Below are 57671 nucleotides of genomic sequence, written 5' to 3'. Positions count from 1 at the left end.
ACTTCGACGCCCTCGACCGCGGCACCCCCGGCTACGACGTCCTGGTCGACTGCGGTCGGCTGCACGTGACCGGGCCTCCGTGGCCGGTGCTGCGGGCCGCCTCGGTGGTGCTGTTGGTGACCCGGGCGAACCTGCCGGACCTCTCCGGCACCCGCGCGGTGGTCACCACGATCGAACGGGACTTCGCCGAGCACCGGGTGCCCCCGGGCACCCTGCGGCTGTTGCTGGTCGGCGACGGGCACGGGCGGTCCGAGATCAGCCGGGCCCTGAAACTGCCGGTCATCGCGCGGCTGCCGCACGATCCGCGTACCGCCGGGGTACTTGCCCTGGGCGGGACAGTGCGGGCCGGTCGGCCGCTGATGCGCGCGGCGGCCGCGCTGGAGGTGCCGGTCGGGGCGCTGCTGGAGCGGCGGCGGGCCCGGTTGGCGTGGCCCGTGCAGCAGGGGGTGCCGGATGCGGTTTGAGCCGGTCTCCACCGACCCGCGCCAGCAGCCACCGGGCGTGACCTCCACCGCGCCGCCCCTGGCCGTGCCGAACGGTCGGCACCACCAGTCCGGGCCGCAGCCGCAGTCGACGCCCGCGGCCAGCCCGCCACCGGAGGCGCCGCCCCGGGCCCGGATGGACTTCCAGGTGGTCCGGGAGTTGCGCCGGGAACTCACCGAACGACTCACCCTCTGGCAGCGCGGCCGGGAGTTCACAGTCGACGAGGAGGACACCGAGCGGGCCCGACTCGCCGTCACTGTGGTCTCCGCGTACGCGGACTCGGTGCGCCGGGCCGGCACGCCGATGGCCGCCGGCGATGAACGCCTGCTGCTCGACCAGGTGACCGCCGAGCTGGTCGGGCTCGGCCGGCTACAGACGCTGCTGGTCGACGACACCATCGAGGAGGTGCACATCCTCGGCTGCGACCAGGTACGCATCACCCGGCACGGCGGTGGGGTGGACTGGGCCGAGCCGATCGCCGACAGCGACGCCGAGCTGGTGGAGATCCTCCAGGCGGCGGCCCGCCGGGCGGGCGCGACCGAGCGGTCCCTCTCCACAGTGAAGCCCACCCTCGACCTGCAACTGCCCGACGGCAGCCGGCTGGCCGCTGTGTTCCTGGTCAGCCACCGCCCGTACGCGGTGATCCGCAAGCACAACACCCTGGACGTGAGCCTCGACGACCTCGCGGGTGCCCGAGGTGACCTGGACGAGATGATCGACCCGCTGCTGCGCGACTTCCTCCGCGCGGCGATGCGCGCCGGTCTGAACATCATGGTCGCCGGGTTGGCCGGTGCTGGAAAGACCACTGTCATCCGGGCACTGATGAACGAGATCCCGCAGGATGAGCCGTACGTGCTGCTGGAGGAGAGTCGGGAGCTGCTCCCGGCCCGCCGCCGGGAGCGGCACCGGGCGGTGATGAGCTTCGAGGCCCGGGAGGGCCACGGCGAGCGCGGGTTCGACGGGCGTCCAGCCGGTGAGGTGACCATCGCCGACCTTATCCCGCTGTCGCTGCGGATGGGCGTCCTGCGGATCATCGTGGGCGAGGTGCGGTCCCGGGAGATCGTGCCGATGCTCCAGGCGATGACCACCAGCCGCGGGTCGATGTGCACCATCCACGCCCGTACCGCCGCCGGTGTGGGTGAACGGATCGTCGAGCTTGCCCTGGCGCACGGCCGCGAGATGACCGTCGACCAGGCCCGCCGGATGGCAGGCAACGCGCTCGACCTGATCGTCTACGTCACCATCGAGGACGAGACCGCGATCGGCGGGCGGAAGCACCGGTTCGTCTCGCAGGTGGAGGAGGTGATCGGGGCCGGCGAAGCCGGTCGGATCACCACCACCACTGTCTTCGGGCCCGGCCCGGACGGTCGTGCGGTCCCCCGGCACCTGCCGGAGCGGGTCCGCGACCAGTTGCTGCGGGTGGGTTACGACGCACGGTTGCTGACCCGGTGGGTCGAGGCCGGTGCCGGTGCCTGGCGGCGGCCTCGGCAGACTCGACTGGCCCGGCGGTGACCTGATGCTCGACAGCCTGGAGTTGATCGCCGTGGTCTCCGGCGCCGCCTGTGTGGCCGGGCTGCTGCTGGCCGTGGTCGCGCTGGTCGGCACCCGTCGGCCCCCCGGGCCGCGGCCGGGCAGCGGGCCGGGGCTGAGCCGACTGTGGCGCGGGCCGGGCAGTACTCCGGCCGAGCAGCGGAGCTACCAGGCCCTGCTGGTCGTCGCGCTGGTCGGCGGTGCGCTGGCGTTCCTGCTGACCGGGTTGCCGGTGGTGGGCCTGCTGGTGGCGGTGGCGGTGCCCGGCACCCCGTGGCTGTTCGGAGTGGGCAAGGCCGAGCAGCGGGCGATCGCCCGGATCGAGGCGGTCGGCGAGTGGACCCGCCGACTCAAGGACGTCTCCGGCACCGGGCAGGGCCTCCAGCAGTCGATCATCGGCACGATCGGCAGCGTGCCGCCCGGCGTCGAGGACGAGGTACGGCTGCTCGCCGCCCGTCTCCAGGCCGGCTGGATGGCCCGCTCCGCGCTGCTGGCGTTCGCCGACGAGATCGCCGACCCGGTCTGCGACCAGGTGGTCGCGGCGCTGATCCTGCACCTGTCGGACCGGGGTGAGCGGCTTGGTGACGTGCTCGGTTCGATCGCCGGCGCGGCGTCCGCGGAGGTGGCGACCCGTCGGGAGATCGAGGCCAAGCGCACCCAGCCCCGGTTCGCGGTCCGCTTCCTCACCGGGATGACGCTGGCAACCCTGGCTTACGGGCTGATCAACACCGAGTACATCAGGCCGTACGGCACACCGGTGGGTCAGCTGGTGATGGCCGCCCTCGGCGCCGCCTTCATCGGCCTGCTGGCCTGGGTGCGGTCGATGAGCCAGCCGCAGCGGCCGGCCCGGTTCCTGCCGGCGCCCAACCCGGCCGAGGTGATCGCGTGAGCGCGAGGAGTGCAGCGCAGCGGAGCCCCGCAGTCGCGAACGAAAGGCGGCTCCCGTGATCGTGAACTGGCAGTTCGCCCTCGCGGTCTGCGGTGGCGCCGGGGTCGGTCTGGGCGTGTTCCTGGTGGTCCGGGAGCTGGTGCCGGCGACACCGGCGCTCGGGCCCGCGCTGCGCCGACTGCATCAGCCGCCGGGCACCGGCCGGGTGGCCACGCCCGCGTCCCGGCGGCTCGACTGGTTGACCGGGATGTCCCGCTGGTTGCGGCCGCCGCAGATGCAGCTCGCCCTGATCGGTCAGACCTCCGAGCAGTACGCGTTGTCGGTGCTGCTCTCCGCGCTGATCGGGTTGGCCACACCAACACTGCTCGGGGTGGTGCTGTGGGTGCTTGGCATCCCGTTCCCGCTGGTCGTGCCGGTGCTGGGCAGTCTCGGTCTGGCGCTGCTGGCCGGCCTGCTGGCGCACCGCGCCGTGCTGACCAAGGCCAACGCCGCCCGCGACGAATTCCGCCAGGCGGTCTGCACCTACCTCGACCTGGTGGCGTTGCAGCTCTCGGCGGCGCACGGGCCGGTGCAGTCGCTGGAGCGGGCGGCGGCGGTCTGCGACGGTTGGGTGTTCGACCGGCTCCAGGAGTCGCTGCGGATCGCCCAGATGCAGATGCACGCGCCCTGGGACGAGCTGCGCGACCTGGCCGACAAGATCGGTATTCCGGAACTGGGCGACGTCGGCGCCATCATGCGCTCCTCCGGCAGCGAGGGCGCGCAGGTGCACGAGACGCTGCGCAGCCGGGCCGACTCGCTGCGCGACCAGATCCGCACCGACAACCTGACGCGCGCCGAAGGGGTGACCAGCAAGCTCGACATCCCGGGCGCGCTGCTCGTCTTCGTGCTGCTCGGGTTCGTCCTCTATCCGTTCATCGCCCGAGTCTGACCCCTCCCCCTCGAAGGAGAACGCCATGTCCATCCTCAGCTATCTGCACGTCGTGGTGACGACGCGCCTGGCCGAGCTGCGCCGGGACGGTGAACGAGGCGACAGCCCGGTGCCCACCGCGGTGATCATCGCCGGCCTGGTCGCCGTCGCCATGGCCATCACCGCACTGGCCCTGACCAAGGCCAAGGGTTGGATGGACGGCATCCCGGACTACACGGTCCCGAAGTAGCCGGGATGCGTCGAGCCGCGTACCCGAGGTGGAGCCGGGCGGTCACCGCCACCCGGCGCCGCCTCGCGGCCGGCGACCGGGAGCGGGGCGCCAACCCGGTGGAACTGGCCGTGATGATGCCGCTGATCCTGGTGCTGCTCTTCGCCTCGATCCAGGTCGCGGCCGTCTTCCTCGCCCGCTCGACCGCGTTGAACGCCGCGCAGAGTGGCGTCAACGCGCAACGGACGTATGAGGCGCGCAACGGCGCCGGGGTGGACAGCGCCTCCCGCTTCCTGAGGGCAGCCGGCGGTTGGCTGGTGGGCTGGGACAAGGCCGGCCCGACCTGCGTGACCACCACGACCGACGTGACCTGCACGGTGAGCGGCCGGTCCCTGTCCGTGGTGCCGGGCGTGGACTTCGCAATACAGCAGACTGCCCACGGAACGGTGGAGAGGGTGACCCCGCCATGAGCCGTACCGCCGAGCGGGGCTCGGTCTCCATCGAGGTGGCGGTCCTCGCGCCCGCGTTCATCGCGTTGATGGTGCTGGCCGGCGTGGTCGGGCGCAGCGCCGTGGCAGCGGAGGCGCTCCAGGCGGCCGCGCACGACGCCGCCCGAGCAGCCTCGATTTCCCGGGACTCCGACACCGCCCGGCAGAAGGCGGTGGAGGCTGCCCAGGCCCAGCTGGACTGGCATGGCCTGGCCTGCGCCAACGACCTGAAGCCGACATTCACCGGCAGGTCGCCCGGCAACGGGTCCAACTTCGACGAGGCCTTCAGCAGCGCAGTCGGTACGAACGCCACGGTGACGGTGACGATCAGCTGCCGCGTGTCCTTCAAGGACATCACCCTCGACATCCTGCCCGGGATGGAGAGTGAACGGCTGGTCTCCGCGCAGTTCACCTCCCCACTCGACCGTTACCGGGGTCGGCAATGACGGTCACCACGTCGGCTGCCCTGCCCTCGCCGGGAGATGAGCACGGCCGGGTGAGCATCTTCCTCGCGGTGACGATGGTCGGCGTACTGGCCATCATCGGCCTCTCCTTCGACGGCGCCGGGCAGCTCCGCACCCTGCAACACGCCCAGAACCTGGCCGCCGAGGCGGCCCGGGCCGGTGGTCAGGCCATCGACCGGGCCACCGCCATCGAGGGCGGGCCGAAGCGGATCGACGAGCCGGAGGCGCGTGATGCGGTCGCCAGCTACCTGGCCGTCGTCGACACCGCCGGCCACACCGTGGACTTCCCCCAGGTCGACGGGGAAACCCTGATCCGGGTGACCGTCTCCATCACCTACCACCGCTCGATGATCGGACCGTTCATCCAGGAGAAGACGGTCACCGTCACCGGCGAGGCGACCGCGCGTGCCATCACCGCAACACCGTAGGAAGGAAGGCAGCCATGCCCGCATCGGGTGGGTCCGTCGTACGGCGGACCGGACGGATCCTCACCGGCATCGGCGCGCTGGCCGTGCTACTGGTGCTGCTGGTCGGCGCGCCGATCGCGCTGCTCGCCTTCGCCGGTAACCCGCTGCCTGACCACCTCCCCACGATCAGCGAGGTGGGCACCGCGCTGACCAGCCGGGACGACGGTCAGCTCTTCCTGCGGGCGTTGGCCATGGCCGGTTGGTTCGGCTGGGCCACGTTCGCCTTCTCCGTCCTCGTCGAGCTCGGCGCACAGACCCTGCACCGGCCGGCGCCGAAGCTGCCCGGGATGGGCCGCCAGCAGAAGGCCGCCGCCGCGCTGGTCGGCTCGGTCGCGCTGATCCTGGTCGCCAGCCCCGCCGCCGCCAGCGCCGCGGCGGTCTACGGAACTCCGGTGTACGCGAGTCCGAGCGCAACGTCCGTCACCACCCTGGCCGCGCCGACCCGCGCCGCGACGACACCGGACACGGCCGCGCCGGTGTACCGGGTGGCGCGGGGCGACTACCTCGGGGAGGTGGCCGAGCGGTACCTGGACGAGTTCGGGGACTACCGACAGCTCGCCAAGCTGAACAAGCTCGACGACCCGGACCGGATCCGCCCCGGCCAACTGCTCCGACTGCCCACCGAGGCCGCGGACCAGGGGGCCCGCCAGCACGCCACCGGTCGACTCGTCGACAGGCCCGCAGCACCGAAGCCGCCCGCGCCCCGGCCGGCGCCCGAGCAGGCCGCACCGCCGCGGGTGGCCCCGGCACCACCCAGCGGTACGGAGTCAGCGGGCCAACCACCAGCGGTGACGGTCGGTGCAGCCGGGGCTGGTGCCGCCGATCGGGTGAACCGCCCACTGGCGGTCTCCGCAGTGCTGGCCGTGGCGAGCATCGTCGGCGCCCAGATCGGCGCAGTCCTGGGGCTGCGCCGCCGTCCAGCCACCGCCGGGGCGGCTCCCCGACTGGCCGCGTCCTCCCGCACATCCCGGCGCGGCGCGGGCCGAAGCAGCGCAGGCGCGGGCCAAAACGGTGGCGCGGGCCGAAGCGGTGACGCGGGCCGAAGCGGTGACGCGGGCCGAAGCAGCAGCGGCGCGGGCCGGCGGGGCAGTGGTGGGGCGGCCGGCAGCGGTGCCGCCTGGGCTGCGAGCCGGGCGGCTGCGGCCATCGAAGCACCGGCGACACCGCACGGCGGGGTGGCACCGAGCGGGAACGGCTTCGCACCTCGCGGCGGCGGAGTGACATCCACCGGCAGCGGGGCGGCACCGACGGGCAGCAGGGTGGCACCTACCGGCAGTGGGGTGGCACCTACCAGTAGCGAAGTCACGCCCGCCGGAAGCGGAATGGCTTTCCCCGGCAGCACGGCGTTTCCGGGCAGCGGAATGGCTCTCTCCGGCGGCACGGCGCCCCACGGCGGCGGAATGACGGCCGCTGGCCCTGGGGGCTGGAGTGGTGACGAGGGCTGGGCCGGTGCTGGTGGCGAGGGCGGGCTGTTCGACGGCGGGCACGGCCTGGACTCCGTGCCCGACGGTCCGCCGGTCGGCCGACACCGACGCACCTGAGCGGGCCCGCACGACCCGGTGTCTCCGCCGTCCTGCGGCCGGCGACGGTCGAGGCACGCCGCCTAGCGGGAGTGGCCGGGGTAATGTCTCGGAGAGCGATATGCCTGTGAGTCATAAAGATGACTCACAGGCATATGCGTCGAAGGCGTTACTGCCGCGCGGCGAGGAGCATCGGCGCGGGGTGACACACCCAGCGCAGGCGGTCAGGGCACGCGGTCAGGGCACGCGGGTCTGGAGTACGCCGTTCTGGATCCGGGTGGGCAGGACCTGCTGGTCGTTGCCGGACGGCCCCTGCACGACCTCACCGCCGTTGAGCCGGAAGGCGCTGCCGTGCCACGGGCAGACCACGCAGGCGTGGCCGTCGATCTCCTGCACCTCACCCTCGCCGAGCGGCCCGCTCTGGTGCGGGCAGCGCTCCAACATCACGGTCACCTCGTCACCGTGCCGGTAGAGGATGACCGAGATGTCGTCGTCCACCTCTCGGGTGATCAGGGTGCGTTGCGGTAGCGTCGCCATGTCGGCCAGCGAGTGCCAGCCATCGGTCATCCGGTGCAGCTCGGAGACGCTCTGGTTGACCTGCGCCCCCTGCTTGTACGCCAGGTGACCCCCGATGTACGCGCCGAGGCTCACGGTGGAGAGCCCGAGGAAGCCGAGGGCGCGGCCCATTCCGTGGCGGCCGGACAGCCGAGCGGCCAACGAGCCGGCGTAGAGCGTCAGGCCGACGGTGTTGGCGGCGGCGTGCACCAGGCCGACCCGGCGCTGGTCGCGGGCGAGTGCCGCCCAGTCGTTCAGACCTGCGACCGCCGCTGGCAGCGCGCTGACGGTGCCCAGACCGACCAGCACGGTGGCGGGCCGACGCTGCCCGGGCATGAGGTCCAGCACCGCGGCGCTGATCCACGCGCCGACCGGCACCTGCACCATCGCCGGGTGCAGCGGATGCCCGAGGGTCACCCCGTGCAGCAGGTCGCGCAGCCGGCGTGGACGCAGCGCCCCCAGGACGATCTTCTGCAACCGGTCACCCGCGCGGTCCAGCCGGGAGTCCTGCTCAACTTTCGTCAAAAGTGCTCGCACGAGTACCGACTTCCCGGCGATCGCCGTCGCAAACCGGTCGGCGGTGACAAACCTGCCGCGCCACCCACGCCGTCGATCTTGCAGTTTCTGCTGGAATGATCCGGGGCACAAGCCGCGAACCGGCAACCGGAAGTGCAAGATCGACGGGGATTGTGGGGGTGGGGCCGGGCCGGCATGCTGGCGGGATGGGTGTGCGGGTGGAGCGGGTCGGGGCGGTCACCACTGTTGTGCTGGATCGGGCGGACGCTCGGAACGCCGTGGACGGTCCTACCGCTCGGGCGCTGGCCGACGCGTTCCGGGCCTTCGAGGCTGATCCGGACGCGGCGGTGGCAGTGCTCTGGGGCGCCGGTGGGACGTTCTGCGCCGGCGCCGACCTCAAGGCGATCGGCACACCGAGCGGCAACCGGGTCGAGCCGGAGGGGGACGGCCCGATGGGTCCGACCCGGATGACCCTCAGCAAACCGGTGATCGCGGCGATCTCCGGGTACGCGGTGGCCGGCGGACTTGAGCTGGCGCTCTGGTGTGACCTGCGGGTCGCCGAGTCCGACGCGACCTTCGGGGTGTTCTGCCGCCGCTGGGGAGTGCCGCTGATCGACGGTGGCACCGTCCGGCTGCCCCGGCTGATCGGCGAGAGTCGGGCCATGGACCTGATCCTCACCGGTCGCCCGGTGCCGGCCGACGAGGCGTACACGATGGGGTTGGTCAATCGGTTGGTGCCAGCCGGCCAGGCGCGGGCCGCGGCCGAGGAGTTGGCGGCGGCGATCGCCCGGCATCCGCAGACCTGCCTGCGCAACGACCGGGCGGCGCTGCTGGCCGGCGCGGGGCGGCCAGAGCCGGAGGCGCTGGCGACCGAGTTGGCGTACGGGATGGACTCACTGGCCACGGACGCGGCGGCCGGCGCGGCCCGGTTCGCCGCGGGCGAGGGCCGACACGGCGCGACGCCGCCGGGAGGGGTGCACCCCCCGGCGGCGTCGGCTACCGGCTAGCTCAGTTGCGGTTGATGGTGAAGGTTGTCGTGGGGTTCTGGATGTCCACCGCGTTGTTGCTCAACCGGAGGTTGTTGAAGGTGACCGACCCGACGGCCGGCCCCTGCCCGGCTTCCGGCATCGGGTTCGCCCAGATGGCGAAGCCGGACTTCGCGTCGTAGGCGTCCCCGCTCTTGCGGGCACCGCTGATCGAGACGTTCGTGAATACCGTGTCGGTGATCGGGTTCTGCGGCTGCCCGCCGACGTAGTTGGTCTGGAACATGATGCCGCTGTAGGTCGGATCGATGATGTCGACATCGCTGACCCGGATGCCCTGGAACACCTTCGAGGCGGAGAAGACCCAGATCGCCGGGAAGGTCTGCCCACCCCAGAAGTGCCCACCGGCCCGCACGATCGAGATGTTCTCGAACCGGGTCGGCGGGTTGGCACCGAAGCCGTTCATCGGGTAGCCGAAGTCGAGCGAGCTGATGGTGATGCCCGAGTAGACCAGGGTGTCCGCGATGTAGATGTTGCGGAACGTGTTGCCGTAGCCGCCGTACACGGCGACACCCGCGGCCCGCCAGGTCAGGGTCGAGGTCAGGTTCTCGTAGATGTTGTCCTTCATGTCGGCGCCGCCCGCGTCGATCGCCGAGAACAGCGCGAAGCTGTCGTCGCCGGTGGCCCGGGCGTCGTTGTTGCTGACCAGGTTGTTGGTGCTGCCGTTGGTCATGTTGATGCCGTCGGCGAACATGTTCCGGATCCGGGAGTTCTTGATCGTCATGTAGTCGGTGTTCGCGCCCCAGTAGAGGCACACCATGTGCTCGTTCCAGATGTTGTCGATCACGATGTTCGACACGTTGGCGAAGTCGAACACCTTGCCCGGACCGTCGATCCGCGAGGTGTAGTTGCCGAAGTAGGCGAAGTTCTTGAAGGAAGAGTTCGCCGCCGAGTTCTCCGCCCGGAAGCCGATGTCGGTGTTGTCCTGGCCCGACGGAGCGTTGAACCGGGTGTACCAGGGGCCGGCGCCGGTCACCTGGACCGCCTTGCCGTACACCTGGAACTTCGACGAGGTGGAGTAGTTACCGGCCGGCAGGTACACCCCGACCAGGTTGCCGGTGGTGTCCATCCGCACCCGGTCCAGGGCGTTCTGCACGTCCTGGTGGGTGAAGCCGGTCGGCGTGGTGTAGCGGGCCGGGTCCGGGTTGGCGATCGGCGCCACCTGCTCGGTGTTGATGAAGTCGATCGCGTACGTGGTGGTGTTGGCCGGGTCCTTCTGGAGGCGGATCTTGCTGCCGGCCGGAACCGTGGAGTTGAGCATGACGTTGGCTTCGTCGTAGATGTGCCGCGGTCCGCCCGCGCTCGGCGAGTTGCCCGGGCTGGCCTCGTTGCCGTAGAGCCAGGCGTACCGGGACGTCAGGTCGATGGCCTTGTGGAACGTGCCGTTGACGTAGACGTTCAGCGTCGAGTTGATCCCACCGCCGCCCGGTGCGTCCGGGATGGAGAAGCGGGTGACCAGCGTGTTGGTGCTGGCCCGGGTGGTGAACTCGACGTAGCTGCCCGTCGAGTTCAGGGTCACCGCGCGCCGACCGGACGCCTCGCCGGCCAGGTCGCCGATCTCCCGGTTCGGTCCGACGACTGTGCCGCCGCCGCCGATCACGCCGTCCTCGGCCTCGTACATGTCGTACGGCATGTTGGCGCCGCGACCGACGAAGAGCGGCCGGTCACTGGTGTTGTTGGCCTGCTTCACCGGCAGCTCGTTGCCGTCCACGGCGAGCACCACCCGGACGGTGTACTTGCCGTTCGCGGCGGTCCAGGTGCCCAGGCTGATCGGGCCGACAGTGGCGCCGGCGTTGATCACGCCGGAGTGCGAGCCGGTCAGGGTACGGACCACGGTGCCGGACTCGTTGAGCACGGTCAGGGTGATGCCGTGCGCACCGGAGGCGGAAGCCTGGTTGCCGGCGTTGCGGATGGAAACGGAGAAGGTCACCGTGTTGCCCGCTGACGGGTTGCCCGGCGACCAGGCGACCGCCGAGGCGACCAGGTCGGAGCTGGCGACCGCGGCGACGACCAACGGGCTGGGGTTGGTGTAGCTGTTGTTGGTGTCGTCCTGCTCGACGACGGTGTTCGACTCGTCGACCTTGGCGCTGAGCGGGTAGCTGCCCGAGTCCCGGGTGCCGATGCTGGCGCTGACAGTGGTCGAGGCACCGGCCGCGAGACCGCCGACCGAGGCCGTGCCCACCCGGGTGGAGCCCAGGTAGAAGTTGACGTTGGTCGCGCCGGAGGCCGCCGAGCCCGCGTTACGCACCGTCGCGGAGAGCGTGATGGTACTCGTCTCCACCGGTGCGGACGGGCTGAACGACATGCCGGTCACGGTCAGGTCCGGGTTCGGCGCCGGGGTGCCGAAGACCTGGAACTCGGCCACCTGACCGGCCGGAGCGCCGGTGTTCGAGGCGATCGAGAGCCGTACGTCGGCCGCCGCGCCGGAGACCGGGATGGTCACCGTGTTGCCGCTGCCCGGGTTGAAGGCGTAGTTCGCCGCGCCGACCAGGGTGGTGAAGCTCGACGAGCCCTGGTCCCGGCCGAGCACCGCGATGTTCTGGGTACGCGCGCCCCACGCCGAGTCCGGGTTGAGCTTCACGACGACCTGGCTGAGGCTGGCGTTCGCGCCGAGCTGCACTGTCAGCGTGCTCGGGTTGCCGTTGCCCTCCCAGTAGGTGGCCACGTTGTTGTCGTTGGCGTTGGTGGCCACGAACGTGTGCACGAACCCGGAGGCGCTGATCGGCTTGCCGATCGCCAGGTTGGAACCGGTCGGCGGGTTGCCGGTGCCGGTGCGGGTCACTGTGTTGCTGTTGGCCGACTGGTTGCCGGCCGCGTCCTTGGCCCGCACGTAGTACGACACCGTGGCAGTGGTCGGCTGGCTGTCGGTGTACGTGAGCGTCGAACCGTTGACGCTGCCACGCAGCGCGCCGTTGGCGTAGACGTCGTAGCCGGTCACCCCGACGTTGTCGGTCGACGCCGACCAGGCGAGCCGGATCTGCCCGCTGACCGGCTGGGTGTAGGCCAGGTTGCCCGGCACGCTGGGTGCCTGGGTGTCGGTGCTGCCGGTGGCGCCGTACACCTCGACCTCGGACAGTTGGGCGGCCGGCCAACCGGTGTTGCCGGTGACCTGCACGCGTACGTAGCGGGTGCTGGCGGCGGTGAAGCTGACGGTCGCGGTGTTGCCGCTGCTCGGGTTGAAGGTGTAGCCGGCGGACGCCTTCAGGGTGGTGAAGGACGAGCCGTTTGTCGAACCCGACACCGACAGCGTCTGGGTACGGGTCTGCCAGTCCGACGCGGGTGGCAGCTTGAGCACCACCCGGTCCACGCTGACGGTGGCGCCCAGGTCCGCCTGGATCCACTGCGGGAACGCGTTGTTGGCGCTCTCCCAGTAGGTCGACGCGTTGCCGTCGTTGGCGTTGCCCGCCACGTAGTTCTGGTTGTGGCTGCTGGCGGTCATGGTGGCGGAGAGCCCGGCGAGCATTGCCACGCGGGCGGCGGCCGCTGACGGGTCGGCCGCCGGTGCCGCGCTCGCCATCGGGGTGACGACCGGGGCGGTGGCGAGGAGCATCCCGGCGAGCGCGCCGGCGAGCATCCGACGGCGGCCGGTTCGGGCGGTGCGGGGGACGGTGGTGGGCGCGCCGGATGGCGGCGTGCCTCGTCTGGTGCCGGTCCTGGACATGGGGTCGCTACACCTCTTTCGGGGGTGGGTGTGGGTGCGTTGCCCGGCGACGGGTGCAGGGGTACGCCCGTCGTTCCGCGACAGTTGGGGGCTAGCTGGAGTAGATCTCGAACTCGCTGAGCTGGCCGGCTGGCCAGCCGCTGTTGCCGGTGACGGTCAGCCGCAGGTACCGCTGGGTGGTCGCCGTGAAGGTCACGGTGACCGTGTTGCCGCTGGCCGGGTTGAAGCTGTAGCCGGCGGACGCCTTCAGCGTGCTGAACGTCGAGCCGTTCGTGGAGCCGAGCACCGCCAGCGTCTGCGTACGCGTCTGCCAGGCCGACGAGGGTGGGAGCTTCAGCACGACCCGGGACACCGACCGGTCGGCGCCCAGGTCCACTGTCAACGACTGCGGGAACGCGTTGTTGGCGCTCTCCCAGTAGGTGTTCGCGTTGCCGTCCACCGCGTTGGGAGCGGCGTACACGTCGGAGTGGCTGGTCTCGGTGATCGACCGTCCGGCCGCCAGGTTGCCGCTGGTCGGCGGCGGGGTGGTCGGCGGCGGGGTGGTCGGCGGCGGGGTGGTCGGCGGCGGGGTGGTCTGGGTGCCGCCGTACACCTCGACCTCGGAGAGTTGGGCGGCCGGCCAGCCGGTGTTGCCGGTGACTGTGACCCGGATGTAGCGGCGGTCACCGGAGGGCAGCCCGATCAACACCGTGTTGCCCGTACCGGGGGCGAAGACCCGACCGGCGGACGACGCCAGTGTGGTGTACGACGAGCCGTCGGTGGAGCCGAGCACCGACAGGGTCTGGGTGCGTTGCTCCCAACCGCTGGGCAGCTTGAGCGCCACCCGGTCGACCGACCGGGAAGCGCCCAGGTCGATGGTGACCGACTGGGGGAAGGCGTTGTTGGCGCTCTCCCAGTACGTCGACGCGTTGCCGTCCACCACGTTGGCGGCCGTGTAGCTCTGGTTGGTGCTGGTCGCTGTCGTCGACCGGCCCAGCGCCAGGTTCCCGCTGGTCGGGGGCGGGGTGGTGGGCGGTGGGGTGGTGGGCGGCGGGGTGGTGGGCGGTGGGGTCGTCGGTGGCGGCGAGGTGGGTCCGCCGCCCCACTGGGGGTTCGGCCACGGGCCGCAGTACGGGGTCGGGGTGTACCAGCCGGAGTTGCCGGAGCCCTGGGTGATCTGGAAGCCGGCGCCCACGCAGTTGTGCATGGGGTTGCTCTGCGCGATGTTTGTGGCCCGCACGTTGGTGAACGACACCTGGCTGTTCGCCTGCACCTGGAGCGCGTACGTGCCGGCGCCGTCGATCCGTACGTTGTTGAGGTTGATCCCGTTGGTCTGGCCCTCGATCCAGTGCAGCGCCGCGTACGAGCTGTCCAGGATGTCGGTGTCGGTGATGTTGATGGTGGGGTTCTGGAACGCCTCGTTGAGCGCGGAGAACCAGATCGCCCCGACACCGAAGTTCCAGTTGTAGTCCGAGTTGCCGTTACGGATCAACGTGTTCCGGGCGATCGTCCAGGTGCCCTGGACTCCGGTGGCGCCCTGCACGCCGGGATAGCGGTTCGCGACGTGGATGCCGCCGCCGTTGGTCAGCGAGTCGGCAGTCACGTTGTCGGTGATCTTGATGTCCCGACCGCCGTAGCTGACCAGGTGGTTCGCCAGCAGGGTCACCCCGATGGTGTTGCGGGTGAAGGAGTTGTTGACGTTCGGCACGCTCTGCGCCCACATCGCCAACGCGTCGTCGCCGGTGTTGCGGACGAACGTGTTGGTCACCGTCGAGTTGGTGACGCCGGTGTGGAAGTTCACCCCGTCCGCGGTCTGGTCCAGGATCCGGCTGTTGCGGATGGTGAAGTTGTCCATCGGGCCGTCCATCCACGCCCCGACCTTGGTGTTCTCCAGCCAGAGGTTGTCCACCACCGAGTCGGTCATCGCCCCGCCCAGGGCGTTGACCTGGTCGTCGTCGACCCGTTCGCGGATGTCGCCGATGATGGCGAAGTCCCGCAGTGTGACGTTGCGGCTGGGCCCGTTCGCCTCGTGGGCGCGGACCGGGCCGGTGTAGCCGCCACCGGGGACGTACTTGCCGTAGATGCCGACGGACCGGTGTCGCTCGGTGGGGTGCCGGCCGCCGAGCACCGAATACCAGGGCCCCGCGCCGCGCAGGGTCACCCCGTCGACCACCACGTGATCCCAGAGGGTGAAGGTGCCGGTCGGGATCCAGACCGCCCGGCCCTGGGCCTTGCCGGCGTCGACCGCCGCCTGGAACTTCGCCGTCGAGTCGGTCGCGCCGCTCGGGTCGGCACCGAAGTCGGTGACCACGTCGAGCACACCGGAGGGCTTCGTGATCGCCGGGGCGACCAGCTCGAAGTCGGCCAGGTCGATGGTGAACGTGGGCGACTGCGCGGTCGAGGAGACCTGGAACCGGATTTTCGTCCCGGCCGGCTGGGTGCTGCCGAACAGCGCCCGGGTCTCGTCGTAGAAGTGGTGCGGGTTGGTGTCGCCCGGGTTGTTGTTGAACGGGTATCCGCCGTAGTACCAGCCGTACCTCGACGTCACCGGGACCGACCTCAGCAGCGCCCCGTTGGCCCGCAGGTCGATGGCGGCGTCCCGGCCGGTGCCGGCCGGGCTGTCCGGCAGGCTGTAGCGGAAGGTGACAGCGTTGGCCGGGGCGGTGAGGGTGAACTCGACGTACTCGCCGACGGCGTCGAGGGTGACCGCCTCCCGGCCGGACGCCTCGGACGGCAGCGTGCCGTAGCGCCGGTCCGGGCCGATCTTCGTGCCGTTGTGGGCGGTCTCCTCCGCCTCCTGCTCGACGAACGGAACGGTGGCGCCCCGGTTGGGGATGTCGAAGGGGGACAACCCCGCCGCCGAGGCCGGGGTCGCGGTGCCGGTGACCGCGAGGACGGTGACCGAGGTGGCGGCGAGCAGGGTGGCGGCGATGGCGGCCGACAGTGCCCGGGCCGGGTGTCGAAGGTGGTGCGGGGTGCCGGTGGTGTGGTTGGCCATGAGCTGCGCTCTCCCTTTCGTCAGGCAGGCCAGATCCCCCCGTGTCGGTGCGGTGTCGCGCGTCCCCTCGGTTCTCCCTTCTTGGGTGGCGTGGCGGGCGGGGCGGGCCCGCGGGCACCACGGCGTGCGGAGTCAGGTCAGGCCGGGCCGTCCGCCCCGAGCGGCCCGTCGGTGGATTCGGCGGTACGCAGCCAGACCGCGATGTCGGACGGCAGCAACCCGTCGTCGAGCGGCCCGCTGGCCAGCAGCAACTCCCCCTGAGCTGGCATCGGCACCGGCGCGGCGGACAGGTTGACCAGGCAGGTGAAGCCACCGCCGCGGCTGAACGCCAGCACCCCGTCCGGGGCGGGCAACCAGGTCAGCTCACCGTCACCGAGCGAAGGGTCGGCCTTTCGGGCCTGGATCGCCGCCCGGTACAGCTCCAGCATCGAGGCCGAGTCGCCGGTCTGCGCGCTGGCTGTCCGGTCCTTCCAGTCGGCCGGCTGCGGCAGCCAGGGCGCCGCGGCACCCTCGGGGCTGAACTCGAACGGCGGCTCGTCCCCGGCCCACGGCAGCGGTACGCGGCAGCCGTCCCGACCGGGGTCGATCCGGCCGGACCGCTCCCACATGGGGTCCTGCCGCATCGCGTACGGGATGTCCTCGACCTCGTAGAGGCCCAGCTCCTCGCCCTGGTAGACGTAGGCCGCACCGGGCAGCGACAACGAGAGCAGCGCGGCGGCGCGGGCCCGGCGGGTGCCCAGCTCCAGGTCGGTGGGGGTGCCCTCGCGTTTGGCGGCGAAGCTGAACCGGGTGTCCGCGCGACCGTAGCGGGTGACGTGCCGGGTGACGTCGTGGTTCGAGAGCACCCAGGTGGCCGGCGCGTTGACCGGCGCGTGCGCGCTCAGCGTCCCGTCGATGCTCTCCCGCAGCGCCGCGGCGTCCCAGGCGCAGCCGAGGAAGTCGAAGTTGAACGCGGCGTGCAGCTCGTCCGGGCGCAGGTAGTTGGCGAACCGCTGCCGGTCCGGCAGCCACACCTCACCGATCAGCGCCCGGTCGGCGTACTCGTCGGCGACCCGACGCCAGCCCCGGTAGATGTCGTGCACCCCGTCGAGGTCGTGGAACGGGTGCGGCTGGTCCTCGCGGACCTCGGGCAGCGTCCCGTCCTTGACCAGGAGCCCGGCCGAGTCGATCCGGATGCCGTCCACGCCCCTGTCGAACCAGAACCGCAGGATGTCCTCGAACTCCTCCCGCACCCGGGGGTGGTCCCAGTTGAAGTCCGGCTGCTGGGGGGCGAACAGGTGCAGGTACCAGTCGCCGGGGGTGCCGTCCGGGTTGGTGGTGCGGGTCCAGGTCTCGCCGCCGAACTCGCCGACCCAGTCGGTGGGTCGTTCGTCGCCGTTGGGACCACGGCCGGGTCGGAACCAGAAAAGGTCCCGTTCTGGCGCGCCGGGGCCCCCGGCGAGCGCGGCCTGGAACCAGGGGTGGGCGTCGGAGCAGTGGTTGGGCACCACGTCGACGATGGTCCGGATGCCCAGCGCGTGCGCCTCCGCGATCAGCGCCTCGACCTCGGCCAGGGTGCCGAAGACCGGGTCGATGTCGCGGTAGTCGGAGACGTCGTAGCCGGCGTCGGCCATCGGGGACGGGTACCAGGGGCTGAACCAGATCGCGTCGACGCCGAGCGCGGACAGGTGGTTCAGCCGGGACCGGATGCCGGCGATGTCGCCGATGCCGTCGCCGTTACCGTCGGCGAAGCTCCGGGGATACACCTGGTAGATCACGGCTCCACGCCACCACGGACTTCTGTCAGCTGTGGACACGAGCACCTGCTTTCTGCGTCAGTACGTCGGCGGGTTCGCCGGACCTGGTTATGTGTCGGGCGAACGGTCGTTGTTCGCCGCGCGGGAGGACCGGTGGTCGCTATCCCTTGATGCTGCCCGTGGTCAGACCGGACATGATGTTCCGCTGGAAGATCAGGAAGATGATGACGGTCGGGATCGCGGCGATGACCGACGCGGCGATCACCACGTTCATCGGCGTGCCACCCGCGAAGGCGTAGATGCCGACGCTGACCGTCCGGGTCTCGGGCGACGGCATGACCAGCTTCGGCCAGAGGAAGTCCTTCCAGACCGCCGTCACGGCGAAGATGGAGACGACGCCGAGGATGGGACGCGACAGCGGCAGGATGATCGACCAGAGCGTGCGCAGCGACGTCGCCCCGTCCATCAGGGCTGCCGCCATCAGCTCCTCGGGGATCGAGTCGAAGAACCGCTTCAACAGGAAGATGTTGAACGCGTTGGCGACCAGGGGCAACCAGATCGCGAACGGTGAGTCCAGCAGGTTGATGTGCACGATCGGCAGGTCGATCACCGTCACGTACTGCGGAACGATGAGGACCATCGCCGGGATCATCAGCGTCCCCAGCATCAGGGCGAGGATCACGTTGCCGAAGATCGGTCGAAGCTTTGACAGCGAGTACGCGGCGGCGGTGTCGAAGACCAGTTGGAACAGCACCGCGCCGATCGCGTAGTAGAAGGTGTTGAAGAGCAGCTTGGCGAGGGCCAGGTTGTTCCACGCGTCGATGTAGTTCTGCGGCTGCGGATCCTTCGGGAACAGCGACGGTGGGGTCTGCGCGATCTCCTGGCCGGACTTGAGCGCGCCGGTGACCATCCAGTAGAGCGGCCCGAGGAAGACGAGCGTGAACCCCGCCACCACCACCACCAGCAGCGTCCAGTAGATGACCCGGCCGCGCCCCCGGCTGAGCTGGGATTGGGAGATGAGGGTCCGGGTTCCGGAATCCTGTGCCATTCCTCGCCGTCCTAGTCCTGTTTCGCAGTCAGCCGCACGTACACGGCGGAGAAGCCGGCCAGCACCACGAGCATGATCACGCCCAGGGCGGCGGCGCCGTTGAGGTCGTTCTGGAAGAACCCGTGCTGGTAGATGAGGTACGCCACCGAGGTCGCCGAGTCCTCCGCGCCCGCACCGTTGGCGAGGATCAGTGGCTCGATGAAGAGCTGCATGGTGGCGACGATCTGCAACATCGCCAGGAGCGCGAGGATCAACCGGGTCTGCGGGATCGTCACGTGGACGATCCGGCGCCAGATCCCGGCGCCGTCGAGCTCGGCGGCCTCGTACAGCTCACCGGGGATGTTCTGCAACGACGCCAGGTAGATCAGCACCGCGCCGCCCATGTTCATCCAGGTCGATGCGAGCACCATCGCCGGCATCGTCATCTCGGGTGACTGCATCCACTGCGAGGTGGGCAGGTGCAGCGCCTTGAGGATCGCGTTGAAGAGCCCGGCCTCGCTCGGGTCGTACGCGTAGAACTTGAAGAGGAACAGCGCGGAGGCCGGCGGCAGCATCACCGGCAGGTAGACCAGGATCCGCAGGTACCCCTTGGCGTGGCGGAACTCGTTGAGCAGGATCGCCACGAAGAACGGCACCACGTACCCGAGGGCCAGCGCCAGGACGGTGAAGTAGAAGGTGTTCTGCCAGGCCGTCCAGAAGCTGGGGTCGGCGATGATGCGGGAGTAGTTGTCCCAGCCCACCCAGGTGGTCTCGCCGCGCCGGGTCCGCTGGAAGCTCATGATGATGCCGCGGACCATCGGGTACCAGGAGAAGACGACGAAGCAGAGCACCGCTCCGATCAGGAACGCGTGACCGGTGAGGTTGTCCCGTACCTTCCGGCCGAGGCTGGTGCGCTGCGGCCTCGCCGAGTACGGCGACGGCGGGCGGCCCGGTTTCCTGGGGGTCTCCGGGACGGTGGTGATCGCCAAGGCAACTCCTGGGTGAGTCGGTGACGTCGAGATGTGGCGCGAGTGGCGTGGGGGTCGGGTCGGCGTCCCGACCCCCACACGATCGGTCAGCTCTCGGCGGCGAGGAGCTGGTTGACCTTCTCCTCGGCGGTCTTGAGCAGTGCGTCGATGTTCGAGTTCGGGTTGGTCAGCACACCCGACATCGCGGCGTCGAGCACCGCGTAGACGGCCTGGGCGTTGCGCGGCTCACCCTTGATCGGAACCGGGGTCGCCTCGAAGAGCGCGAAGTTCGCCGTGTCGACGTTCGCGTTCGCCTTACGCAGCTCCAGCTCCTGCTTCTGGGCGTCACTGCCGTTGGCGAAGAGCAGCGGCTGGGGCAGACCCACCGGGTAGTTCTGCGGCTTGGCCCGCACGTAGTCGAACTGGCCCTTGCCCGGGGTGAGCTTCTGGTACGCGATCCACTTCAGACCGGCCTTGACCTGCTCGGGAGTGAGGTCCTTCTTGAAGAAGTAGCCCTCGCCACCACCGAGCGTCCCCTTCGCCGCGCCGTCCTGGCCGGGCAGCGGGGCCATCGCCCAGTCCTGGAACTTGCCCTGGAACTGGCTGACGATCGCCTGGGTGGCGTCCGGCGCGCCGATGAACATGCCGACCTTGCCCGCGCCGGCGTTCGTCAGCAGGTCGCCCCACTGGAGCAGCTGACGGGCGCCCATGCTGTTGTCGCCGTACCGCATGTCCTTGAGGTTCTGCAGGACCTGCTTGCCCATGGCGTTGTTGAAGTCGGCCTTCTTGCCGTCCTCGGTCAGCACCTGGCCACCCTGCGAGTAGAGCAGGGAGGTGAAGTGCCAGCCGCCGGTGTTGCCGGCGCTGTACTCCGAGTAGCCGGCGATGCCGTTGCCGAGCGCGGAGATCTTCTTGGCGGCGGCACGGACGTCGGCCCAGGTCTTGGGCGGGTTGTTCACGTCCAGCCCGGCCTGCTGGAACAGGGCCTTGTTGTAGACCAGGCCCATCGAGTAGTTCTTCACCGGAACGGCGTAGAGCTTGCCGCCGTCGGTGAAGACCTCCTTGAGCGCCGGGTCGACGCTGTCCCAGGTTGAGATCGCGTCCTTGTTGACGTGCGGGCCGATGTCCATCGCCTGACCGGAGTCGAGCACCTGCTGGAGATCGGTCATGTATCCGTAGAAGACGTCGGTCACGGTGCCGCCGGCGAGGCGGGCGGTGAAGTCCGGCGGGTTGTTGCACTGCTCGCCGACGCTGACGCTCTTGATGGTGATGTCCGGGTTCTGCTTCTGGAACTCGGCGACGTCGTCGTTCCAGTTCTTCAACAGCTCTTTCTGCGCGCCGACCGGCTGGCAGTCGACCGTGATGGTGACCTTGCCGTTGGCGTTCGAGCCCTTGTCGTCGCTCTTCGTGGAGCACGCCGTGAGGCTGAGCCCCAGGCCGGCCACGAGCGCAACCGCCGCAGCCTTTCGGTGTTGCGGTACGGACATCTGTCCATCCCTTCGGGAACGGGTGTCTCCAATGACCTTCGCTGATCTGCGGTGATACGACCTGACGCCCAGTAGCTGCGTCGGAGCCAGGTGTGAGTGGAGTCACTGTAGCGAGGCCGACTCATTTCGGCAAGGTATCGACCCTGTTCCGAAAGGACACGACGTGATGACGACAGATGTTGGCAAGCCGCTGAAAGCAGCCCGATTTGACGGCTATTGATCGCTTATGACCGGCCATTCGGACCGGTCGATGCTGACGATGGTGAGCAACGACGAAAACGGCCGCCGACCGCGAGAGGCGGTCGACGGCCGAAGCGTCGTTCGGTGTGGCGCCTAGCGGCCAGGGGCGGGCGCGGTGGAGCCCCGCACCACCAACTCCGGCTCGAACAGCAGCTCGTCCTGAAGGACACCGGCACCCTCGATCTGGGTGACCAGCAGATCCACGGCGGCCTGCCCCATCGTCTCGATCGGTTGCCGCACTGTGGTCAACGGCGGATCGGTGCACGTCATGAAGGCGGAGTCGTCGAAACCCACCACCGACACGTCGGCCGGAACCGAACGGCCCAGCCGGCGGGCCGCCCGAATCGTGCCCAGCGCGAGCACGTCGCTGGCGCAGATGATGCCGGTCACGCCCCGCTCGACCAACTTCGTCGCGGCGACCCGCGCACCCTCCATCGAGAAGCTGGAACGCTCGACGCACTCGGCGTCGCCCTCGTCCCAGCCGGCAGCCTGGACCATCGCGTCGAGCTTGCGCCGCGACGGCACATGCCCCTCCGGGCCGAGCACCATGCCGATCCGTTCGTGCCCGAGCGAGCGCAGGTGCCCGTACGCCTGCTCCACCGCCACCGCGTCGTCGGTGGAGACGCGGGGAAAACCCAGCTCGTCCACACCGGCGTTGACCAGCACGACCGGAAGCCCACGGTCGGTCAGCCGACGGTAGTGGTCGTGTCGGGCGTCGGCGAGCGCGTACGAGCCACCGGCGAAGATCACCCCGGAGACCTGGTGGTCGAGGAGCATCTCCACGTAGTCCATTTCGGAGACCCCACCGATGGTCCGGGCACAGAGCGCAGGGGTGTAGCCGCGCTGAGCGAGGGTGCCGGTGACGACCTCGGCCAGCGCCGGGAAGATCGGGTTCTGCAACTCGGGCAGCACCAGCCCGACCAGCCGGGCGCGTTCGCCGCGCAGCTTGGTCGGCCGCTCGTAACCGAGCACGTCCAGTGCCGTCAGCACGGCGGTGCGGGTCGCCTCGGAGACCCCGTCGCGGCCGTTGAGCACCCGGCTGACGGTGGCCTCGCTGACGCCCGCCTTCTTGGCAACTTCAGTCAACCGCTTGGTCACGGTCGCAATCGTACGTCACCTGGATGAAAGAAATGAACAGCAAATTGCCGGCGTTTGTCGGCGCACTGCTTGATCGTCACGCGGAGCCGGGGTCAGGACAGGTCGCGCAGGGCGGTTTCGATGGCCCGGTGAAAGGTCGGGTACGCGTAGATCATGTGCCGGAGCTGACTCAGCGGCACCGCCGCGTGCACCGCCACCACCAGCGCGGACAGCACCTCGCCACCGGCCGGGCCGGCCGAGGTGGCACCGATCAGCACGCCCTGGTCGGCGTCCGCCACGAGCTTGATGAAACCGTCGTCGCCGACCCGGTGGATCCAGCCGCGGGTGGAGCTGCTGAGCTTGGTGAAACCCACCTGCACGTTGATGCCGCGTTCGCGGGCCTGCTGTTCGGTGAGCCCGACCGCGCCGATCTCGGGATCGGTGAACGTCACCCGGGGCAGCGCGCGGTAGTCGGCTCGCGGAACGGTGCCGGCCGACCCGCTCGACCCGCTGGCGGCCAGCGAGCTGGATGCGCCCATCGCGCCGCCGACCACGCTGGAGGTGCCGCTGGCGTCCGCCCCCGCCTTCGCCTGCCGGGCACGGGCCAGGATGTCGGCGATCACGATCCCCGCCTGGTACATGGCGATGTGCGTGAAGGCGCCCTCGCCGGTGATGTCGCCGACCGCCCAGAGGTGGTCGGTGACGTGCAGACGGTCGTCGACCGGGAGGTAACGCTGGCTGGCGTCCAGGCCGATCGTGTCCAGGCCCAGCTCGCTCAGGTGTGCCTTGCGCCCGGTCACCACCAGCAGCCGGTCGGCGGTGAACTCCGCGCCGCCGCCACCGCGCAGTGTGAACCTGGTCCCGTCGTGTTCGACCCGTTCGGCGCGTACCCCGGTGTGGATCTCCACGCCGTCGGCGCGCAGCGCCGCGGCGGCGACCTCGGACGCCTCGGGTTCCTCGACGGCCAGCACCCGGTCGAGCGCCTCGACCACTGTGACCCGGACCCCGAAGCGGACGAAGACCTGCGCCAACTCCAGGCCGATCGCGCCGCCACCCAGCACGAGCAGCGACTCCGGCAGCTCCTCGACCTCGATCGCCTGGTGGTTGGTCCAGTACGGCGTGTCGGTCAGGCCGTCGATCGGCGGCACCGACGGACGCGTGCCGGTGCCCAGCACCACCCCGTGCCGGGCCTCGAACACCTGGTCACCGACGCGGACCCGGCGCGGACCGTCGAGCCTGCCGCTGCCCCGCACGAGCCGGCCGCCCTTGCCGACGAACCGCTCCGCCGCGACCGTGTCGTCCCAGGTGTCGGTGGCTTCCTCGCGGATCCGCTTCGCCACCGGCGCCCAGTCCGGCTGGACCTGCGCCGTTCCGGCGAGCCCGTCGACCCGGCGAGCCTCGGCGAGCGCGTTGGCGGCTCTGATCATCATCTTGCTCGGGATGCAGCCCCAGTACGGGCACTCCCCGCCGACGAGATCCCGTTCGACGCCGACGACGTTCAGGCCGGCCTCGGCAAGTCGCTCGGCCACCTCCTCGCCGCCGACCCCGAGCCCGACCACGACCACATCCACCAGCTCCGGATCCGCCACACCGAACAGCATCCCCCAGCGACACCACCCCAACCACCGGGGTCGGCGGAAAAGTCGGCGCGCGCACCGACCCGGACGCCTACCGTGGCCGGATGCACGCACGCTTCGCTCCGGTCCGGGACTGCTTCCACGACCTGCTCGCCTCCGGTCGGGAAACCGGCGCCGCAGTGACCATCTGGTACGACGGGCAGCCGGCCGTGGACCTGACCGGCGGCTCCCGCCGCGGCCACGGGCCGGGCGGCGAGCCGTGGCTGCCGGACACGCTGGTGAACGTCTACTCGGTCGGCAAGCCGGTGGCAGCGCTCTGCCTGTTGCTGCTCGTCGACCGGGGAACCGTCGATCTCGACGCACCCGTGGACCGGTACTGGCCGGAGTTCCGCACTCCCGCCACAGTGCGTCAGGTGTTGTCGCACACCGCCGGACTGCCGGCCTTTCCGGTGCCGCGACCGGCCGCCGCGATCGCCGACTGGGCGCTGCTCATCGGCGACCTGGCCGCCGCCGACCCCGAGTGGTCGCCGGGCTCGGTCGCCGGGGAACACGCCTGGACGTACGGGCACCTGGTGGGCGAGCTGGTCCGCCGCGTCGACGGACGGTCGGTGGGCCGGTTCCTGGCCGAGGAGATCGCCGACCGGTGGCAACTCGACCTCGGCTTCGGGTTGACCGAGGCGGACCAGTTGCGGTGCGCGGACCTGCGGTACGGCGACCCGCAGTGGCCGACCCGAATGCTCGGCGAGCCCGGCTCGCCACGGGCGCGGGCGATGGGCAACCCGGCCGGCGGGCTGGACCTGGCCGTGCTGAACAGCCCGATGTGGCGGGGCGCGGAGGTGCCAGCGGTCAACCTGCACGCCACAGCGTCCAGCCTGGCCCGGCTCTACGCCGGCCTCCTGGCCGGTGGTGTCCTGGACGGGGTTCGGCTGTTCAGCCCGGAGCTGGTGGCGGAGGCGATCCGGGTCCAGTACGACGGGCCGGACCTGGTGCTGGACCGCGACGCCCACTGGACCCTGGGCATGCAGTGGGAGCCGGACGGCAGCTGGGGCATGGGTGGCATCGGCGGCAGCAGCGCGTGGGCCGACCCCGAGCGCGGCTACATCTTCGCGTACGCCACTGCGCACCTCGCCGAGCACGACCGGGTGGACGAACTGGTCGAGGCGTTGCACTCGGTGCTCTGATCAGCGCAGCCAGACGGGGTCGGTGCCCGGTACCGAGAGGGGCGGTGGGTAGTCGAGCGTCTGGCGCAGGGCCTCGGGCAGCCGCCACGGTTGGTGGATGGCCTTGCCCTGCACCCCCGCCAGCTCCGGCACCCACCGACGCACGTAGTCGCCGTCCGGGTCGTACCGTTCGGCCTGCCGGACCGGGTTGAACCCCCGGTAGGGCTTCGTGTCGTTGCCGGTGCCGGCGACCCACTGCCAGTTGCCGGAGTTGTTCGCCACGTCCCCGTCGAGCAGCCAGCGGAAGAACACCGCCACTCCGGACCGCCAGTCCTGCCCGAGGTGTTTGGTCAGGTAGCCGGCGGTGATCAGCCGGGCCCGGTTGTGCATCCAGCCCTGTGCCAGCATCTGCCGCATCCCGGCGTCGACGATCGGCATTCCGGTGCGTCCCTCGGTCCAGGCCGCCAAGGCGTCGTCGTCGTAGCGCCACTGCTCGGTGGCGCCCCGCCGGTACGCCGTTGTCGAGATCTCCGGGAAGGCTGCGGTGACCTGGTAGTAGAAGTCCCGCCAGCAGAGCTGCCTGACGAACGGGCCGGACCGGTCGCCGGCGCGGTTCGCCACCGCCAGCGGCGAAACGCAGCCGAAGCGCAGGTACGGGCTGAGCCGGGACGTGTCGTCGCCGGCCATGTCGTCGTGCTGATCGCCGTACCGGGTCAGGTCGGGCAGCCAGTCGGTGAGCCGCTGCCGGGCGATCCGCTCACCACCGCTGGCCGCGTCGGGTGAGTCGCCGGCCGGCAGCGCCGGCAGCCGACCCACGCGTACCCGATCGGGCAGCGCGATCCGGCGCGGCGCGGCCAACTCCTCGCGCCACCGGTTCGCCGCCCAGGCCCTGTGGTACGGGCTGAACACCCGGTAGTGGTCGCCGCCGCCACCGGGCCGCAACGCGCCCGGCTCGACCACTGTCAACCCGGGAAACAGTCGCAGGTGCAGCCGGTGCCGCTCGCACTCGGCGCGTAGTCGCCGCTCCCGACGGACGGCGTAGTGGCTGACGTCGGCCGACAGCGCGACGGCGGTGGCCCCGATCTCGCCGGCCAGCCGGATCGTCTCGGCCGCCGGGTCGCCGTGCCGGACCACCAGGTCGCCACCACGCTCACGGAGTTGGTCGCGCAGGTCGGCGAGGGCCTGGTGCAGGAAGCGGGTGCGGTTGGCGGAGAGGTCGGCCAGCGCCGGGTCGAGCACGTACAGCGGCACCACCTGGTCGAAGGCCGCACAGGTGGTGGCCAGCGCCGGGTGGTCATGCACCCGCAGGTCGCGGGTGAGGAGCACGATCGCCGTGCTCGCGGTCACCGGCTCTCCGGCTGGATGGTCGGCCCGGGGATGACGACCGGGGTACCGGTCGGGCTGAGCAGGGCCCGCGCGGCCACCGCCATCCGTCGCCGCTGCGGCACCAGGGCCCGCCGGACGAAGACGTCGTAGTCCTGCGCGGCCACCTCGTCGAGGATGCCGCCGTAGAGGGCGTACGCGGTGCGCATGCAGGCCTGCGAGGCGGGCGCCAGCATGGTGATGCCTGGTGCTGCGGCGCCGTAGTGCGCCTGGGCGCGGGTCACCTCGTACTCGATCAGCTCGCGGATCCGGGCTGTGACGCGGCCCCGGGCGCGGGCCTCGACCAACTCCTCGCGGGTGACCCCGAACTTCGCCATGTCCTCGTCCGGCAGGTAGGTGCGGCCCCGGTCGAGGTCCTCGGCGACGTCCCGGATGAAGTTGGTGAGCTGGAAGGCGAAGCCGAGTTGTCGGGCCGGCTCCCGGGCCGCCACCGGGTCGGAGGTGCCCAGGATCGGGAGCATCATGGTGCCGATGACCGCCGCCGAGCCCTCCATGTAGTCGAGCAGGTGGTCGTAGGTCGGGTACGCGGTGACGGTCAGGTCCATCGCCATGCTCTTCAGAAACGACGCAAAGTCGTCCCGGTCGAGATCGAAGACGGCGATCGTGTGCAGCACTGCCGGCAACAGTGGGTCGTCGACCGGCGCACCGTGCAGACCGGCCACGAACTGGCTGGCCCAGTGGTCCAGCAGGGCGGCCCGCTCGGCCGGCGGCAGGTCCTCGGTGCGGTCGACGATCTCGTCCGCGTACCGCGTGAACCCGTAGAGGGCGTGCACATGTCGTCGTTTCCAAGCGGGGAGCAGGCGGGTGGCGAGATAGTAGGTGCGGCCGTGGCGTTTGTGCAGCTCACGGCACCGGTCATAGGCAGCGGTGAGATCAGTTTCCACCGGCCCTCCTCCATTTTTCGACGCACCAATCGACGCAACTCGTACCCTAGGGTACGCTCAGCCGCATGGCCAACGACGCAGTTGCGGGCAACGTGACCCGCGTGGCGCCGACAGGGCCGGGGGACGGGGACGATCCGGTCCGCGCCGTTCTGGCTGCTTATACCCACGATCTGGTCACGGCTGTCGACGAGACCCTGGACGCCTTCCTCACCGCCGAGGTCGACACCCTCAACGACATCGACTCGTCGATGGGCAGCTTCGCCGCCACCGCGCGGGAGGCCGTCCTGACCGGCGGCAAGCGGATCCGCTCCACGTTCGCCTACTGGGGGTGGCGCGGGGCCGTCGGTGGCACCGCGCCGCTACCACCCGTGCTGCCCGCGCTGGCCGCGCTGGAGTTGCTGCACACCTTCGCGCTGGTGCACGACGACGTGATGGACGCGTCCACCACCCGCCGCGGCCGGCCCACCGCGCACGTCGCGCTCGCCGAACAGCACGTCGCCGCCGGCCACCGAGGTGATCCCGGCCGGTTCGGGGAGGCCGTCGCCGTGCTCATCGGCGACCTCTGCATGGTCTGGGCCGACCAGTTGCTTTCCCACGCCTCGGTGCCGTCGACGCGACTCTTCGAGGTGCGCCGCTGCTACGACCAGATGCGGGTCGAGACGGTCGCCGGGCAGTATCTGGACGTGCTCGGCGAGAACGACCCGGAGAGCTGGTCGGTCGACCGGGCATTACGGGTGGCCCGCTACAAGACCGCCAGCTACACCGTCCAGCGACCACTGCTCTTCGGCGCCTGCCTGGCCGGGGTGCCCGCCGACGACCCGCTGGTCTCCGCGTACACCCGCTACGGCCTGGCTGTCGGCGAAGCGTTCCAGCTCCGCGACGACCTGCTCGGCGTCTACGGCGACCCGGCGGCGACCGGCAAGCCGGCCGGGGACGACCTCCGCACCGGCAAGCCGACCACGCTGCTCATGCTGGCCCGTGAGCTGGCCACGCCGGCACAGCTCACGGCGTTGGAGCGGGCCGCCGACGGATCGGTCGACACGCTCGCCGAACTGGTCGCCGAGACCGGCGCGGTGACCCGGGTGGAGCAGATGATCGCCGAGCGGGTCAGCGACGCGCTGGCCGCGCTCGACGCCGCGCCCGTGGACCAGACGGCGCGGACCGCGTTGACCGGGCTGGCCACCGCCGCTGCCAACCGGCGGGCCTGAAGAGCGACTTGAGCGAGGAGGTGGTCACGTGCGGACGGTGACAGGACGGACGGACCGGGTGGTGGTCGTCGGGGCCGGGCTGGGCGGGCTCGCCTGCGCGTTGCACCTGGCCGGTAGCGGTCGACAGGTGACGGTGCTGGAGCGCGAGCCGGTGCCCGGCGGGCGGGCCGGACGCCTCGGCGTGGACGGCTACGAGTTCGACACCGGCCCGACAGTGCTCACCATGCCCGACCTGATCGCCGAGGCGCTCGGCGCGGTCGGCGAGGAGCTGCACGACTGGCTGGACCTGACCCCGCTCGACCCCGCCTACCGGGCGTACTACCCGGACGGCTCGACCCTCGACGTGCTCACCGACACCACCCGGATGGCGGCCGAGATCTCCCGGGTCTGCGGGCCTCGGGAGGCCGACGGCTACCTTCGGTTCGTCGAGTACGCGCGGGAGCTGTGGCGGCTGGAGCGCACCGACTTCATCGAGCGCAACTTGGACGCGCCCACCGACCTGATCACCGGCAACCTGCTCAAGCTGCTCAGCGGCGGGGCCTTCCGACGCCTCCAAACGAAGATCAACCAGTTCTTCCGGGACCCGCGTACCCAGCGGATCTTCTCCTTCCAGGCGATGTACGCCGGCCTCGCGCCGCACGACGCGCTGGCCATCTACGCGGTCATCGCGTACCTCGACTCGGTGGCCGGGGTCTACTTCCCACGCGGCGGCATCCACGCGGTCTCCAGGGCGATGGCCGGCGCGGCCGAGAAGCACGGCGTGCAGATCCGGTACGACACCACCGTGACCCGGGTGGAGACCGTGAACGGCCGCGCCACCGGCGTGCTCACCGCCGACGGCGACCTGGTGCCGGCGGACGTGGTGGTGCTCAACCCCGACCTGCCGGTCGCCTACCGGGACCTGCTCCCCGCCGCGCCGCAGCGCCGGCTCACCTACTCGCCGTCCTGCGTCGTTCTGCACGTCGGCTCCCGACAGGCCTATGCGAAGATCGCCCATCACAACATCCATTTCGGACGCGCGTGGAAGGGCACCTTCGATGAGGTCATCCGACGGGGTGAGCTGATGACCGATCCGTCGCTGCTGGTGACCAACCCGAGCCGGACCGACCCCGCGGTGGCCCCGCCGGACCGACACACCTACTACGTGCTCGCCCCGGTGCCCAACCTGCACCGGGCGCCGTTCGAGTGGCGCGGTGACCTGACCCAGCGCTACACCGACCAGCTGATCGGCACCCTGGAGGAGCGCGGCTACGTCGGCTTCGGCGCCGGGGTCGAGGTGCTCCGGGCGATCACCCCCGCCGAGTGGGAGGAGCAGGGGATGGCCGCCGGCACCCCGTTCGCCGCCGCGCACACCCTCTTCCAGACCGGCCCGTTCCGCCCGTCCAACCTGCACCGCGACCTGCCGAACGTGGTCTTCGTCGGCTCCGGGACCCAACCCGGCGTCGGCGTACCGATGGTGCTCATCTCCGGCAAGCTCGCCGCCGGCCGGATCACCGGGGAAGGCCGATGAGCAGTCGTGAGAAGCACCTCGTCGAGCTCGTCGACGAGGCCGGCACTGCCCACGGCGAGACGACCGTCGCGGCCGCGCACCAACCACCGGGGCAGCTGCACCGGGCCTTCTCGGTGTTGCTGGTGGACCCGGACGGCCAGGTGCTGCTCCAGCGCCGAGCCGCCGTGAAGACCCGGTTCCCGCTGCGCTGGGCCAACTCCTGCTGCGGCCACCCCCAGCCTGGCGAGTCGCTCGCCGAGGCGGCCAACCGACGGCTGAGCGAGGAGCTGGGCGCGGGCCCGGTCGAGCTGACCGAGGTCGGCATCTACGTCTACTACGCCGAGGACCCGGCGACCGGTCGGGTCGAGTTCGAGTACGACCACGTACTGCGAGGCGAGTTCCTGCCCCACGCTCCGCTACTGCCCGACCCGGACGAGGTGGCTGAGCTGCGGTGGGCCGACCCCGCCGCGCTGGAGGCCGAGTTGAAGATCGATCCCCGGTCGTACGCGCCCTGGCTGGGCGGGGTGGTGAACCGCTTGCTACGCCCCGCGGAGTCCCGGTCGGGCGCAACCGGCCCGGCCATGACGCCGCCCGGATCGTCGGCGGATGACACGGCGGAGCGGTCGGGTGGTCGATGAGGCGCTGAGCGCGGGCGCTGTCGCACGTCGGTTGGGGGTCGCGGTGACGACCCTCCGCACCTGGCACCAGCGCTACGGGCTCGGGCCCAGCGAACACGTCCCCGGTCACCACCGCCGGTACACACCCACCGATCTGGCCCGTCTCGAGATCATGCGACGGCTCACCGCCGAGGGGGTGAGCCCCGCCGAGGCGGCCCGCTGGGCCCGCCAGGCACCGGCCCCGATGCCCAACGGCACCGGCGCCGTCGCTCCCGCCCGGATCCACCCGACCGGCCGTGACGGCGGCGGCTCCATCCCGGTCGGCCGTGCCGGTCCGGCGGCCCGCGGCCTGGCCCGGGCCGCCATGCGACTGGACGCGGCGGTGATCAGCGAGACGATCGCGCACGCCCTGGCCGCCGGCGGGGTCGTCGCCACCTGGGAGGGCCTGCTGCGCCCGGTGCTCGCCGGTATCGGCGAACGACACGCAGCCACCGCCGGCCTGATCGAGGTGGAACACCTGATGTCCCGCTGCGTCTCGGAGGCGCTCGCGGCGGCCAGTCGGGCCAACGTCCCCACCGGGCCGGCCCGGATCCTGCTCTCCTGCGCCGACGAGGAACAGCACACCCTGCCGCTGGAGGCGTTGGCGGCGGCTCTCGCGGAGGCCGGTGTCAGCTACCGGATGCTCGGCGCCCGGGTGCCGGTGGCTGCCCTCGTCGAGGCGGTCAACCGGACCGGACCGGCCGCCGTGGTGCTCTGGTCGCACACCCGGGCCACCGCCGACCCGACCCAACTCAGCGCGCTGCTCGCCGCCCCCCGGCGCCCGTTGCTGGTGCTCGCCGCCGGCCCCGGCTGGCGAGCCGACACGCTGCCCGCCGGGGTGGTGCGACCGGTCGACCTGGCCGAGGCGGTCTCGCTCTCCGCCGCCGTCCGCGACTCCCTGGACCAGTCGAGGCGTGATTGATCGCACTGTCGCCGAATCGCGGCGTGAACTACCGTCGGGCGGGTCCGCCTACCCCGACCCTCCGGGAGCGAGCAGATGCAAGCCCGCGCCATCCTGGCGTCCGTCCTCGCCGTGGCGCTGGCCCTTTCCGGCTGTGCGCAGCCGGAGCGCACCATCGCACCCGCCGGCGCTCCACGGCCGGTGGAATCGACCACGCCGCCCACCCCGACACCGCACCCCAGCGTCACCAAGCCGGCCAAGCCGCCCCTGCGGCCGCTGCCGGCCAAGCTCCCCGCCGGTCTGGGGCGCAACACCGGCGTACGCCCGGTGGCCCTGACGTTCGACGACGGGCCCAGCCCGGCCTGGACACCCAAGGTGCTCGACCAACTGAAGGCCGCCAAGGTGACGGCGACCTTCTGCGTCGTCGGTCGCGAGGTGCAACGTCACCCGGAGTTGGTCCGGCGGATCGTCCGGGAGGGACACCATCTCTGCAACCACAGCTGGCGTCACGACCTCGATCTTGCCCGTCGACCTGTCAGCGAGATCCGGGCCGACCTGGACCGCACCAACAAGGCCATCCGGAAGGCCGTTCCCGGCGCGAAGGTGTCGTTCTACCGGCAGCCGGGCGGCCGGTGGACGTCGGAGGTGCTCGGGGTGGCCAAGGACCTCGGCATGCGTCCCCTGCACTGGTCGGTCGACCCGCAGGACTGGGACAAGCCGACCGCGGCCACGATCGGCAAGCGTGTGCACGCCGCCACCCGGCCCGGTGGGATCGTCCTTCTGCACGACGGGGGCGGTAATCGGGCCGCGACACTCGCCGCATGCCCGAAGTTGATCGCCGACCTGAAGCAGCGTTTCGGCATCACCCGGCTCCGCTAGAAACGCTCTGACCTGCGGTTATGGCCCACATCAAGCCCTTGCCGACACCGATTTTGTCGACCGACGGAGCATCACGTATGCTTTCCAAGCCTCCGGCGGGGCCGGATGGGAGCAAGTCCGCTTGAAGTTGCGAATGTGCAATGATGGCGGGGCCGCCCTCATCGTCTAGCGGCCCAGGACGCCGCCCTTTCAAGGCGGTAGCACGGGTTCGAATCCCGTTGGGGGCACGACCGGCGTAAGCCGGAGCAAGGCAAGACCGGCGCAAGTCGGAGCAACACAAGCTAGGTCCTGTGGAGCAGTTGGAGTGCTCGCCGCCCTGTCAAGGCGGAGGTCGCGGGTTCAAGTCCCGTCAGGACCGCAGCGCTGACGCCGCGCCCCGCGCGGCGTTCTGCGTATCGGAGCAGGTCGCCTTGCCGCCGGTTCGTCCGGTTGCCGGGTAACATGAGCCGAGCGACACGGCCAGGTAGCTCAGTTGGTACGAGCGTCCGACTGAAAATCGGAAGGTCGGCGGTTCGACCCCGCCCCTGGCCACATAGCCTTTCGCCGGGCTACAGAGGTCCCCGCCAGCGGAAACGCAGGTGGGGATCTTGCTTTGGTGGGTCGCTTTCAGTGACGCCATACCCACCACTCTCCTGGATGATCAACACGACTTTCTGAAGTCGCGCGGTCCCAGCAGGCGCGACACCGCGCGCGGTGTTCAGTGGTCGCGGCGACCCTGCGGGCGATGCTGGGCCACGCTGCCCTGGATCGCCTCCCACACGCTGCGCCCGGCCTCTCGTAGCGTCTCCCCCGCCTGCTCGGCGAACTGGGCTGCGTTCTGCGCCGCAGCCTGCGCCGCGCCTGGAAGACCACCGTCGCCGTCCCCGGACGGGCTCGGACCGGACGCCGCCGACTGGCCGGGCTTGTTGCCGGTCTGCCCGGCGGTCGGCCCCGCCGATCCCGGATGCTGGCCCTGAGGACGCCGACCCTGCGGCTGCTGGCCCTGCGGCTGCGCCTGGTCGGCAAGCCCTGGGCCGCCGGCTCGCGGCCCGGGTCCGCCGGCACCCGGTCCCGAACCGACCGGGCCAGCCCCGGACCGACCCGCATCCGGCCGATCAGAACCCAGGCGTCGACTCGATGCCTTGATCTCCGCTGCGCCCGCGGCCAACTGCTGGGCGCTGCGGTTCACGTCGTCGACGGCGGTGCCGGCCGTGCCCGCGAGCGCCTCGATGATGTGTGGGTTGTGGTCGAGCGTGTCGAGCGCGCGGCCCAGGATTCTGGTCAGCTGCTCCAACCGCACCCGCAGCTGCGCCTCGGCGTTCACCCCGTCGATGTTCAACTCGCCGCCGTTGAGGTGCACCCGTACGCCGGCGTCGACCTGGAGCAGGTTGGCCACCCGGGCCCGCAGCGACAGGTCGGCCTCCAGACCGTCGACCGCCAGTCGGATGGAGTCGACGGAGACCTTCGGAATGTCGAGCAGGACGTCCGGGTTCCCGCTGTCGACGTTCCGGTCCGGCTCCCGCTGCTGCCCGCTCTCGCTCATGCTCTCCCGCCCCACCTGCACACCGGCCCGGTCGTCCGAGCCGTTGGGCGCGGTTACCCGCTTTCCGGCGGGCCATCCCGTCCGTGACGACTCGACGACCCGCTGTCTGGAACCGGGCACAGCGCGAAGCTGCACACCGAGGCATCAGCCGGTATGGTCCGGGCCTATGGGACAGGAATTGACTGATCCGGCCGACATCCGGCAGGACGTCGGCCAGTTCTCTCTCCGGTGCAGCCTTCTCGTCCCGGGCTCCGCCGACCACGCGTTCGCGGTCTTCACCGACGAGCTGACCGACTGGTGGGTCACCGAATACACCTGGTCCGGCCCGGACGCGCTGGCCGAGCTGGGCATGGAGCCTCGGGCCGGCGGCATGCTCTACGAGATCGGCCCGTACGGTTTCCGCGCCGACTGGGGTCGGGTGCTCACCTGGGATCCGCCTCGCCGACTGGTCTTCGTGTGGCAGATCGGTCCCGACCGGGCGCCGGTGCCGGACCCGGCCCGCGCGAGCGAGGTCGAGGTGCTGTTCCATGCCGAGGGGCCGGAACACACCCGGGTCGAGCTGGAGCATCGGCACTTCGACCGGCACGGCGAGGCTGCCGAGGGTTACCGCAAGGCGCTCACGGCCGGCTGGCACGAGCTGCTCACCCGCTACGTCGCCACGGTGTCACGCCACCGTCCCAGCTCGACGGCCTGACGACCTGCCGGGTCACCGGCCGAGCCGCCGACCGGCAGCGACGCCGCCGACGTCCCGACCACCAAGGTTCGCGCGTTGGCCGGCCTCCGCCCCCGAACCGAAGCCGGTGCCGCCCAACCGACGTGGCGGTGCGGTACGCAGCCGTGGGTACTCCTCGGTGAGCCGGCGCTGCACCCGGTCGGACCGGTCGGCCAGCACCAGCGCCATCGACGGTGCGCCCGACTCGGTGGCCGCCGCCGACTCGGCCGCCCAGAGTCGACCTCCGACCACCTCGGCGAAGCCGGCCAGCCAGGAGCGGCGGAAGGCGGCGGGGTGGTCGTCCGCGGGCACCTCGGTGGCGGCCAGGCCGTGCGCCGCCTGCACGAGCAGTGAGGTGAAGAGCAGGTCGACCCGTTCCAGGTCACTGGCGAAGCCGAAGAGGTGCAGGGCGAAGCCGTTGCCCTGCCGACGGCGTACGCAGCGGCAGCGCAGCGGCTCGGCCACCGCGGCGAGCAGGCCGACCTTGTCGCGGGCGTACGGGGCGACGATGTCCAGCACCCGATCGCCGACCGGGTCGGTGGTCGGGTCCCGGGCGGCGAGCAGCGCCCGGTCGACGCCGTAGCGGGCGATCAGCTCGGTCGCCTTGGCGGTGAACGCGGCGGCCTCGGCCGGGGTGCAGGCCGGGTCCTCGGCCTGGGCCAGCAGCTTGCGCACCTTGCTGAGCATGGCCTCGGACATGCCTACAGAGCTACCACACGGGCCGGACATCATCGGGGCCGCACGGCAATCGATCGATACGTATCATCGTCACGGCCAGATGATCAGTCCGATACGGACGGTCAACCAACTGCTTGGAGGAACGAACGGATGCCATCCCCGACCGCTCGTCTGCTTGCCGTCGCCACGGCCACCGCACTGCTCTCCGTCGGCACGCCCGCGCAGGCGGAGCCGACCACACCGACCACGCCGGTCAACTCCGGGGCGAACGCGTTCGGCCCGCTCGCCACCTGTTACGGCGGGGCGGTCCGGTCGTACTTCGAGACCGGCCGCTACGGCGGCTCGGCCGGCCAGTACCGCACCACGACGCGCTGTCGCGACATCAACGTGCGCAACGCGAGCGTGTACGCCACCGACGCGTGCGTGATCTTCGTCGACAAGACGAGCGCCTGCAACTACTGGACCTACCTGCCGGCCAACTCGGGCTGGATCACCGTGGCGACCAACGTCCGGGACGGCGTCAACTTCCGGGTCCGCTTCGAGAACCTGCGGTATGAGTACGAACCGCTGATCGCGTACCACGCGTTCTGACCGACCCGCACGGTCGCGGTTCACCCGGCGCGGCTGCGCAGGGTGGCGATCGTCGAGCCGGCGAGTGTGAGCAGGCAGTCGGGGAGCAGCCCGTCGGCTGCCGCCGCGCCGAACAGCGCCTCCCCGGTCGGCTCGTCCCGATTCGCGTACGCGCTGACGAAGCGGGCCACCCAGCGGGTGTCGTACCCGGCCTGATCGATCCCCGGAAAGTCGAGCGCCGCCCCGCTGGCCGCCGGCGCGTCACCGAGCATTGTCGCGGCCAGGCACCAGGCGACGCCGTACGCGCCGTTCAGGCCGGCCCGGTCGACGACCGCGTCGAACGCCCCCACCACCGCGTCTCCATCGCCGGTCAGCGCCGAACGGAGCACGGCGGCCGCGTCATCGAACGTCTGCTGTGGTAGGTCGGTCACGCAGCGCACAGTAGGACGGGTGGTCAAGCACCCCCGGCAACCGTCACTGTCCGTGTTCAACGCGAGCTACCTGCGCATTACGCCACCTCCACGGTCCCGCCGCCGGCCTCGGCACGCTAATGTGCGCAGCGGACCTTCGCCGGAGGAAGGACGACCATGTTCGAATCACGCCGCTCGCGGGTAGCCACATTGGCTGCCTGCGCGACGATCCTGCTCGCCACAAGCGCTTGCGGGGATGACAAGCCCGAAGAGGCCAGCGCCCAACAGGTGCGCCTCTACGGCACGGACGGCAACATGCTCAACTCCTACCCTGCGGAGTTGAAGGAACGGGCGAGTCTCGTCGACGGGATGAAGGGCACCACGCCCCTCGTTCCGCTGCCAGACGACTTCAAGGGCCGGCTACGGGCCGTCAATCCGGCGCTGACGGACTACGTGTACTCCGCCGAGACGTACGACGCGGTGGTGATCGCCGTGCTCGCCGCCCAGTTGGCCGGGAGCACCGACCCTGCCGCCATCACCAAGCAGATCGTCGCCGTGACGAACGACGGGCAGCGCTGCGAGGACCCGGCCAGTTGTCTCGCGCTGGCCCGCAACGGGCAGGACATCGAGTACCGCGGCGTGTCGCTGACCCGGGCGGGCTTCACCGACAAGGGTGAGCCGGCCACCGCTAGCTACGCCACACTGACCTTCGACGGGCAGCAGATCAACGACGGCAAGACCGAGTTCGTCGGCGCGGGCATCGAGTCGGCGGCGAGCACCAAGACGCCGCCGAAGCCGAAGAAGCAGCGCCCGGGTGGCGCCGCCGACCAGGAGCCGCTGATCCTGGGCAGCCTGCTGCCGAAGACCGGTGACCTCTCGATCGCCTACCCGCCGATGGCCGCCGGCGCCGCGCTGGCGATCAAGGAGATCAACGCCGCTGGCGGCGCACTGGGCAAGCCGGTGACGTGGCTCGACGGCGACGACGGCACCAACCCGGCAGTGGCCAAGGCGACGGTGGCCAAGCACGTGGCGGACGGCGTCAGCGTGATCATCGGTGCCGGCGGTTCGGGCATCTCCCGGGCGGTGCTGCCGGACGTGGTGCAGGCCGGGAAGATCCTCTTCTCCCCGTCCAACACCGACGCCAGCCTGACCGACGTCGACGACCAGGGCCTCTACTTCCGCACCGCCCCGCCGGACAGCCTCCAGGGCCGGGCGCTGGCCGACGTGATCCTCCGCGACGGGTCACAAAAGATCGTCATCGTCGCCCGCAAGGACTCCTACGGTGAGGGCCTCCAGGGCACCGTCCGCGAGGAGCTGGAGAAGGCCGGTATCGCCAACGACCGGCTCAAGCTGTTGACGTACGAGCCGCCGGCCGACGCGAAGGCCGCACCGGTCGACTTCAGCGGCGGCGCGAAGGAGATCAAGGAATTCGGCGCGGACGCCGTACTGATCATCGGTTTCGGTGAGTCCGCCCAGGTGATCCGCGGCCTGGCCGCCGCCGGGGTGCAGATCCGGCAGTAGGCAGCACCAGAACCCACGACGGCCGCACCGGCTGCCCGCCGGTGCGGCCGTTTCTGGTACGCGGGATCAGCGCGGCCGGCGACGCTCCAGGAACTCGGTCATCCGGCGGTGCTTCTCGTCGTCCTCGAAGAGCACGGCCTGGCTGACCAGGTCCAGATGCGGGTGCGCGGCGGCCGGCGCGTCCACCGCCAGCTTGGTCAGCCGCACCGCCAACGGTGAGCCCAGGGCGATCTCGTCCAGCAACGCGTGCGCCACAGCCAGCAGCTCGCCCGGCTCGTCCACCACCCGGTTCACCAGGCCGATCCGCAGGGCCTCCGCGGCGTCCACCCGCCGACCGGTGAAGAGCAGCTCCTTGGCCCGGCCCTCGCCGATCAACGCGGGCAGCCGGTGGGTCGCGCCGGCGCCGGCCAGGATGCCCAACCGCACCTCCGGTTGCCCGAAGACCGCCCGCGCCGTGCACACCCGCAGATCGCAGGCGTACGCCAGCTCCGCGCCACCGCCCAACGCCGGGCCGTCGACGGCCGCCACGGTCGGCATCGGCAGCGCCCGGATGCGGGCGAAGGCGGCCGAGTTGATCGCGGCGAGGGCGTCCGTGCGACCCCGTTCGCGGAGTTGGCCGATGTCGGCGCCACCGGCGAAGATGCCCGACGCGCCGCCGGTGAGCAGCAGCAGGCGCGGCCGCGCCTCCAGCTCGGCGCAGACCTGGTGCAGCTCGGCGATCAGGTCGGCGTCGATGGCGTTGCGCTTCTCCGGCCGGTCCAGGGTGACCACCAGCCGGTCCGGCCGCTCCTCGATCCGCAACCCGCTCACTGCTTGACACCGCCTTCCCAGCGGTAGAAGCCCTGTCCGGACTTCTTACCCAGCCGCCCCGCGGCCACCATCTCCAGCAGCAGTGGGGGCGGCGCGAAGCGGTCCCCGTACGCGGCCTGGAGGGTGCGGGCGATGTCCAGCCGCACGTCGAGGCCGACCAGGTCGGTGAGTTCCAACGGCCCGATCGGGTGTCGATAGCCGAGCACCATGGCCTTGTCGATGTCCGCCGGGCTGGCCACCGCGTCTGCGACCATCCGGATCGCCTCCAGCCCGAGGGTGACCCCGAGCCGGGAGGTGGCGAAGCCGGGCATGTCGCGTACGACGACGGGGTCCTTGCCGAGCCGGCCGGCGAGCGCGACGGCCGCGGCGGTGGTCTCCTCGGCGGTGGCCGGGCCGACCACGATCTCCAGCAGCGCCATCGCCCAGACCGGGTTGAAGAAGTGCAGGCCGAGGAAGCGCTCTGGCGCGTCCAGCTCGGCGGCCAGCGCCCCGATGGCGATGCTGGAGGTGTTGCTGCCCAGCAGCGCCGGACGCAGTGTGGCGGCGTCCCGGAGCACCGCACGCTTCTCCTCGAGGCGCTCCGGCACCGCCTCCACGATCACCTGGGGGGCGGGAGCGACCTCGGCGAGGGTCGGGCGCAGCGTCACCCGCTGCCGGTTCGTGGCGGCCTCGTCGGCGCTCAGCTTCCCGCGCTGCACCGCCCGCTCCCACAGCTCGGCGAGCCGGTTCAGCGCTGCCGCACCCCGCTCGGGGTCCACCTCGACCAACTCGACGGCGTGCCCTGCGCCGGCCGCCACGTACGCGATGCCAAGTCCCATCGTGCCGGCACCGACGACCACGAAACGATCGCTCATCACGCCTCCCTGTCCCGTCCGCCGACGCGCGGGGTCCCCGCTACGCCGGCCCGGGTGTCCCGCCCGCTCCGCTCGCTCATGGTGCGACCCTAGACAGCGCGACGACCCGGCCCATGCGTGGGGGAGCGCCGGATCGGGTAATGACGGCCCGTCAACCGAGGGAAGGACCGCATCGACATGAGCCAGGCACCGGAGAGCGTCACCGACGGGGAGATCGTGGAGACCCGAGGCGACGAGCGGGTCGAACTGCTGCGCGCCGACACCAACAACGACGGCAAGACCGACGTGTGGGTGGTGGACACCGACGGCGACGGCAAGGCGGACCTGTTCCAGTTCGACACCGACGGTGACGGCAAGGTGGACATCACCATGGTCGACATCGACGAGGACGGCCAACCGGACGAGGTTGTCGACGGCGACGGCGGCCTTCCGCCCGAGCAGCTCCCCCCGACCGTCCAGGTCTGAGACGTACGGACGGCCCCCGCTCTCCGCCTGGCGGAGTGCGGGGGCCGTCCTGCTCAGTCGACGAGGCGCAGGGTGGCCAGGTAGTAGGGGGCGTCGCGGTCGTCCACATCGGTGAGCCGCCAACCGGTGCCGTGCACCAGGCCGGCGAACTCGTCCGCCGAGCAGACCAGGTAGTCGAACCACTCGGTGCTCAACTCGCGGTAGCGCAGCCGCAGCCGCAGCTGGCCACCGAGCCGGCCGCGCCGACGGTTGCGCTCGTGGTAGCCGGTGTGCAGCGGGTCGCGGGTGCCGTACGGGTCGGTGCCCTGCGCGATGATCTGCGCCCCCGGTCGGGCCAGTGCGGCGAGCGCGGCCAGGAACTCGGGAGCGCGCTCCCGCCCCTCGAACAGCCCGAGGTTGTTGCCGAGCAGCAGGAACGTGTCGTACCGCGACCCGTCGGCGACGTGCGTGTCGACGGTGCCGTGCACCAGCCGCCGGACACCGCGACGCCGGCTCACCTCCAGCGCGCCCGCTGAGGTGTCCAGCCCGGTGACCGGTACGCCGCGCTCCTGGAGCAGCAGCGCGATCCGGCCGGCTCCGGTGCCGATGTCCAGCGTCTCGCCGTGCGCCCGGTCCACCGCGCGGTGGTCGTACGGCTGCCACTCCGCCGGCCCGTCCAGGTAGTGCGCGGACGGGGCGCCGTTGATCAGACCGTCGTCCCGTTCGATGATCTCGATGACCGGTCGCGGGAGTCGACCACCTACCAGGGGCCGGGGACCTACTCCGGTGGCCACGGCGAGCGTGTCTCGCAGCAGTTCGCCGATCACGTCACCGATTAGGGGCTCAACCGTCACGGCGTTCACGCTATCCGGCCACTCAGTGGCCCGCGCCGGCCGTATCCTGGCGGCGTGACCATGCTGGACCGGCTGTCGGCCGAGAAGTACATCCTGCTCACGACCTTTCGCAAGGACGGTCGGGCGGTGCCGACCCCGGTCTGGGCGGTACGCGACGGGGAGGCGCTGGCGGTCTGGACCCGGGCCGACTCGGGCAAGGTGAAGCGGATCCGCCGCAACGGCGACGTGACAGTGGCCCCGTGCGACGTGCGGGGCCGGCCACACGGGGCGGAGGTGTCAGCTCACGCGACGATCTACGGGGGCGGTGACACCGGTCGGGTCCGCGACCTGCTCAAGCACAAGTACCGCCTGATCGGCCGGCTGAGCCTGCTGGGCAGCCGGTTGCGTCGCGGCGAGGGCGGCACTGTCGGCATCCGGGTGACGTTGGCCGAGCCGCGGCGCTGACCCCGCAGCGCTGAGGCGCGGCCGGGGTCGTGCTCGGGCTGGGCATACGAAAGGGGCGGCAGATCGAGATCCACCGCCCCTGACGAAGAACTGTTGCCTGCTCAGTCGCCCTGCCGCTGCTGCGGGATCTGGCCCTGCAATAGCGCCCTGACCTCCGACTCACGGTACCGACGGTGGCCACCCAGGGTGCGGATGGCACTGAGCTTGCCAGCCTTGGCCCACCGGGTCACCGTCTTCGGGTCGACCCGGAACATCGACGCCACCTCGGCCGGCGTGAGTAGCGGCTCTGGTTCGTGCGTTCGCGATGCCATCGGTCACTCCTCCACATGTATAGACATCGGCCGGGGTCCCGCCGGCCGACGCGTCTCCCATGGTCCGGCTAGTCCCCGATGTCCGACATGGGCCGAACGGATGAAGGTCCCTAGACGGACGGATGAACCATGCCCGATTTTTACGACTTTTACACGGCAGAAACCACCTTATTCGGACTCATGATCACGGTTCGTGATGCGTCAACTACGAGCACAACTCACCTTGGGAGCGCTCCTAGGGTGATATGCCCTAGTTGCACCGCTCCAACAGCTGCACCGCGCGCCACCGGGCCACCAACTTGTCGTACGCGGCCGACGCCTCCTCGGCCTCGCCGCGGGACAGCCCCGCGAGCCCGCCGGCGACCAGTTCGGGCGAGTCGTCAGCGGCGAGCGTCTCGTCGGAGAGCAGGTCGACCAGACCCCCGTAGTCCAGCTCGACCACGGACCGCGGATGGAACTCCTCCAACCAGCGGGCCGCCTCCTCCACCGCCTCGGTGATCGGCGCCTCGCCGACCGACTTGCGCAGCACCGACAGCGCCCGTGACGAGCGGCGTCGAGCCTTGGAGATCTCGGTGCGGTAGCGCAGCGCCCGTCGGCCCGGCTGGGTGACCAGGTCGCGTTCCGCCGGGTCGAAGAGCACGAACCACCGCAGCGGTACGCCCCAGGTGGCGATCTGCTCGTGCACCCGGGGCACCCCGTGCTCCAGCACCCGGGCGCCACTGCGCCAGTCGTCCACCACCGCCCTGGCCTGCCCGGCGAGCACCGGCGGCACGAAGGCGTCGGCGAGCACCGAGGGCACCCCGTCCCGGGCGCTGAGCGCCGCCTCAGCGACCCGGATGCGCAGGTTCCAGGGGCAGACCAGCAGGCCTTCGTCCGTCTCCAGGACGTACGCCTCCTCCGGCAGGTCCGGCAGCCGGGTCCAGCCAGCACCCAGCGCCTCGATCACCGCCGTCCGCTGCCGACCGGGCCCCTCGACCGGGGCTATCGCGCGCCCCTCCGAGACGTAGCGGCGCCAGTAGCTCTGCCGGTCTCGATCGAAGGCGGCCAGCGGTTCGTACACGCGCAGGTAAGAAGCGAAGAGCGACGGCACCGCGCGATCCTCCCACGAACCACGCCCGTACGCGGTCAGCGGCCGGAGCACGCGCGCCGCACCGTGGGACGGCCGCGGCGCGTCGAGCGCCCGCCCGGCGGCCGATACTAGGCTCGATCACACCGGCAGCATCCCCGCCGGGGTCCACCAGGTCCGCGTCCCACAAGGACGCACACCACAGTAGGAGCCAACAATGGGCGTATTCGCGAGCACCGACGACCCGGTATCGACCGGTCACGAACAGGTCGTGTTCTGCCAGGACAAGCAGAGCGGCCTGAAGGCGATCATCGGGATCTACTCCACCGCGCTGGGCCCGGCGCTCGGGGGCACCCGCTTCTACCCGTACGCGAGCGAGGACGACGCCCTCGCCGACGTGCTGGACCTGTCCCGCGGAATGGCGTACAAGAACGCGCTCGCCGGGCTGGACCTGGGCGGCGGCAAGGCCGTCATCTGGGGCGATCCGGAGCAGATCAAGAGCGAGGCGCTGCTGCGCGCGTACGGCCGCTTCGTGGAGTCGCTGGGCGGCCGCTACTACACCGCCTGTGACGTCGGCACGTACGTGGCGGACATGGACGTGGTGGCCCGGGAGACCCGCTACGTGACCGGGCGCAGCGTGGAGCACGGTGGCGCCGGCGACTCGTCGATCCTCACCGCCTGGGGTGTCTTCCAGGGGATGCGGGCCGCGGCCGAGCACGTGTGGGGCACTCCGAGCCTGCGGGGCCGGCGGGTCGGCGTGGCCGGGCTGGGCAAGGTCGGCAAGTACCTCACCGGGCACCTGCTGGAGGATGGCGCCGAGGTGGTCGCCACCGACGTCAACCCGAAGGCGCTGGCGTGGGTGCGCAGCAACCACCCGCAGGTCACCCTCGTCGACGACTCCAGCGCGCTGGTCGCCGCGGACATCGACGTGTACGCGCCGTGCGCGCTGGGTGGCGCCCTGAACGACGACACCGTGCCGGCGTTGCGCGCCAAGGTGGTCACCGGGGCGGCGAACAACCAGCTCGCCCACCCGGGCATCGAGAAGCTGCTGGCCGACCGGGGCATCCTCTACACCCCCGACTACGTGGTCAACGCGGGCGGCGTGATCCAGGTGGCCGACGAGATCGAGGGCTTCAACTTCGACCGGGCGAAGCTGCGGGCGACCCGGATCTACGACACCACCCGCGAGATCCTGCACCTGGCTGACGCCGAGGGCGTGCCGCCGGCGGTGGCCGCCGACCGGCTGGCGGAGCGGCGGATGGCGGACGTCGGTCGGCTGCGCGCGATCCACCTGCGCTGAGCGCCTCCAGCCCCGGGGGCGGGTCGGCGAGATCCGCCTCCGGGCCTCGGTGCCGGGCCTCGCTGGGTAAGCTGAGCCGGGGTCAAATTTGATGCGGTTTGTCCGGTGTCACGGGTGCTAACCGTTCCGCTCCTTACCCGGTACACTGGGTGACGGCCGGATCGACGCGACGCGCAGAGCCGGCTGACGGTAACCCGAGGTGCCGAACGATGGCATCCCCATGTACCGTAAGAGCCACGAGAGATGCCTGACGTCATCGGGGCCCGCCTTCGGGCTGCCCCGCATTCTGTGCGAGGGGGTCGAGCCATGGGGCGCGGCCGTGCTAAGGCCAAGCAGACTAAGGTGGCGCGGGAGTTGAAGTACCACTCCCCGAACACCGACCTCACCGCTTTGCAGCGCGAACTGGCGGGTGCTGGTAAGTCTGAGCACCACTTCGACGACGACTCTAAAGAGTTCGTCGACGACGATGATGAGGATCACGCGGACGACGATCCGGATCCCTGGGTCCGTCCGACCCGCTGACCTCTCGACGCAGCTGAGCACGCGGTAACCCCCGCGTGCTCACGCACGTCCCGTGCACGTGCAGTCGCCGACGATCAGGGGCCTGGCCCGACCGGATCCACTCCGGTCGCTCGACAGGCCCCTGACAACGGCTCCCTCAGCGCGGGCGATTGTTCCAGTTGTAGAACGTCGGGATGTTCTCGAAGTGGTTCCAGGCGCAGACCGCGCTGGAGCCCTCCGCGCCCGACACCTCCGAACGCAGCCGCCGGGCGTCCTCGGCCTCCTGAAGCAGCGCGACGAGCGCGGGAGCCGCGTCCCGCACCCGTTCGGTAACTCCGTCGTCCGCTTCGCGCTCAGGCCGCCGGTGACTGGTGGTCTCGGGCATGCTCCAACACTCCCTCCAATAGGCGGATCTTGCTGTTGCGGCAGTGCTCGGTCTCCGTACCGTCAAAACGCCCCAGTTCGAAGTAACGGTTGGCGGCATGGCCACCACCGCAGAAGCCGAAGTACGGGCAGGATGCCCGACACGCCTCCACCCCGGCCAGGAACTCCCTCACCCACGGCGTCGTCGCCGCGTCGCCGAGGATCTGCGCCAACGGGGTCGTCAGCACGTTGCCGCTACTGAAGTCGCCGTAGTGCGGGTCGGTGAAACCGGCCAACTCCGGGGAGAGCACGATCACCGAGCCGTCGTGACCGATCGTGGGGATCGGGTCCAGGTGGCGGGGCAGCAATGCGTCCGCCGAGTTGTCGAGCACCGCCGCGGCGTAGCGCAACGACCACTCGATCTCCCGCAGGTGGATCCGGGGCTCCCGGCGCCACGCGCCGACCAACTCCGCCCAGAACGCGGACACCGCCGACGGGTCGTGGCGGTTGTCGCGGGTGTTGACCCCCTCGGTCTCCTCGATGTTGATGCCCAGCACGTCGCAGCCCAGCTCAAGGAAGTATTCGTACAGCTCGGTGGCGAGCCCCGGCTCGGGCCGGGACACCACGGCCAGCGCGGAGAAGGGCAGACCGCGCCGCCGCAGCACCGAGATGCCGTGCAGGATCCGGTCGTACGCCGGCTGACCGCCCCGGTTGACCCGGTCGCCGTTGCGCGCCCGGGGCCCGTCGACGCTCACGCTCACCCGCATCTCGTGCCGGGCGAAGAAATCGCACCAGTCGTCGTCGATGAGAGTGGCGTTGGTCTGCACATGGTGCTCGACCTCTGGCCCGAACGGGGCGATCAGATCGGCCAGGTGCTCTCGACCAGTGGCCAGGGGCTCGCCGCCATGCCACACGACGGAGAACCGACCGTTCGCCGCCCAGGGATTGACAGCTGCCGCGACCGCCTCGGCCACCGCCACCGGCATGCGGCGGTCGGCGGCGCGAAACGGCAGATAGCAGTACGCGCAGTCGAGGTTGCAGAGGGTGGTGGGCTGCATGACGACGTACGACGGGACGGCGGCCAGACCGCGCATCCCGCTGAACGACTGTCCCCGAGCAGCCATCGCCCTCCTCCGCCTAGCCTGAGGGTGCCCTTCAGGCTAGGCGGCATTGGCCACTCGGGTGAAGCCCTGATCAGGTGCCCGTACGATCACCGGAAAGTGATCATCCTCGGGTGTGCTGACCGACCATCTGCACGTTGCCGGTGCCCTCGATGATCTCGCCAGCCTGCCACGCCTCGACGCCACGACCGGTCAGGGTGGCCAGCGCCCGGTCGGCGTCCTCGGCCGACACGATCGCGAACATGCCGACGCCCATGTTGAAGGTCGACTCCATGTCGTGGTCGTCGATCCGACCCTTCGTCTGGATCAGGTCGAAGATCGGCTGCGGCTTCCAGGTGGACCGGTTGACCACCGCGTCGACGTGCTCGGGCAGCACCCGGACCAGGTTGCCGGGAATGCCGCCACCGGTGATGTGGGACAGCGCCCGCACCTCGGCCTCGGCGATCAGCTTGAGGCAGTCCTTGGCGTAGATCTTGGTCGGGGTGAGCAGCTCCTCGCCGAGGGTCCGCTGCCGACCGAAGTCGTCGATCACGATGTCCAGACGCATCCGGGCAGCGCCCAGCAGCACGTGCCGGACCAGTGAGTACCCGTTGGAGTGCAGGCCGGAGGAGCGCATGGCGATCACCACGTCGCCCACCTCGACCCGATCGGGGCTCAGGATGTCGGCTTCCTCGACCACGCCCACGCCGGTCGCGGAGATGTCGTACTCGTCCGGACGCAGGACGCCGGGGTGCTCGGCGGTCTCGCCGCCCAGCAGCGCGCAGCCGGCGTAGCGGCAGCCGTCGGCGATGCCCGCGCCGATCTCGGCGACCTTGTCCGGCACGACCTCGCCGGTGGCGATGTAGTCGAGCAGGAACAGCGGCTCGGCGCCGCAGGCCACCAGGTCGTCGACGACCATCGCGACCAGGTCGATGCCGACCGTGTCGTGAATGTCCATCTGCTGGGCGATCACCAGCTTGGTGCCCACCCCGTCGGTGGAGGACGCCAGGATCGGGCTCTTGTACTTCTTCGTGTCCAGCCGGAACAGGCCGGCGAAGCCACCGAGGTCACCGAGCACCTCGGGCCGGCGGGTCTGCCGCACCTTCGACTTGAGCAGCTCCACCGCGCGGTCACCCGCGTCGATGGAGACACCGGCATCGGCGTACGAGACCGAGCGTTTGCGCGCCTGGCGGCCAGCACCACCCGTCCACGGCTGGCGGTCGCCGCCGGCGCCGGTCGGGCTGCTTCCTGCGCCGCTGCGCTCGGACACGTGCGTCACGGTTCTCCCCTTTGGTTCTCGGTGCCGCCGGCGGTAGCCGGGCCGCGCCGGTTGGTGCTACGGGCGGTTTGCGGTAACGCCACCCGGAGTGGCGACGGACGAGCCGTTGGTGTGCGGGGCCTCCGACGCCGAGTTGGCGACGCGTCGACCCACCCCTTCGAGCACGTGCTTACCGATCAGGTTGCCGGCTGGCAACTCGATCGGGTACTCCCCATCGAAACACGCCCGACACAACCTGGTCTTCGGCTGCTCGGTCGCGGCGATCAGGCCGGGTAGAGAAACGAAGCCCAGCGTGTCGGCGCCGATGGAGCGCCGGATGCCGTCGTTGTCCAACCCGTTGGCCAGCAGCTCCGCCCGGGTGGCGAAGTCGATGCCGTAGAAGCACGGCCAGCTGACCGGCGGGGAGGAGATCCGGACGTGCACCTCCAGCGCCCCCGCCTCACGCAGCATCCGCACGATGGCGCGCTGGGTGTTGCCGCGCACGATCGAGTCGTCCACGACCACCAACCGCTTGCCGCGGACGTTCTCCCGCAGCGGGTTGAGCTTGAGCCGGATGCCGAGCTGACGCAGGGTCTGCGACGGCTGGATGAAGGTGCGACCCACGTACGGGTTCTTCATCAGGCCGGCGCCGTACGTGATGCCGGACGCCTCCGCGTACCCGATGGCGGCTGGGGTGCCCGACTCGGGCACCGGGATCACCAGGTCGGCCTCGACCGGGTGCTCCTTGGCCAACTGCCGGCCGATCTGCACCCGCGCCGAGTGGACGTTGCGTCCGGCGATCGTGGCGTCCGGGCGGGCGATGTAGACGTACTCGAAGAGGCAGCCCTTCGGCTCCGGCGCGGCGAACCGGGTGGAGCGCAGCCCGTTCTCGTCGATCGCGATCAGCTCGCCCGGCTCGACCTCGCGCACCACGCTGGCGCCGACGATGTCCAGGGCGGCCGTCTCGCTGGCGACGACCCAGCCGCGCTCCAGGCGGCCGAGCACCAGCGGACGGACACCGTGCGGATCGCGGGCCGCGTAGAGGGTCGACTCGTCCATGAAGACGAAGCTGAACGCGCCGCGCAACTGCGGCAGCACCTCCAGCGCGGCCGCCTCGACCGACAGATCCGGTCGGCTGGCGAGCAGCATCGTCACCAGGGAGGTGTCGTTTGTCGAGCCGTCAGCGATGAGGCCGCGCTCGGCGACCTCCTTCTCCAGCTCGGCCGTGTTGACCAGGTTGCCGTTGTGGGCCAGCGCGATGGTCGTGCCGGAGGTGGTCGACCGGATCGTCGGCTGGGCGTTCTCCCAGTTGGACGCGCCGGTGGTGGAGTATCGGGCGTGCCCGATAGCCAGGTGACCACGCAGGCTCGCCAGGGTGGGCTCGTCGAAGACCTGCGCCACCAGGCCAAGATCCTTGTAGACCACCACGCCGGAGCCATCGCTCACCGCGATGCCCGCCGCCTCCTGGCCGCGGTGCTGTAGGGCGTAGAGGCCGAAGTAGGTCAGATTGGCAACCTCTTCGCCGGGGGCCCAGACGCCGAAGACGCCGCAGGCATCCTGGGGGCCAGGTCGTTGGGGGTCAAGGTCGTGGCTCAGCCGGCCGTCGCCTCGGGGCACCTACCGCTCCCTCATGCTGGTCTGGACCGGCCGGGCGGGGATCACTGGAGGATCCACTCTCCTCTGCCGGGACCACTGTCATCGCCTGACAGTGTACGCGAATCGACGTCAACACAGAAAGTCACGATTCCGCTGCTCACCGTTACAGTCAGTGGGACATCGGGACGACTAGAGGGGCAGATACGCCGAGAGGTCCGCGCGGTTGCCGCTCATCTGGACACGACCGTCGGTCACCGCCTCCGCCCAGGTGACCCTGCCGGTCGCCAGTTCCAACCAGGTGTTCGGGGCCATCTCGACCACGTTTGGTGGATTTCCCCTGGTGTGTCGAGGCCCCGGTACGCACTGGATCGCCCCGTATGGTGGAACGCGCACCTCCACCGATCGGCCGGGGGCGCGCTCCTCGAGGACGGCCAACAACGACCGGACCGCCTCTCGGAACACCGGCCGTTCGGGTGTACGCCCCTCGTCGAGCGCCGACAACGCGGCCACAACGGCAGCGGACTTACTGTGCGGAGAGGACACGACGGGACGATACGACCCCCAGGCCAGACACGCGACGCTGGCCCTGGGTCGCGCTCATGCAGTCGGACAAGGCATAGTTGCCGACGGCGTATTCGTACCGTGATGATCCCCGGCCCGGCGCCCCGCCGGTCAGAGGGAAGTCAGCCCGGAAGGCGGTGGACGTGTCAACACACCGACGTGCCTGGAAGCAGCGGGCCGGTGTGGTCGTAGCGCTGGTTGCCGGCGCTCTGCTCGCCGTCCCCGCCACACCAGCCATGGCCGCAGATGTCAGCGTTTCCCCCGGCTCGATCACCGTAAACGCCGGCAGCGACGCCACGATCACTGTGAGCGTCACACCGGGTAACGGTGACGACAAGGCGACGATCAGCCTCGCCGGCCTGCCCTCGGGTGTTCGATGTGCCAGCGGTTGTGGCGAGATCGACCTGCCCGGCCTGGGCAATCAGCCGAGGTCGCAGCTGGTCCGGATCGCGGCCAACGACAACGCCGGCGACGCGACCGCGACGGTCACGGTGGCTGTCGAGGCCGAGTCCGGCCCGGACACCGCCAACGTCTCGCTGACCGTGAAGGGCAAGGCCGCTCCGCCGCCGCCGCAGAACCAGACCGTGCGGTCGGTCTCCGGCAAGGTAGTCGCACAGGCAAACGGCAAGGCCGTGCCGAACGCGGTGGTCATGCTGCGCGACAGCACCGGCCGACAGCTCGACACCACCAGCAACGGCAGCGGCGACTTCCGCTTCACCGGCACCACCGACAAGCCGATCGCACCCGGACGGATCGATCTGGGTGCCAGCTTCGACAACGTGGTGGCCACCAAGACGATCAACGCCGCCGCCGGACAGGCCGTCACCGGGCAACGAATCAGCCTCGCGATCAAGGTCGAGGTGACGCCCAGCGCCACCCCGTCCGCCACCCCCGAGGCCACCCCGACCGACGAGGTGACCGAGGAGGGCACCGAGGAGGAGCCCACCGAGGAGGCCAGCCAGGGTGCTCCGGCGAACGCCGCGAACAACGAGGACAGCGGCGGCATCGGCTCGTACCTGATCATTCTGCTCGGTGGTCTCCTGGTCGCCGCCGGTGTCGGCACGATCGTGCTGCTCTGGATGAAGCGCAGGGAGAACGGCGACGACGACGACGCCCCGGCAGCTGCCGGTGGCGGCGGTGCGGTGCCGCCCTCGCGCGGCGGGTTCCGCGGCCCCGACGACCAGACCCGGGTGGTCGGCGGTCGTCCCGGCGGTGGAGCAGACCCGACCATGGTCGGCGGCGCGGCGCTGAGCGAGGCGCCGACGATGATGCACCGACCGGTGGTCGACGACGTTCCGCCAGACCCGTACGGCGCGCCTGCCCAGGCGTACGGCGGCGCGGGTCAGCAGGGCTGGGGCGGCGCCGGCTACGGCGAGGAGCCAGCGTCCGCCGGGTACGGTGCCGGCGGCTACGGCAACGCCCCGGCTTCCGGTGGCGGCTACGGCGCTCCGGCCGGCCCGGAGGGCGGGTACGGTGCCGGTGCGGCCGGTGACGGTTACGGTGCCGCGCCCGGTGCCGGCTACGGGAACGCTCCAGCCTCCGGTGGCGGCTACGGCGGTCGTGACTACGACGCCCCGGGCGGCACCGCCGCCTACCCGCCGGCTCCCGCTGGCGGAGCGGCCTACGGCGAGCGGTTCGACGAGCCGACCGGCCGGTACACCGGCGACAGCACCCAGTACCCGGCCCCGGCCGACCCTTACGCCACCGGCGTCTACCAGCCGGAGCAGGGGCAGGGGTACGGCCAGCCCGACGCCGCCCCGTACGGCGGTCGCGCCGCAGAGCCGACCGCCGGATACGGCGCTCCGGAGGCTGGCGGGTACGACCAGGGCGGCTACGGTCAACCGGCCGGTGGATACGACCAAGGCGGCAACTACGGTCAGGAGCCTCCGCAGCAGCGCGGCGGCTACGACGACCGGGGCTACGACCAGGGCGGCTACGGCCAGCCCGCCGGTGGATACGACCAAGGCGGCAACTACGGCCAGGAGCCTCCGCAGCAGCGCGGCGGCTACGACGACCGGGGCTACGACCAGGGCGGCTACGGCCAGCCCGCCGGGCGGAACCGGCCGGACACTCCGCCGCCGCCGACCGAGCGCGGCGGTCGCCGCCTCGACTGGCTGGACGACTGACCCCACCACAGCACATGGAAACGGCCACCCGGAGATCCGGGTGGCCGTTTCTGGCGGCGGTCAGGCGCGGTCAGGCGGCGGAGAAAACGCCCTGGTGCAGCACCGGCACGACGTCCGACACGCCGATCCGGACGGCGACGTCCACGTCCGCGGCGAAGCCGCTCTCGGTCAACTCCCGTCCGGAGACGCTGCCACGCACCGCGGCGGGCAGGTCCGGGGTGCTCGCCAGCGCGGCGAGCGCCATGGCCGCCTCCACCGAGAGCCCACCCGGCACGCCGGAGAGGGCGTCCAGCACCGAGGCGGCGCCGAGTTGGTCCTCCACCGACGGGCGCAGCGAACCGTCCGGCCACCGCTCCCCCGAGGCGATCACGCCGATCGGGGCGTCCAGCGTGCCGTACCCCTGGCGGCGCAGCCATTGCCCGACGGCGCGTGCGTTGCGCAGGCACGCCGCGACCACCGGCAGGCCGGTGGCGCTGGCGGCGGCGCTGATGGCCGAGCCGTTCGGGGAGGGCAGCACGAGGTCCGCCACCACTGGTGCGCTGCTCAGCGCGGCGGGCGAGAGCGACCACCGATGTTCCGCGGTCGTCTGCCGCCGCCCGACAGCAGCGGTCGCACCGACCCGGAGGGCGTACTCGGCGGCCTGCTCACCCCAGGGGAACGGGTGCACCCGCATGCCCCTGGCGACCGCCACCTCCACGGCGGTGGTGAACGAGAGAACGTCCACCACCACCAGCGCCGCGCAGACCCTGCCGAGTTCGGCCGCCCCGGTCAGCCCCCAGTCGAACCGGGCACCCGATCCAGGTTGGCCGTAGACGGCGGCCGTCAACGCCTCAGCGCTCGTCAGGCGACGGCTCGGTGTCACCGGAGTCAGACTCGGACGCCCCACCGGGCTGCTCCGACCCGATCGGCTCGACCGCGCCGGTCTCCGGAGAAGGACCCGAGGAAGCGATCGGCTCGGAGACCACCGCCGCCGCGTCGACCGACTCAGCCGGCGCGACCGGCAGCGGGACGGCCTCGACCGCACCCGCCACACCGGCAGCCGGCGCGGGCACCTCGACGGCCGCCGAGCCCCCGAAGAGGCGCGGCAACGTCTCGGTGTGCGCGGTCCGCAGCTCGTCCAGGCCGATCCGGAACTGGCCGTGCACCTCGAGCGCACCACCGGACGGGTCGGTGACGCCGATCAGCTCGAACGGCACGCCCCGCTCGGCGCAGAGCGCCGCGAACGCCTTGTCGTGGCCGCGCGGCACCGAGACCAGCGCCCGCGTGGCGGACTCGCTGAACAGGTAGACGAACGGCATCGAGCCCTCGGCGAACTGCTCCGGCACCGCGACCCGGGCACCGACGCCGCGACGCAGGCAGGACTCGACCAGGCTCTGGGCCAGGCCCCCGTCGGAGAGGTCGTGCGCGGAGGCCAGGTGACCGACGCGGGCCGCCTCGGCCAGCAACTCGGCGAGCGCCTTCTCGCGGAGAAGGTCGACCTGCGGCGGAATACCGCCGAGGTGCTCGTGCGTCACCCAGGCCCACTCCGAGCCGGACAGCTCCACGTTCGTCTCGCCGAGCAGGTAGAGCTGGTCGTGGTCGCCACCGGCGCGCGGCACGAAGCCCATCGGCACCCGGTCGGCGACGTTGTCCAGCACGCCCAGCACGCCGACCACCGGGGTCGGGTGGATGGCCGCCGCGCCGGTCTGGTTGTAGAAGCTGACGTTGCCGCCGGTCACCGGGATGCCCAGCTCCAGGCAGCCGTCCGCCAGGCCGCGCACGGCCTCGGCGAACTGCCACATCACGCCCGGGTCCTCCGGCGAGCCGAAGTTGAGGCAGTCGGTCACGGCGATCGGCTTCGCGCCGGTCACCGCCACGTTCCGGTACGCCTCAGCCAGGGCCAGCTTGGTGCCGTTGTACGGGTCCAGTCGGGCGTACCGGCCGTTGCCGTCGACCGACAGCGCCACGCCGAGACCGGTCCGCTCGTCGATCCGGATCACGCCGCCGTCCTCCGGCTGGGCGAGCACTGTGTTGCCCAGCACGTAGCGGTCGTACTGCTCGGTGACCCAGCTCTTGTCGGCCAGGTTGGGCGACGCGATCATGCGCAGCACTGTCTCCCGCAGCGCCTCCGGGTCGGCCGGGCGGGGCAGCGTCTCGGCCCGGTCGGCCTGGAGCAGGATCAGGTCGGCCGGCTCGCGCATCGGCCGGGCGTAGACCGGGCCGTCGTCGACCAGCGAACCGGGCGGCACGTCGACGACCAGGTGGTCCTGCCAGGTGATCAGCAGTCGACCCGGGCTGCCGTCCGGCTCCGGTGCGGTGACCTCACCGATCGCGGTGGCGAGGACGCCCCACTTGTCGCAGGTCTTGAGCACCGCGTCGAGCTTGTCCGGCGCGACGACCAGCAGCATCCGTTCCTGCGACTCGCTGGCCAGGATCTCGTGCGGGTCCATCGAGGGCTCGCGCAGCGGCACCCGCTCCAGCCAGACCCGCATGCCGGTGCCGGCGGCGGCGGCGGTCTCGGTGAGCGCGCAGGTCAGGCCGGCGCCGCCGAGGTCCTGGATGCCGACGACAAGTTGGCCGTCGTACAGCTCGAGGCATGCCTCGATCAGCAGCTTCTCGGTGAACGGGTCGCCGACCTGCACGGCGGGGCGGCGCGCCTCGCTGCCCTCGTCGAAGGTGGCGCTGGCCAGCACGGAGACGCCGCCGATGCCGTCGCGGCCGGTCTTGGCGCCCATCAGGACGACAACGTTGCCCGGGCCGGCGGCGGCCTTGTTCTGCAGCCGACTGACCGGCAGCACGCCCAGGCAGAGCGCGTTGAGCAGCGGGTTGCCCTGGTAGGAGGGGTCGAAGACCAGCTCGCCACCGATGTTGGGCAGGCCCAGGCAGTTGCCGTAGCCGCCCACGCCGGCGACCACACCGGTGAGCACCCGGGCGGTGTCCGGGTGGTCAGCGGCACCGAAGCGCAGCGGGTCCATCACCGCGACCGGGCGGGCGCCCATGGCGAGGATGTCCCGGACGATGCCACCGACGCCGGTCGCCGCGCCCTGGTACGGCTCGACGAAGCTCGGGTGGTTGTGCGACTCGACCTTGAAGGTCACCGCCAGCTCGTCGGAGATCTGCACGACACCGGCGTTCTCACCGATGCCGGCGAGCATCCGGTCGCTGTGCGGGGCCTTCTCGCCGAACTGGCGCAGGTGCACCTTGCTCGACTTGTAGGAGCAGTGCTCGCTCCACATGATCGAATACATCGCCAGCTCGGACTGCGTGGGCCGGCGGCCGAGGATCTGCCGGATCCGGTCGTACTCGTCGTCACGCAGGCCCAGCTCGGTGTACGGCTGAAGCTCGCCCGGGGTGCCACCGGCGCGCGGCACGGTGTCCACGCCCTCGGTCCAGACGGCGGCGGCCGGCTGGGCGGGAGCGGTTGCCGGTGCGACCGGCTGCGCCAGGCTCGGCTCGGCCGGCTGCGCCGGGGCGGAGTACGCCTCCGGTGTGTCCCGTACCGGGTCCGGATGGGTGGTCATGACCTCTCCTCGCTGCGCTCGTGCCCGCCAGGCCGGCGGTTGAGCTGACCGATGATCGTGCCGCCGGTCATGCCGGCGCCCCCACCAGGTGCTTGAGGACCGACGTGAAGAAGCCGAGGCCGTCCAGCGAGGGGCCGGTGAGCGCCTCCACCGCGTGCTCGGGGTGCGGCATGATGCCGACCACGTTGCCGGCGGCGTTGGTGATCGCGGCGATGTCGCGCTGGGACCCGTTGGGGTTGCCGCCGACGTAGCGGGCGACCACCCGACCTTCGGCTTCGAGCTGGTCCAGCGTCGCGGTGTCCGCGACGTAGCAGCCCTCGCCGTTCTTGACCGGGATGAGCACCTCCTGGCCGGGCTGGAACGCGTTGGTCCACGCCGTCCCGGCCGACTCGATGCGCAGGACCTGGTCCCGGTTGCGGAAGTGCAGGTGCTGGTTGCGGGTGAGCGCGCCGGGCAGCAGGTGCGCCTCGCAGAGGATCTGGAAGCCGTTGCAGATGCCGAGCACCGGCAGACCACCCTGGGCGGCGTCCACGATCGTCTCCATCACCGGGGCGAACCGGGCGATGGCACCGCACCGCAGGTAGTCACCGTAGGAGAAACCGCCGGGCAGGACGACAGCGTCGACACCGTGCAGCTCCGGGTCGCCGTGCCAGAGCCGGACCGGCTCAGCGCCGGCGATCCGGACGGCCCGGGCCGCGTCCCCGTCGTCGAGCGAGCCGGGGAAGGTGACCACACCGACCCGGGCGGTCACGAGCGGGCGTCCGCAGTCTCGTCGGCCTCGACCAGGCGGACGGTGAAGTCCTCGATGACCGGGTTGGCGAGCAGTTTGTCGGCAATCTCCCGAGCGCGGTCCAGGTCCGGTTCACCGGTGAACTCGATCTCGATCCGCCTGCCGATCCGAACCGAGGCGACGTCACCGACGCCGAGCCGGGGCAGCGCGTTTGCGACGGCCTGGCCCTGCGGATCAAGGATCTCGGGCTTGAGCATGACGTCGACGACGACGCGAGGCACTGGGCACTCCTGACTGTGTACGCAGTTGGGTGCCGACCCACAATGGGCGAGCGCAGCCAGCGTACCTGGCAGATATCGCCGCGGACGCACCGGCCGGGTGCAGTTCAGGCAGTGATCGACATTACTGACGCTCAGTCGGACCTGTCAGGCGCGACAGGCGGCCCTAGCAGGACAAATACGGCGCTGCGGGTGGCCGAATCGTTACATTGGGCAACCTCGATCAGCTCCTTGATAACGATCGCGTCCCGCCCTACTCTACATCGACGTAAGTCGATTCCGCCGGCTCCGGGAATCCCGCCGCCCGGCTCCATCCGCACCCGGCGACCCCGGGCGCGCCCCGTCCAAGGAGTCCACCCGATGCGCATCCGCCCCCTGCTCGCCGTACTCAGCACCGCGCTGGTCGGCGCCCTCGGCGTCACGTCCGCCGCGTCCGCCGCCCCCGCCGGCCCGCAACCCATCATCGGCGGCGGCACCGTCTCGTCCGCGCCCTGGGCCGCCGCGGTGCTCAGCAACGGCTCGTTCACCTGCTCCGGCAGCGTCATCGCCGCGCAGTGGGTGCTCACCGCCCGGCACTGCATCAGCGGCACCATGTCGGTGCGCGTCGGCAGCGTGAACCGCACCTCCGGCGGGGTCACCCGCACGGTCAGCGCCACCTACACCCGCTACGACCTCGCGCTCATGCGGCTCTCCAGCACCGTCAGCACCTCCGCGGTGAGCCTGGCCAGCAGCAACCCGCCGATCAACTCGACGAACTCGATCTACGGCTGGGGCATGACCTGCTACAGCGGCTGCTCGGCGTCCACCGTGCTGAAGACCGCCACCGTCCGGGTGACCAGCAACAGCGCCACCGACGCGTACGGCGGCCAGGCGATCCGCACCACCCGGATCAACGGCAACGCCTGGCGCGGTGACTCCGGTGGCCCGCAGTTCTACAACGGTCAGCAGGTCGGCGTCGCCTCCACCGCCGACGGGTCGAGCATCCAGAACTACGGCAGCGTTGCGTACAACCGGGCCTGGATCACCTCGGTGGCCGGTGTCTGACGGTTAGCGCCCCGCTCGGCGCGGATGGTCGGCCACGTGCCGGCCGTCCGCGCCGCGTCGTTTTGCAGCATCCGATCAGGTGAACAATGCACACGATCGGGTCGCGCCACTCCTGACAGCATCGGAACCGTGCTGGTCGTGACGACAGAGCAACTGCCCGGCTACGAGATCCGCCAGATTCTCGGTGAGGTGGTGTCATCGATGGCCAGGACGCGCAACCCGTACCGCGAGGGTGTGAAGAACCTGCGCGGTGGCGCGTACGACCCGATGGCCCCGGACAACCTGACCCGGTGGCGCACCGACTCGGTGGCCCGCCTCGGCGAGGAGGCACTGCGGCTCGGCGCGAACGCGGTGATCGGCATGCGGTTCGACAGTCGGGACTGTGGCGAGATGTGGATGGAGATCTGCGCGTACGGGACGGCGGTGGTCGCCGTACCCAAGATGCCCGAGGTCATGCCGGCCGACCAGCCGGCGGTCGCTGCGGAGACCGCGGAAATCGCGGGCTTCACCGAGTCTCCCGGCGGCATCGCCGAACCGGCCAGCGCCCCCAACCTGAGAACCGCCGCCGAAACCCCAACCGGCGAGTAACCCACCCACCGGCCCACCGGGCCCCCTCTCCCGTGTTGATCAAGAGGTTTCGGTCATCACGGAGATCGAAAATGACGCAAACCTCTTGATCACCCGGGGAAGGGCGGGCAACGCCGGGTGGGGTGGGGT

General features: G+C 70.9%; 53 protein-coding genes, 3 tRNA genes and 1 pseudogene (1 of these 57 running past the window's edge). 29 read left to right on the top strand and 28 right to left on the bottom strand.

All coding sequences use genetic code 11. The features are described from left to right. From KBX08_RS15730 to KBX08_RS15690, 9 genes and pseudogenes are all read left to right on the top strand, one after another. On the top strand, positions 1-464 hold the 3' portion of the coding sequence (locus tag KBX08_RS15730) for a ParA family protein (RefSeq protein ID WP_210784187.1). It extends 337 nt beyond the left edge of the window; only the last 464 of its 801 coding nucleotides appear in the window; its start codon lies off the left edge, out of view; its stop codon occupies positions 462-464. Further along, entirely contained in the window at positions 454-1995 is a 1542-nt protein-coding gene (locus KBX08_RS15725) for a CpaF family protein (protein ID WP_210784186.1), read from the top strand. The genes KBX08_RS15730 and KBX08_RS15725 overlap by 11 nt, the downstream gene beginning before the upstream one ends. Positions 1996-1999: 4 nt before the next feature. Then, on the top strand, positions 2000-2902 hold the full coding sequence (locus KBX08_RS15720) for a type II secretion system F family protein (protein ID WP_210784185.1): 903 nt from the start codon (positions 2000-2002) through the stop codon (positions 2900-2902). Between the two features lie 55 nt (positions 2903-2957). Beyond that, a complete protein-coding gene (locus tag KBX08_RS15715; RefSeq protein WP_210784184.1) occupies positions 2958-3830 on the top strand; it encodes a type II secretion system F family protein in 873 nt (290 codons plus the stop codon). A gap of 25 nt (positions 3831-3855) precedes the next feature. Then, positions 3856-4059 carry a hypothetical protein gene (locus tag KBX08_RS15710; RefSeq protein WP_210784183.1) on the top strand — a complete coding sequence of 68 codons (204 nt, stop codon included), beginning with the start codon at positions 3856-3858 and terminating at the stop codon, positions 4057-4059. A 5-nt stretch (positions 4060-4064) separates the two neighbouring features. Next, positions 4065-4508, top strand: a complete 444-nt coding sequence (locus tag KBX08_RS15705) for a TadE family protein (protein WP_210784182.1) — start codon at positions 4065-4067, stop codon at positions 4506-4508. After that, on the top strand, positions 4505-4972 hold the full coding sequence (locus KBX08_RS15700) for a TadE/TadG family type IV pilus assembly protein (RefSeq protein WP_210784181.1): 468 nt from the start codon (positions 4505-4507) through the stop codon (positions 4970-4972). Before KBX08_RS15705 ends, KBX08_RS15700 begins: the two co-directional genes overlap by 4 nt. Beyond that, positions 4969-5418 (top strand): pilus assembly protein TadG-related protein, encoded by a 450-nt coding sequence (locus tag KBX08_RS15695; protein ID WP_210784180.1) that lies wholly within the window; start codon positions 4969-4971, stop codon positions 5416-5418. Before KBX08_RS15700 ends, KBX08_RS15695 begins: the two co-directional genes overlap by 4 nt. A 14-nt stretch (positions 5419-5432) precedes the next feature. Next, a pseudogene (locus tag KBX08_RS15690) lies at positions 5433-6392 on the top strand (LysM peptidoglycan-binding domain-containing protein); the annotation flags it as partial. 822 nt (positions 6393-7214) lie between these two features. Here KBX08_RS15690 and KBX08_RS15685 read toward each other — a convergent pair. Beyond that, complete coding sequence (locus KBX08_RS15685) at positions 7215-8069, bottom strand: DUF2231 domain-containing protein (protein WP_210784179.1); 855 nt, start codon at positions 8067-8069, stop codon at positions 7215-7217. A gap of 185 nt (positions 8070-8254) precedes the next feature. On the opposite strand from KBX08_RS15685, the gene KBX08_RS15680 reads away from it, so the two are divergent. Next, positions 8255-9055, top strand: a complete 801-nt coding sequence (locus KBX08_RS15680; RefSeq protein ID WP_210784178.1) for a crotonase/enoyl-CoA hydratase family protein — start codon at positions 8255-8257, stop codon at positions 9053-9055. A 1-nt stretch (position 9056) separates the two neighbouring features. Here KBX08_RS15680 and KBX08_RS15675 read toward each other — a convergent pair whose 3' ends face one another. The 8 genes from KBX08_RS15675 to KBX08_RS15640 form a co-directional block, all read right to left on the bottom strand. Next, positions 9057-12752, bottom strand: a complete 3696-nt coding sequence (locus tag KBX08_RS15675; RefSeq protein WP_210784177.1) for a discoidin domain-containing protein — start codon at positions 12750-12752, stop codon at positions 9057-9059. Between the two features lie 91 nt (positions 12753-12843). Beyond that, on the bottom strand, positions 12844-15729 hold the full coding sequence (locus KBX08_RS15670; protein ID WP_210784176.1) for a discoidin domain-containing protein: 2886 nt from the start codon (positions 15727-15729) through the stop codon (positions 12844-12846). Between the two features lie 137 nt (positions 15730-15866). Then, the gene (locus tag KBX08_RS15665; RefSeq protein WP_210784175.1) at positions 15867-17525 is read right to left on the bottom strand and encodes a glycoside hydrolase family 13 protein; all 1659 of its coding nucleotides are present in this window, start codon (positions 17523-17525) and stop codon (positions 15867-15869) included. 100 nt (positions 17526-17625) lie between these two features. Further along, positions 17626-18513 (bottom strand): carbohydrate ABC transporter permease, encoded by an 888-nt coding sequence (locus tag KBX08_RS15660; protein WP_112586245.1) that lies wholly within the window; start codon positions 18511-18513, stop codon positions 17626-17628. Positions 18514-18524: 11 nt separating this feature from the next. Next, on the bottom strand, positions 18525-19481 hold the full coding sequence (locus KBX08_RS15655) for a carbohydrate ABC transporter permease (protein WP_112586243.1): 957 nt from the start codon (positions 19479-19481) through the stop codon (positions 18525-18527). 86 nt (positions 19482-19567) lie between these two features. Next, a complete protein-coding gene (locus KBX08_RS15650; protein WP_210784174.1) occupies positions 19568-20947 on the bottom strand; it encodes an ABC transporter substrate-binding protein in 1380 nt (459 codons plus the stop codon). 333 nt (positions 20948-21280) lie between these two features. Next, on the bottom strand, positions 21281-22285 hold the full coding sequence (locus KBX08_RS15645; RefSeq protein WP_112677526.1) for a LacI family DNA-binding transcriptional regulator: 1005 nt from the start codon (positions 22283-22285) through the stop codon (positions 21281-21283). Between the two features lie 92 nt (positions 22286-22377). Further along, entirely contained in the window at positions 22378-23865 is a 1488-nt protein-coding gene (locus KBX08_RS15640; RefSeq protein ID WP_210784173.1) for an NAD(P)/FAD-dependent oxidoreductase, read from the bottom strand. Between the two features lie 80 nt (positions 23866-23945). On the opposite strand from KBX08_RS15640, the gene KBX08_RS15635 reads away from it, so the two are divergent. Continuing rightward, complete coding sequence (locus tag KBX08_RS15635) at positions 23946-25022, top strand: serine hydrolase (protein ID WP_210784172.1); 1077 nt, start codon at positions 23946-23948, stop codon at positions 25020-25022. Here KBX08_RS15635 and KBX08_RS15630 read toward each other — a convergent pair whose 3' ends face one another. Both KBX08_RS15630 and KBX08_RS15625 read right to left on the bottom strand, forming a co-directional pair. Continuing rightward, positions 25023-26348, bottom strand: a complete 1326-nt coding sequence (locus KBX08_RS15630; protein WP_210784171.1) for a deoxyribodipyrimidine photo-lyase — start codon at positions 26346-26348, stop codon at positions 25023-25025. Then, positions 26345-27268 carry a phytoene/squalene synthase family protein gene (locus KBX08_RS15625; protein ID WP_210784170.1) on the bottom strand — a complete coding sequence of 308 codons (924 nt, stop codon included), beginning with the start codon at positions 27266-27268 and terminating at the stop codon, positions 26345-26347. The genes KBX08_RS15630 and KBX08_RS15625 overlap by 4 nt, the downstream gene beginning before the upstream one ends. A 65-nt stretch (positions 27269-27333) precedes the next feature. Between KBX08_RS15625 and KBX08_RS15620 the strand changes: the two genes are divergently transcribed. From KBX08_RS15620 to KBX08_RS15585, 8 genes are all read left to right on the top strand, one after another. Then, positions 27334-28476, top strand: a complete 1143-nt coding sequence (locus tag KBX08_RS15620; RefSeq protein ID WP_210784169.1) for a polyprenyl synthetase family protein — start codon at positions 27334-27336, stop codon at positions 28474-28476. Positions 28477-28504: 28 nt separating this feature from the next. After that, a complete protein-coding gene (crtI, locus tag KBX08_RS15615) occupies positions 28505-29986 on the top strand; it encodes a phytoene desaturase family protein (protein WP_091395988.1) in 1482 nt (493 codons plus the stop codon). After that, positions 29983-30603 (top strand): isopentenyl-diphosphate Delta-isomerase, encoded by a 621-nt coding sequence (gene idi, locus KBX08_RS15610; protein ID WP_210784168.1) that lies wholly within the window; start codon positions 29983-29985, stop codon positions 30601-30603. Before crtI ends, idi begins: the two co-directional genes overlap by 4 nt. Next, positions 30593-31543, top strand: a complete 951-nt coding sequence (locus KBX08_RS15605) for a MerR family transcriptional regulator (protein ID WP_210784215.1) — start codon at positions 30593-30595, stop codon at positions 31541-31543. The genes idi and KBX08_RS15605 overlap by 11 nt, the downstream gene beginning before the upstream one ends. Positions 31544-31618: 75 nt before the next feature. Next, positions 31619-32401 carry a polysaccharide deacetylase family protein gene (locus KBX08_RS15600; protein WP_210784167.1) on the top strand — a complete coding sequence of 261 codons (783 nt, stop codon included), beginning with the start codon at positions 31619-31621 and terminating at the stop codon, positions 32399-32401. A gap of 154 nt (positions 32402-32555) precedes the next feature. Then, positions 32556-32628, top strand: a tRNA-Glu gene (locus KBX08_RS15595). 57 nt (positions 32629-32685) lie between these two features. Then, positions 32686-32759 (top strand) — tRNA-Asp (locus KBX08_RS15590). Between the two features lie 99 nt (positions 32760-32858). Then, positions 32859-32932: transfer RNA gene (locus KBX08_RS15585), tRNA-Phe, on the top strand. A 166-nt stretch (positions 32933-33098) separates the two neighbouring features. Here the strand turns inward: KBX08_RS15585 and KBX08_RS15580 are convergent. Further along, positions 33099-34043: a hypothetical protein gene (locus tag KBX08_RS15580; RefSeq protein WP_210784166.1), complete on the bottom strand. Its 945-nt coding sequence runs from the start codon at positions 34041-34043 to the stop codon at positions 33099-33101. Between the two features lie 46 nt (positions 34044-34089). Between KBX08_RS15580 and KBX08_RS15575 the strand changes: the two genes are divergently transcribed. Next, complete coding sequence (locus KBX08_RS15575; protein WP_210784165.1) at positions 34090-34617, top strand: SRPBCC family protein; 528 nt, start codon at positions 34090-34092, stop codon at positions 34615-34617. Between the two features lie 12 nt (positions 34618-34629). Here KBX08_RS15575 and KBX08_RS15570 read toward each other — a convergent pair whose 3' ends face one another. Beyond that, positions 34630-35334 (bottom strand): DUF2786 domain-containing protein, encoded by a 705-nt coding sequence (locus KBX08_RS15570; protein ID WP_210784164.1) that lies wholly within the window; start codon positions 35332-35334, stop codon positions 34630-34632. 129 nt (positions 35335-35463) lie between these two features. On the opposite strand from KBX08_RS15570, the gene KBX08_RS15565 reads away from it, so the two are divergent. Beyond that, positions 35464-35904: a hypothetical protein gene (locus KBX08_RS15565; RefSeq protein WP_210784163.1), complete on the top strand. Its 441-nt coding sequence runs from the start codon at positions 35464-35466 to the stop codon at positions 35902-35904. A 20-nt stretch (positions 35905-35924) separates the two neighbouring features. Here the strand turns inward: KBX08_RS15565 and KBX08_RS15560 are convergent, their stop codons facing one another. Beyond that, positions 35925-36314 carry a hypothetical protein gene (locus KBX08_RS15560; RefSeq protein ID WP_210784162.1) on the bottom strand — a complete coding sequence of 130 codons (390 nt, stop codon included), beginning with the start codon at positions 36312-36314 and terminating at the stop codon, positions 35925-35927. Positions 36315-36470: 156 nt separating this feature from the next. Here KBX08_RS15560 and KBX08_RS15555 point away from each other — a divergent pair, with 156 nt between their 5' ends. Beyond that, entirely contained in the window at positions 36471-37814 is a 1344-nt protein-coding gene (locus tag KBX08_RS15555) for an ABC transporter substrate-binding protein (RefSeq protein WP_210784161.1), read from the top strand. A gap of 66 nt (positions 37815-37880) precedes the next feature. Here the strand turns inward: KBX08_RS15555 and KBX08_RS15550 are convergent, their stop codons facing one another. Then, a complete protein-coding gene (locus KBX08_RS15550) occupies positions 37881-38624 on the bottom strand; it encodes an enoyl-CoA hydratase/isomerase family protein (protein WP_210784160.1) in 744 nt (247 codons plus the stop codon). Continuing rightward, positions 38621-39478: a 3-hydroxyacyl-CoA dehydrogenase family protein gene (locus KBX08_RS15545; protein ID WP_210784159.1), complete on the bottom strand. Its 858-nt coding sequence runs from the start codon at positions 39476-39478 to the stop codon at positions 38621-38623. The genes KBX08_RS15550 and KBX08_RS15545 overlap by 4 nt, the downstream gene beginning before the upstream one ends. A 177-nt stretch (positions 39479-39655) precedes the next feature. Here KBX08_RS15545 and KBX08_RS15540 point away from each other — a divergent pair, with 177 nt between their 5' ends. Next, positions 39656-39943: a hypothetical protein gene (locus KBX08_RS15540; RefSeq protein ID WP_091396025.1), complete on the top strand. Its 288-nt coding sequence runs from the start codon at positions 39656-39658 to the stop codon at positions 39941-39943. Between the two features lie 53 nt (positions 39944-39996). On the opposite strand, the gene KBX08_RS15535 is transcribed toward KBX08_RS15540, so the two are convergent. Beyond that, positions 39997-40776, bottom strand: coding sequence for a bifunctional 2-polyprenyl-6-hydroxyphenol methylase/3-demethylubiquinol 3-O-methyltransferase UbiG (locus KBX08_RS15535; protein ID WP_210784158.1), 780 nt, complete (start codon positions 40774-40776; stop codon positions 39997-39999). Positions 40777-40830: 54 nt separating this feature from the next. Between KBX08_RS15535 and KBX08_RS15530 the strand changes: the two genes are divergently transcribed. Then, on the top strand, positions 40831-41220 hold the full coding sequence (locus KBX08_RS15530) for a PPOX class F420-dependent oxidoreductase (RefSeq protein ID WP_210784157.1): 390 nt from the start codon (positions 40831-40833) through the stop codon (positions 41218-41220). A 101-nt stretch (positions 41221-41321) separates the two neighbouring features. Here KBX08_RS15530 and KBX08_RS15525 read toward each other — a convergent pair whose 3' ends face one another. Together KBX08_RS15525 and KBX08_RS15520 are read right to left on the bottom strand one after the other, a co-directional pair. Continuing rightward, positions 41322-41531 carry a BldC family transcriptional regulator gene (locus KBX08_RS15525; RefSeq protein WP_007073996.1) on the bottom strand — a complete coding sequence of 70 codons (210 nt, stop codon included), beginning with the start codon at positions 41529-41531 and terminating at the stop codon, positions 41322-41324. A gap of 250 nt (positions 41532-41781) precedes the next feature. Then, entirely contained in the window at positions 41782-42621 is an 840-nt protein-coding gene (locus KBX08_RS15520; protein ID WP_210784214.1) for a hypothetical protein, read from the bottom strand. A 193-nt stretch (positions 42622-42814) separates the two neighbouring features. Here KBX08_RS15520 and KBX08_RS15515 point away from each other — a divergent pair, with 193 nt between their 5' ends. Then, the gene (locus tag KBX08_RS15515) at positions 42815-43897 is read left to right on the top strand and encodes a Glu/Leu/Phe/Val dehydrogenase (protein WP_210784156.1); all 1083 of its coding nucleotides are present in this window, start codon (positions 42815-42817) and stop codon (positions 43895-43897) included. 306 nt (positions 43898-44203) lie between these two features. Further along, positions 44204-44419: a DUF3073 domain-containing protein gene (locus KBX08_RS15510; protein WP_030332207.1), complete on the top strand. Its 216-nt coding sequence runs from the start codon at positions 44204-44206 to the stop codon at positions 44417-44419. Positions 44420-44555: 136 nt separating this feature from the next. Here the strand turns inward: KBX08_RS15510 and amcA are convergent, their stop codons facing one another. The 5 genes from amcA to KBX08_RS15485 all read right to left on the bottom strand — a co-directional run bounded on the left by amcA (position 44556) and on the right by KBX08_RS15485 (position 49258). Continuing rightward, positions 44556-44783 carry a multiple cyclophane-containing RiPP AmcA gene (gene amcA / locus KBX08_RS15505; RefSeq protein WP_210784155.1) on the bottom strand — a complete coding sequence of 76 codons (228 nt, stop codon included), beginning with the start codon at positions 44781-44783 and terminating at the stop codon, positions 44556-44558. Then, entirely contained in the window at positions 44752-45855 is a 1104-nt protein-coding gene (amcB, locus tag KBX08_RS15500) for a cyclophane-forming radical SAM peptide maturase AmcB (protein ID WP_305076082.1), read from the bottom strand. The genes amcA and amcB overlap by 32 nt, the downstream gene beginning before the upstream one ends. A gap of 130 nt (positions 45856-45985) precedes the next feature. Then, a complete protein-coding gene (gene purM, locus KBX08_RS15495; protein WP_091396042.1) occupies positions 45986-47140 on the bottom strand; it encodes a phosphoribosylformylglycinamidine cyclo-ligase in 1155 nt (384 codons plus the stop codon). 57 nt (positions 47141-47197) lie between these two features. Then, positions 47198-48736, bottom strand: coding sequence for an amidophosphoribosyltransferase (purF, locus tag KBX08_RS15490; RefSeq protein ID WP_210784153.1), 1539 nt, complete (start codon positions 48734-48736; stop codon positions 47198-47200). Between the two features lie 168 nt (positions 48737-48904). Further along, positions 48905-49258, bottom strand: coding sequence for a sterol carrier family protein (locus tag KBX08_RS15485; RefSeq protein ID WP_238689256.1), 354 nt, complete (start codon positions 49256-49258; stop codon positions 48905-48907). A gap of 161 nt (positions 49259-49419) precedes the next feature. On the opposite strand from KBX08_RS15485, the gene KBX08_RS15480 reads away from it, so the two are divergent. After that, entirely contained in the window at positions 49420-51402 is a 1983-nt protein-coding gene (locus KBX08_RS15480) for a carboxypeptidase regulatory-like domain-containing protein (protein ID WP_307850561.1), read from the top strand. A gap of 70 nt (positions 51403-51472) precedes the next feature. Here the strand turns inward: KBX08_RS15480 and KBX08_RS15475 are convergent, their stop codons facing one another. From KBX08_RS15475 to purS, 4 genes are all read right to left on the bottom strand, one after another. Then, complete coding sequence (locus tag KBX08_RS15475) at positions 51473-52228, bottom strand: 2-phosphosulfolactate phosphatase (RefSeq protein ID WP_210784211.1); 756 nt, start codon at positions 52226-52228, stop codon at positions 51473-51475. 4 nt (positions 52229-52232) lie between these two features. After that, on the bottom strand, positions 52233-54902 hold the full coding sequence (gene purL, locus KBX08_RS15470) for a phosphoribosylformylglycinamidine synthase subunit PurL (protein ID WP_210784152.1): 2670 nt from the start codon (positions 54900-54902) through the stop codon (positions 52233-52235). A gap of 67 nt (positions 54903-54969) precedes the next feature. Next, on the bottom strand, positions 54970-55653 hold the full coding sequence (gene purQ / locus KBX08_RS15465) for a phosphoribosylformylglycinamidine synthase subunit PurQ (RefSeq protein WP_210784151.1): 684 nt from the start codon (positions 55651-55653) through the stop codon (positions 54970-54972). Next, positions 55650-55913: a phosphoribosylformylglycinamidine synthase subunit PurS gene (gene purS / locus KBX08_RS15460; protein ID WP_030491392.1), complete on the bottom strand. Its 264-nt coding sequence runs from the start codon at positions 55911-55913 to the stop codon at positions 55650-55652. Before purS ends, purQ begins: the two co-directional genes overlap by 4 nt. Before the next feature lie 357 nt (positions 55914-56270). On the opposite strand from purS, the gene KBX08_RS15455 reads away from it, so the two are divergent. Together KBX08_RS15455 and KBX08_RS15450 are read left to right on the top strand one after the other, a co-directional pair. Beyond that, positions 56271-56954, top strand: a complete 684-nt coding sequence (locus tag KBX08_RS15455) for a trypsin-like serine protease (RefSeq protein WP_210784150.1) — start codon at positions 56271-56273, stop codon at positions 56952-56954. A 24-nt stretch (positions 56955-56978) separates the two neighbouring features. After that, complete coding sequence (locus KBX08_RS15450) at positions 56979-57542, top strand: YbjQ family protein (protein ID WP_091396061.1); 564 nt, start codon at positions 56979-56981, stop codon at positions 57540-57542. The last annotated feature ends 129 nt before the right edge of the window (positions 57543-57671 follow it).

It is taken from the genome of Micromonospora sp. H61, from assembly GCF_018070325.1.
GTDB lineage: Bacteria > Actinomycetota > Actinomycetes > Mycobacteriales > Micromonosporaceae > Micromonospora > Micromonospora salmantinae.
Note: the sequence above shows the minus strand (reverse complement) of the source record. Positions and strands in the feature narration are given on the sequence as shown.

Coding starts and splice junctions, on each gene's coding strand:
- amcB (WP_305076082.1), bottom strand. CDS start 45,855: ATGCGCGGTCTGGCCGCCGTCCCGTCGTACGTCGTCATGCAGCCCACC.
- KBX08_RS15725 (WP_210784186.1), top strand. CDS start 454: ATGCGGTTTGAGCCGGTCTCCACCGACCCGCGCCAGCAGCCACCGGGC.
- KBX08_RS15540 (WP_091396025.1), top strand. CDS start 39,656: ATGAGCCAGGCACCGGAGAGCGTCACCGACGGGGAGATCGTGGAGACC.
- KBX08_RS15525 (WP_007073996.1), bottom strand. CDS start 41,531: ATGGCATCGCGAACGCACGAACCAGAGCCGCTACTCACGCCGGCCGAG.
- KBX08_RS15620 (WP_210784169.1), top strand. CDS start 27,334: ATGGCCAACGACGCAGTTGCGGGCAACGTGACCCGCGTGGCGCCGACA.
- KBX08_RS15515 (WP_210784156.1), top strand. CDS start 42,815: ATGGGCGTATTCGCGAGCACCGACGACCCGGTATCGACCGGTCACGAA.
- KBX08_RS15565 (WP_210784163.1), top strand. CDS start 35,464: ATGCCATCCCCGACCGCTCGTCTGCTTGCCGTCGCCACGGCCACCGCA.
- KBX08_RS15675 (WP_210784177.1), bottom strand. CDS start 12,752: ATGTCCAGGACCGGCACCAGACGAGGCACGCCGCCATCCGGCGCGCCC.
- KBX08_RS15640 (WP_210784173.1), bottom strand. CDS start 23,865: ATGCTGTTCGGTGTGGCGGATCCGGAGCTGGTGGATGTGGTCGTGGTC.
- KBX08_RS15650 (WP_210784174.1), bottom strand. CDS start 20,947: ATGTCCGTACCGCAACACCGAAAGGCTGCGGCGGTTGCGCTCGTGGCC.
- KBX08_RS15680 (WP_210784178.1), top strand. CDS start 8,255: ATGGGTGTGCGGGTGGAGCGGGTCGGGGCGGTCACCACTGTTGTGCTG.
- purL (WP_210784152.1), bottom strand. CDS start 54,902: ATGACCACCCATCCGGACCCGGTACGGGACACACCGGAGGCGTACTCC.
- KBX08_RS15670 (WP_210784176.1), bottom strand. CDS start 15,729: ATGGCCAACCACACCACCGGCACCCCGCACCACCTTCGACACCCGGCC.
- KBX08_RS15720 (WP_210784185.1), top strand. CDS start 2,000: ATGCTCGACAGCCTGGAGTTGATCGCCGTGGTCTCCGGCGCCGCCTGT.
- KBX08_RS15705 (WP_210784182.1), top strand. CDS start 4,065: ATGCGTCGAGCCGCGTACCCGAGGTGGAGCCGGGCGGTCACCGCCACC.
- KBX08_RS15695 (WP_210784180.1), top strand. CDS start 4,969: ATGACGGTCACCACGTCGGCTGCCCTGCCCTCGCCGGGAGATGAGCAC.
- KBX08_RS15545 (WP_210784159.1), bottom strand. CDS start 39,478: ATGAGCGATCGTTTCGTGGTCGTCGGTGCCGGCACGATGGGACTTGGC.
- KBX08_RS15575 (WP_210784165.1), top strand. CDS start 34,090: ATGGGACAGGAATTGACTGATCCGGCCGACATCCGGCAGGACGTCGGC.
- idi (WP_210784168.1), top strand. CDS start 29,983: ATGAGCAGTCGTGAGAAGCACCTCGTCGAGCTCGTCGACGAGGCCGGC.
- KBX08_RS15510 (WP_030332207.1), top strand. CDS start 44,204: ATGGGGCGCGGCCGTGCTAAGGCCAAGCAGACTAAGGTGGCGCGGGAG.
- KBX08_RS15455 (WP_210784150.1), top strand. CDS start 56,271: ATGCGCATCCGCCCCCTGCTCGCCGTACTCAGCACCGCGCTGGTCGGC.
- amcA (WP_210784155.1), bottom strand. CDS start 44,783: ATGCCCGAGACCACCAGTCACCGGCGGCCTGAGCGCGAAGCGGACGAC.
- KBX08_RS15570 (WP_210784164.1), bottom strand. CDS start 35,334: ATGTCCGAGGCCATGCTCAGCAAGGTGCGCAAGCTGCTGGCCCAGGCC.
- KBX08_RS15660 (WP_112586245.1), bottom strand. CDS start 18,513: ATGGCACAGGATTCCGGAACCCGGACCCTCATCTCCCAATCCCAGCTC.
- KBX08_RS15710 (WP_210784183.1), top strand. CDS start 3,856: ATGTCCATCCTCAGCTATCTGCACGTCGTGGTGACGACGCGCCTGGCC.
- KBX08_RS15635 (WP_210784172.1), top strand. CDS start 23,946: ATGCACGCACGCTTCGCTCCGGTCCGGGACTGCTTCCACGACCTGCTC.
- KBX08_RS15600 (WP_210784167.1), top strand. CDS start 31,619: ATGCAAGCCCGCGCCATCCTGGCGTCCGTCCTCGCCGTGGCGCTGGCC.
- KBX08_RS15700 (WP_210784181.1), top strand. CDS start 4,505: ATGAGCCGTACCGCCGAGCGGGGCTCGGTCTCCATCGAGGTGGCGGTC.
- KBX08_RS15450 (WP_091396061.1), top strand. CDS start 56,979: ATGGTCGGCCACGTGCCGGCCGTCCGCGCCGCGTCGTTTTGCAGCATC.
- KBX08_RS15555 (WP_210784161.1), top strand. CDS start 36,471: ATGTTCGAATCACGCCGCTCGCGGGTAGCCACATTGGCTGCCTGCGCG.